This is a genomic window from Cognatazoarcus halotolerans (assembly GCF_009800965.1).
GTDB classification, from domain to species: Bacteria; Pseudomonadota; Gammaproteobacteria; order Burkholderiales; family Rhodocyclaceae; genus Cognatazoarcus; species Cognatazoarcus halotolerans.
The window spans coordinates 114145-170510 of sequence record NZ_WUAF01000007.1; the positions used below are offsets into that span (position 1 = coordinate 114145).

Genomic DNA, 56366 nt, shown 5'->3' on the forward strand with positions numbered 1-56366 from the left:
GAAATCGGGCCGTGAGCATCCGGAGCCGTCTGATTCCGGCCTGGCCCGTCCGAAACAAAAAGCGCTTCTCGACTCGATGGCTTGGCCTCCGATCCGTCTTCCGATCGCGATTGTCACAAACGCGGGCGGTGCGCGATACCCCGGGCGCTGGCGAAATCGTGTTCCGGCGGCCAATATTGAAGTGGTCGATGTTCGTCGGAGAGGGGGCACCGTGACGCAGCAGGACATGTTCTGGCGGCTGATCCACGCTCCGGGCCAGTCCCGTTCGGCCCGCACGGTGGAGGTATTCGGCTGGATCATGCTGGTCGAGTCCCTGCTGGTGCTGTTTGCACCGCATGCCGTCGCGGCCTTGCTGCACCTGCCGGACCTGAGCGAGCAGGCGGCAAACTATTTCCGCCTGATGGGCCTGCTGCTGGGCGGTCTCGGCATGCTCTACGTGGTGAGCGGGCGGCTCGACGCCCGGGGTTTCGTATTCGCGTCGATGCTCGATCGTCCGCTCGTACCCTTCATCATGGCCGTGTTGTGGTATCACGGCATGGTTCCGGCGCCGCTCGCGTTGCTCTTCGCGGTATCGGACACGGTGAGCGTTCTATGGACGCTCTCCGCGTGGCGGGCCGAGCGCACCGGGAACCGCGGCCGCTGAAGCCGGGTCGCAGGAAAGCGGACGTGCGCAAGGCCCAGCCCGGCCGGCTCCGATCGCGGCGCGCCGCACCGACTGGACAGCAACCACCCGCATCGCCATGCTCGCATCAGGATCATTCTTGGAGACAGCCCATGCCAGACTATCGCAAGGACCCCGCAGCCCTTGCCCGACTCAACCCCGAGCAATACCGGGTCACCCAGGAGAGTGGCACCGAGTACCCGGGCACCGGTGAGTACCTGCACAACAAGGAACCCGGCATCTACGTCGACATCGTCTCGGGCGAGCCGCTGTTCGCCTCCTCGGACAAGTACGAATCCGGCTGCGGCTGGCCAAGCTTTACCAAGCCGATCGTGCCCGCCAACATCAACGAGCTGCGTGACATCAGCCACGGGATGATCCGCACCGAAGTGCGCTCGGCCCATGGCGACAGCCACCTCGGCCACGTCTTCGAGGATGGCCCGGTGGACCGCGGCGGACTGCGTTACTGCATCAATTCGGCCTCGCTGCGTTTCGTCCATCGCGACGACATGGAAGCCGAAGGCTACGGTGACTATCTGGATCAGGTGGAGGAGGTGAAATGACGACCGAACGCGCCGTACTCGCGGGCGGCTGCTTCTGGGGCATGCAGGATCTGATCCGCAGGCTGCCTGGCGTGCTGAGCACCCGCGTCGGCTATACCGGTGGCGACGTCCCGAATGCCACCTATCGCAACCACGGGACCCACGCCGAAGGGATCGAGATCATCTTCGACCCGGCAAAGACCAGCTTCCGCACCTTGCTGGAGTTCTTCTTCCAGATCCATGACCCGTCGACCCCCAATCGACAGGGCAATGATCGCGGTCTCAGCTACCGCTCGGCGATCTTCTACATCGGCGACGAACAGAAGCGGATTGCCGAGGACACTATCGCCGATGTCGACGAATCGGGCCTGTGGCCCGGCAAGGTGGTGACCGAGCTGGCTCCGGCCGGCGATTTCTGGGAAGCCGAGCCCGAGCACCAGGATTACCTCCAGCGCTACCCCAACGGATACACCTGTCACTACGTACGGCCGGACTGGAAGCTGCCGCGCCGCGCCGACGCGGCCTGAGCGGGGCGTGAGTCCGATCGAACGGCGGCCGACGGCCGCCGTTTTCCGTGTTCAGGCGGACTGTTGCCTGTTCGTGGTGTGATACAGGCTCGCCACCACCGATATCGCGAGAATCGTGGCCACCACACCCAGCGAGACCAGCACCGGAATCTTGACCCATTCGACGATCAGCATCTTGCTGCCAATGAACACCAGGATCGCGGCAAGGCCGTACTTGAGCAGCGAGAAGCGGTTGCCGAGGTCGGCGAGCAGGAAATACATCGCGCGCAGGCCGAGGATCGCGAACAGGTTGGAGGTGAGCACGATGAAGGGGTCGGTGGTGATCGCGAAGATTGCGGGAATGCTGTCCACCGCGAAGATCACGTCGGAGATTTCCACCAGCACCAGTGCCAGCAGCAGCGGCGTGGCCATGCGCACGCCGTCGCGCATCACGAAGAAGCGTTCGCCCTCGAGTCTTTCGGTGATCGGGTAATGACCGCGGATCCAGCGAATCAGCGGGTTCTTCGCCAGATCGGGATCATGATCGGCAAACAGCACCATCTTGATGCCGGTGATCACGAGGAAGGCGCCAAAGACGTACAACAGCCAGTGAAACTCGGTGATCAGCCAGCTGCCGGCAAAGATCATCACCGTGCGCAGCGCGATGGCACCGACGATACCGTAGAGCAGCACCCGGCGCTGCAGCTCCAGTGGCACGGCGAAGAAGCTGAAGATCATCATCCACACGAAGACGTTGTCGACCGCCAGGGATTTTTCGACCAGATAGCCGGTCACGAAGGCCAGGGTCTGCTCGTTGGCCACCGCGCGGCCCACGCTGCCATCGAGGTACCACCATAGCGCGCCGGCAAACAGCATCGACACCGCCACCCATGCCAGCGACCAGCCGGCGGCCTCGCGCAGCGACACGCGGTGCTTTTCACCACCCTTGAAGACCAGCAGGTCCAGCGCCAGCATCGCCAGCACGATGGCCGCGAAGGCCGCCCACATCCACCACGTTCCGATCGATTCCATGTCGTGCTCCGTGCAAAAACAAAAAAGGCCTGCTCCCGAAGGACACAGACCCTTGCATGTGTTTTGCGCGCACGGACCTTGCCCCTTGGGCAAGGTCTCGCTTGCAACGGAATCGTTGCCCGAAGCACCGGGCGGCGGTCTCGCGACCGGCCTGCCGTGATGACGATGCTACGGCGTGAAAAGCTACTCCCCTTGATGCGCTGCAGTGTAGGTGAAGGCCAGACAGAGTCAAGCCTCTTTGTCGTCGATTCACCACAATCCGCAAGGCCGCGTATCCTTGGCGCAACATCGTCGTCGCACGAACATGCGGCCCGCAATGAACTACCCCGCGGCGAAGGGATCAATCGACGGCCTGTCCGCCAACCCCCAACGGAAATCCCCGCATGCCTTATCTCGTTCTCGGATTGCTGCTTTTCCTGAGCACCCACTCCGCCCGCCTCTTCGCCGCCGACAACCGCGCCCAGTACATCGCCCACTACGGCCTGATGAAATGGAAGCTGGCCTATTCGATCGTCTCGATCATCGGCTTCGCGCTCATCGTCTGGGGCTACGGCCAGGCGCGGCTCGATCCCGTGGTGCTGTGGAACGCGCCGATCTGGACCCGCCATCTCGCCGCGCTGCTCACCCTGCCGGCCTTCATCCTGCTCGCTGCCGCCTACGTGCCCGGGACCCTCATCAAGTCGAAGCTGGGCCATCCGATGGTCGCGGGGGTCAAGCTGTGGGCGCTGGCTCACCTGATCGCCAACGGCACCCTCGCCGACGTGCTGCTGTTCGGCAGCTTCCTGGCCTGGGCGGTGGCGAGCTTTTCGATCTCGCGCCGGATCGACCGTGCCGAAGGCCTTATCCGCCCGCAGGGGTCACTGAGTCGTGACGCGATCGCCGCGGTGCTCGGCGTTGTCGCGTGGTTCGCCTTCGTGCGTTACCTGCACCTTTCTCTCATCGGCGTCGCGCCCTTCGGCTGAGCGTTCATTCGTCAGCGGCGAATCCGAGAATGCCGGTCACTCCGGGAAACGCCACCCGCAACTGCCAGGGCCCCGCGGCGGGCAGCTGGACGTCCGCCGTGTAGCTGCCGAAGCCGCCGGCCTTGTGTGGCATCGGCAGCGGCGGCCGGCTTCCGTCCGCCGCTGCCAGCGCGAGCGAAAAATCGAGATCGGGGGGCGCGGGCTGGCCGCTCGGGCCGCGCATGTCGAGTTCGAAATGCGCCCGGTTGCCCGCATCGATCGCCATCCGCCCATGTATTTCCCAGACGTTGAGTGTGCCCTGGAACACCAGCCCGCCACGCTCCGCACCCGGCCCACGGCCCACCGGGCCGATCGCGTTGAGCTTCACCTCGTCCTTGACGAACACCACCATCGCGATGAAGCCCGCGACCAGCAGCAGGAGCAGCCCGCCGGCGATGGCGACCATCCAGCGGGTGGCGCGGGCACTGGCGGCGGGAGAGGAAGGGGATGCGTTAGTCATGTCGGATTCGGGTGCTCAGGATGCGGGAAAGCGGGTGCCGGCATTGGCCGGAAGAGCCCGGATGATACCGGCTGCGCGCGACTTGCAGAAACGGGCGTGCGCGGTCGCCCTGTCCCGGCAGGGATCGACTTAGCGGTGACGGGCGACGAGCAGTTCGACAATCAGCCACACGAGGCCGATCGCGATCCCCGCCGCTGCGGCGATAGTGCCGAACAGGGCCAGCAGGGCAGCACCGGTCGGCGCCTCGGAGGTCGCGCCGAGCGCTTCGATCAGCGACAGCGGCGCGGCGCAGAGCGCGCCGAGCACCACGCTGGTGACGATGATCTTCAGGCCGGTGCGTCGCTCACTGCGATAAAAGGCGGATATCAAATTCATGGGTATGGTTCCCGGGCAGCGTCGTCGTACCTTACGCGGGTGCCGCGCTGCCTGCCTTGATCGAGGTCGGGAAGCGGTTACCCTTCAGGACTCAACCCCGCCGGCTCTGCCTTGCCACGCGGCGAACCATTCGGTCAGCGGACGCGCCTCGCCCATGGCCGTCAGTTGGCGGTCGACCGCGTCGTGATTGCCCCAAACCACATCGGCCAGTTCGCCTTGCGCCACACGCGCTTCGATGTCACTGCAATACAGTCCCAGGTCGCGCTGCACGTAGAACCCGTAGCTGCGACACGCCGCCGGTCGCTGGGCATAGACCGGGCACGCCCCGGTGGACCGGTCGAGCAGCGGGCATGTCACCGGGCCTGCTGGCGCGGCGGCGAGCGCCGTAACATGCCCGCCGATCTCCTCGAGCCGTTTCGCCGGCAATGCGGCGAGCCCCTCTTCCAGAAGCGCCCATTCGGGCGGGGTCAGCCGGGGCACTGCGGCAAGCCGGCGACAGCAGGTATCGCAGCCCTTTGCGCACTGCCAGTCGGCATGCGCCTCGCGAATCTGGCCGACCCGCTGGTCGATCTCGAGATGAAGCTGGTGCAGCGCGGGGTCTGTTGGCACGAAGCGTCCTGGATGGCGGTCTGAGGCGGGCGCCAACGATACTGCGCAAGCGCCCCATTGACCAGACCCGTGCCAGTCAGTCGCTCCTGAAGCCGATGCGCGTGTGCGTGCCGTCGCAGAACGGTTTGTTGGCGGAGCCTCCGCAGCGGCACAGCGCTACCGACGTGCCCTGCCACGCAAGGCGTCCCGCGGCTGTGTGGATGCTCAGCTTGCCGCTGCACAGCAGCGGCCCGTCCTTGAGCGGCTGGATCGTCAAAGGGCCGCCTGCGGCGTCGAGCGGTGTTCCCTTCTCACCCACCGAGCCGTAGTCGCGGAAGTCCACGCTCTCGTGGCTGTTGTCGCAGAAGGGCTTGTTCTTCGAGGCGCCGCAGCGGCACAGCGCGGCGCGAAACTTCACGCCCGGCATGTCCGCGGGCGCGTCCGCAATGTTCAGCTCGCCGCGAAAGAACAGCGGACCGTTGCAGGCGATATGCACGGTGTTCGCGCTGGGCGCCTTTTCGGCACTCCCGCCCGGTGCCCCCGCGTAGCTCAATGAACCGCTCGGACAGCGCTCGACAACATCCACCACCTCCGCCGCGCTTGCCAGATCCGGCTGGCACCACGGCTTGCGCCCACCCACGAACAACCCACCACCGGCCTTGCCACACTCGGCGATGTGAATGCACAAGCGTGTATCCCAGGTAACCTCGATGTCCTTGCCCGCAAACCTGACCCGTTGCTCCTTGCTCATGACGTTCCCTCCGTGGGCCTGTCTCCCGCTCTGTATCTATAGACGGTAATCCGGTGGGGCACACGGAATGTTCCGGCAGGTAGGTCAGCCCCTGGTTTTCCGCCGGGTCGGCGCTCCGCATGGTGCGACAGAGGCCGCTTGATGATGCTGCATGACGACCTTGTGATTTTCTTCTAGACCTGACCCCCGTGTTTTGTGCCGAGTTCGGCGGGCCCATCCTGCGTCATGTATCGACCTTGTCGGACCCGTAAACAGAGCTTAGCCGCGAACCGGAGCGTGGCTGATGCTGGCTCCAATCAGGTTACGCATCCCTGCAAGCCAAGCACGGACTTCGTTGTCGTTTCTGCCAACCGATACCATTGTCGCGAAGTCATGCTCGACGCTCTGAAGCAGGTGTGTTGGGTGATCCGCCAGATAACGGTCGATCTGCTCGACGGTCCGCTCCACTTCGTCCCGCCATGTGGTTTGAACGAACTCGGCGATCACCTCGGCTTCAGTGTCGTGCTCATCGCACCAGTCCTGATGAAAGTACGCACAGAGAAGTTGCTCGAGCTGAGGGTATGCGGAGTTGCTCATGACGGCGCTCAAGGAATGGGGAATGCCGTGAGTATGTAGTAAAGCTTTCCCTGGAAGGCCTTCTTCTGCAGAACGATGCGGACCTTCGACATGGGGGTGAGTTGCCCTGTGGCTCGAATGACGCCGTGTCCGATTTTGCCGGAAGCAGTCCAGTCGAAGGCCCGTTTTGCGTTCGGCGCCGCGGTTTCCGCCCATTGGGCAATCGCCGTCCGATTGGCATGCAATCCGCCTGAAACCACTCTTTCAGCCTGCGCAAGCGTCTCGAAAGATGATGCCGTCGGAATTTTCGGCTGCGCGACGAGCCGGGCCCGCAGTTGCGCCTCGGTTTGACCAACATGCCTTGCGATTGTGTGCCCACCTTGCGCTTCGTGACCAGCGAGACTGATTTTTCCGGCACGTACGGCCGCTATGCGAGCGGCGGCGAGCGCTCCAGCCACGAACAATGGCACGACGATGTCGACGCCGTGTCCAATGCGTTTCGCCGTGTCTTCGTCTACCCCGAGCAGCTGAGCGAGTGTTGTCGTCCCGTCGCTGGTGAGCGTGTCGGTTCTCCGACCGGTCCAGGCTTGCCGAACACCAGCCTGAAACGTATCCATGCCATGGAGACCGAGCGCACCGCCGCTAAGCTTGGTCAGCATCGTCGGCTCCGGAATCAGCAGCAGTGCGCCACCACCAAATACCTCAAGTGCCCCAAAGATCGCAGCGGCACTGCCCCATGCCCGGTTCGAGACGCTGGGCTCTTCCAATGTGCCGTTGGCAAGCACTGCCGCAAGTTGCGGTGGGGTCAGAACAAGTGTCAGTCCTTCCTCTTCCACGGACATCTCCACATGCTGTGTGTAATCGGAAATCGGAGCACCAAAATATGCCATTTCATTTTTTGTGTCCATTTCACGAAGAGATAAATCGACCCGCATCTCGGCTGGGTGCTTCCCATCACGTCAGAAAGGAAAGGGACTTGTACACATGCTGTGTCAGCATCGGCCGGCTACTTCAAGAAGGGCGCTGATGATCTCCCTAGCGGGTAGTAGTGCATCGCGTCTGCGGTCATTTGAATACCCTGCCGTTTCCGGTGATGGTCTGGCGCAGCGTGGCGAGCCATTGGTCGTATTTAAACTGGTTGCGTCGCAGGACGTCGGTGAGGCGTTTTAGCCGGCTGGGTCTCTTCCGCGGTGGGCGCGGTTTGGATTCCGGCCGAGCAACGCGTCTGGGCGTGAGGAAGGAGTTCACGTCAGGCATAGGGGCGTCGTGCTTGTTGCGTTCGTAGTAGAGCGACGCTTCCCGGATCTTGCTGAGCTGTTCGCAAGCGTGGGGTCCGCAAGCCGGGGGTCGGGTCTATTAAAGTAGCAACGGCTCGAAGAGTCGCACGCAGACCATCTGACACTGCCTGCTGCAAGAATCCGCTCCTCGTGCAAACATGCAGCTTGTCCTGATCACCCTGCCGGAAGGATTCAAGCATGCGCGACTACCTCAAGTTCTACATCGACGGCCGCTGGGCCGACCCCGTGGTTCCGAAGACGCTGGATGTCATCAACCCCGCCACCGAGGGCGTGGCCGGGCGGATCTCGATGGGGTCGGCGGCGGACGTGGATGCGGCGGTACTGGCCGCGCGGCGTGCCTTCGCGAGCTATTCGCAGACCTCGGTGGACGAGCGGGTGGCCCTGCTCGAGCGCATCATCGCCGAGTACCGAAAGCGCCACGACGACATGGCGGCTGCGATCACCGAAGAGATGGGTGCGCCCGTCGCACTCGCGCAGAAGGCCCAAGCGGCGATGGGCATCGGCCACCTGCAGACCGCGCTGGCGGTGCTCAAGGACTACGCCTTCAGCGAGCAGCGCGGCAGCACGCTGATCGTCAAGGAGCCGATCGGGGTGTGCGGGCTGATCACGCCTTGGAACTGGCCGGTCAACCAGATCGCCTGCAAGGTGGCGCCGGCCCTCGCCACCGGCTGCACCATGGTGCTCAAGCCCTCGGAGATCGCGCCCTTCTCGGCCCAGGTGTGGACCGAGATCCTCGATGCGGCCGGCGTTCCGGCGGGGGTCTTCAACCTGGTCAATGGCGACGGCCCGACGGTGGGCGCGGCGATCTCGGGCCACCCGGAGGTTGACCTGGTGTCCTTTACTGGCAGCACCCGCGCCGGCATCGAGGTGGCGCGCAACGCGGCGCCCACGGTTAAGCGGGTGCACCAGGAGCTGGGCGGCAAGTCGCCCAATATCATCCTGCCCGACGCCGACCTGGCCAAGGCAGTCGCGGCCGGGGTGCGCTCGGTCATGAACAACTCGGGACAGAGCTGCAACGCGCCGACCCGCATGCTGGTGCCGAACAGCCGCATGGACGAGGCGCTGGCGATCGCGAAGGAAACTGCGGGGTCGGTGACCGTAGGCGATCCCGCCAGCGACGCGGCGATGGGACCGGTGATCTCGAAGGCGCAGTGGGACAAGATCGAGGGCCTGATCGCCAAGGGCATCGAGGAGGGCGCCGAGCTGGTAACCGGCGGCCTCGGCAAACCCGAAGGCCTCGACGCCGGCTACTACGTCAAGCCGACCGTGCTCGGGCGGGTAAACAATGGCATGACGGTGGCGCGCGAGGAAATCTTCGGGCCGGTGCTGAGCATCCTCGGCTACGACACGGTCGATGAGGCGGTCGCTATCGCCAACGATACGCCGTATGGCCTCGCCGCCTATGTTTCGGGCGGCGACCCCGAGGCAACCCGCGCGGTGGCCCGCCGGCTGCGTGCCGGCCAGGTCAACATCAACCGCGCCGCCCCCGACCTGATGGCGCCTTTCGGCGGCTTCAAGCAGTCCGGCAACGGCCGCGAATGGGGTGAGCAGGCCTTCGGCGAGTTCCTCGAGGTCAAGGCCATGCTCGGCTACGCGGCGAAGGCGGGCTGATGGACATCGTCGTCAGAATCAGCGCGGCAGGTCCGCGATGAAGCTCGCCCAGCTCCCCTACGGCGCTCGCTTCGAATACAAGGGCATGGTGCTGACCAAGACCGGGCCGATGACCGCGGCGGCCGAGAACGGCGCCCAGCACTTCATCCCCAAGTTCGCGGTGCTCAAGCCGGTGGATGGCGAGGCGGCCCCGCCGCCAGCGGAGTCGCGCAGCCTGGACGCCGCCCGGGTGCTGGCGGCCTTCGAGGCCTACCATGCGACCGCCCTGAGGCAGGCCGACGAAGCCGGGAAGATGGCACTCACCGCGGCGCGGGCGAGGTTTCTCGCCTCGCTGGAGCAGACGGCGCCGGACGAACCCTGAAAGCCCTGCCAAGCGGTCAAGCCGTCGTCACACCAGCGGGGTCTCGGCAAACTGCCGCGCCAGAAAGTCGACCAACGCGCGGACCTTGGGTGCGACGTGCTTGCGGGTGGGATACATCGCGAAGATGCCGAACTCCAGTGAGCGAAACTCGGGCATCAACTCGACCAGCGCGCCCGATACGAGGTCGCTGCCGACCAGGAAGGTCGGTTGCAGGATGATGCCCTGGTGCGCCAGCGCCGCCGCGCGGCAGGTATCGCCGCTGTTGGTATGCATGACCGGCGCGGTCTTCACGCTGACCGGCCCGCCGGGCCCGTCGAAATGCCATTCGTCCCGCGTCGCGAGGTAGCTGTAGGAGATGATGTCGTGGCCGGCCAGTTCCAGCGGATGCTCCGGCACGCCACGCGCCTGCAGGTAGACGGGCGAGGCGCACAACACCATCCGGGTGCTCGCCAGCCGTTTGCTGACCAGGGTTGATGCGGGCAAGCTGGCGATGCGGATCGCCAGGTCGTAGCCTTCCTCGACCAGATCCACCGTGCGGTCAGACAGGGTCACGTCGAGCTGGACCTGCGGGTGTTGTTCGCGAAACGCGCCCCACAGCGGCGCCAGATGGCGAATCCCGAAGGTGACCGGGGCATTCACCCGCAGCAGCCCGCGGGCTGCCGCGCTGCGCGAGTCGAGTTCGGCCTCGGCTTCTTCCAGGCCGGAGAGCAGCTCGCGGCAGCGCTGGTAAAAGACCTCGCCCTCCTCGGTCAGCGACAGGCGCCGGGTGGTACGGTGCAGCAGCCTCACGCCAAGACGCGTCTCGAGTTCGCCGACGTGGCGCGACACCGCGGCCTTGGACATCTCGAGCACATCCGCGGCCTTCACGAAGCTGCCGGCGTCGACCACAGCGGCAAAGGTCTGCATCTCCAGAAATCGATCCATTGTCTCGAATCTCGGCACTGTCTGTCTTCGGGTGGCCAGTTTATCCCATCAGAGGCGTTGAATAGAGTGATCTTCGTGCTGGCACTTTGCCACACCGGGAGGCTCAGGCACTCCCGATCAACCCCACGGAAGGACACGACATGAACACCCGAATCCGGACGCTCACAACAGCCGCCCTGCTTTGCGCATGCGCCGTGCCGGCGCTCGCCCAGACCACCGAAGCCTCCACCACCGATCCACGAATGCTCACCTCCCTGCTCGGCGAGCTGGCACGCTACCAGGCCGACGAGCAGCGCACGGCGAGGAACATCGCCACCTTCGACACGCTCGATTTCGACGTCTTCACCAACCAGAAGTGGGACCGGCTGAAGGAAAGCCACGCCCCGGACATCGTCGTGCATTGGCCGGACGGCCACCAGACCAAGGGGATCGACGTCCATATTGCGGACCTGAAGGCAATGTTCGTATTTGCGCCGGATACCCGTATCGAGACCCACCCGGTCAAGTTCGGCCAGGGTGAGTGGACCGCGGTGATCGGGGTGATGGAGGGAACATTCACCCGACCGATGCCGATAGGCGACGGCAAGACGATTGCCCCGACCGGCAAGGCCTACAAGCTGACCATGGCGACCATCGGCCACTGGAAGGGCGACACCATGGATGCGGAATACCTGTTCTGGGACAACGCGAGCTTCATGAAGCAGATCGGACTGGGCCAGTAAACAGCCTCTTCCGACAAGCTTTCATTCAATACGGCGGCCGATTGCGATCGGCCGCCGTATTGCGTCTACCGTGGCCTTGCCTCTTGGTACCGGAGAAGCGATTTCAACGAGGCTGATTGTTTCGATATCAGAAACAGTTGATCTCATGAAAGGCCGTTTATCTGCAGGATCGTCGTCATTAAAGTTCAGTCCATGGGCAGCGAGGCTGCACATCCCGCAACGGGAACCACCACAAACGACAGAGGACTGATCATGAAAATCACCGTAATCGGCGCCGGCAACATGGGCTCGGCATTCGTCAAGCAACTCACCCTCGCAGGCCACCAAGTCTCGGTCACCGCGCGCGACGCCGACAAGGCCGCCCGCGTCGCGGCCGCAAACCCGGGTGCCAAGGCAGTGCCCACGGCCGGCGCCGCCGAAGGCGCGGACGCGGTGGTGCTCGCCACCGGCTACGCCGATGCGGTCGCCGCACTGCAATCGGTGGGCGCGCTGGACGGCAAGGTCGTCATCGACATCACCAACCCGCTCACCGACGACTACATGGGCCTGACCATCGGCCACGACACGTCGGCCGCCGAGCAGATTGCCCAGGCCGTCCCCACGGCACAGTTGGTCAAGGCATTCAACACGGTGTTCGCCCAGGTGCTGGCGGACGGTTCGAAGCTGCATGAGCGCACGGTCACGGTCTTCGTCGCCAGCGACAGCGAACGCGCCAAGCACACTGCGGTGGCACTTGCCGAAAGCATGGGTTTCGAGACCATCGACGCCGGCGGGCTCAAGAATGCTCGCTACCTCGAGCCGCTGGCTGGCCTGAACATCTATCTCGGCTATGGCGCGGGCCTCGGCACCGCCATCGCGCCGACCTGGATCCGGCAGGCCTGAGGGGAGGACGCATCATGAGCATTTCGCGACGCATTCTCGCTCTTGCGAACACCGGGGCCGGTTGGGGTGCGCTGACACTGCGCGTCCCGGTCGGGATCGTTTTTGCCGCGCACGGCGCCCAGAAGCTGTTCGGCTGGTTCGGCGGCTACGGTCTGGCCGGCACCGCCCAATGGCTGGAGTCGATCGGCCTGGCACCGGGCTACCTGATGGCACTGCTCGCCGGCGGCGCCGAGTTCTTCGGTGGACTGGCACTGATCGCCGGGCTGATGGTGCGGCCGGCAAGCGCGGCACTGGCCTTCGCCATGCTGGTGGCCATCTTCGGCGTGCATGTCAGCAATGGTCTGTTCATGCGCGATAACGGCTACGAGTTCGCCCTGGCGCTGCTGGCAGCGGCCGTATCGCTGGCGATCAGCGGCGCCGGACGGGCCTCACTCGATGCCCTTTTGGCAAGGACTGCAAAGAGCTGATAATCCAGACGGGGGCATCGCCCCCTCAACGCAGGAAGAACACGATGAAACCGCTTCCCACTGTCTTCGTTTCCCACGGCGCACCGACCTATGCGCTCGAACCCGGCGTCGCCGGGCCCGGACTCGCCGCCCTGGGCCAGGCCTTGCCGCGACCCGCGGCGGTGCTGGTGGTATCGGCACACTGGATCACCCGCCAGGCTCGCGTCGCCACCACCGCACGTCCGCAAACGATCCACGATTTCGGCGGCTTCGATCCGGCGCTTTACGACATCCAGTATCCGGCGGACGGCCACCCCGGGCTGGCAGCCCGTGCCATCGAGTGCCTCCGCGCCGCCGGCTGGGATGCATCGGAGGATGCCGCCCGCGGTCTCGATCACGGCGCCTGGGTGCCGCTCATGCATATGTACCCCGCGGCGGACGTGCCGGTGTTCCAGGTCTCGATGCCCTTTTCGCTCGACTCCGACTCCGCGATCGCGTTCGGCCAGGCGCTCGCGCCGCTCGCCAATGAAGGCGTGCTGATCGTGGGTTCCGGCAGCCTCACCCACAATCTGCGCGAGTTTCGCGGCGGCGGCCAGCCCGATAGCCCCTATGTCGCCGAGTTCGCCGGGTGGATCAGCGATGCCGTCGCCCACGGCGACCTGGACCGGCTGCGCCAGACACTCGACATCGCGCCCCATGCCAGACGGGCACATCCCACCAACGATCACTTCCTGCCGCTGCTGGTCGCCGCCGGTGCAGCGTCACGACTCACCCCGGCGACCCTGCTCGACGGCGGCGTCCAGTACGGAATGCTGTCGATGGATTCGTTCGTGTTCGGGCAGGACCTCGCCGCCAGCGCGACCGCGCCAGCCCGCATGAAGGCCCTGAGCGGGGAGGCCGCATGAACAACGCAGTGATCGCCCACCAGCCGGAATCTCCCGCCCGGCATCTGGCCTTGCTGTTCCACGGGGTCGGGGCCACGCCCGAAGGCATGCTGCCGCTCGCCCGGGTGGTGGCGCAGGCGCGTCCGGACGCCCTGGTGCTATGCGTTCGTTCGCCCGATCCGTCGGACTTCGGTGGCGGCTGGCAATGGTTCTCGGTGCGCGGCATCGACGAGGAGAACCGCCCCGGCCGGGTCGCCGGCGCCATGCCGCGTTTCGTCAAGACCATCCGCCACTGGCAGGCACAGACCGGTCTGGACGCATCGTCGACCTCGTTGATCGGATTCTCGCAGGGCTCGATCATGTCGCTCGAAGCGACCCAGTCGCCGGAGGCGCTCGCCGGACGGGTCATCGCCGTTGCCGGACGCTTTGCCGCGCCGCCACGGCTGGCGCCGCCCGATACGGTGGTGCACCTGATCCACGGCCGGGACGATGCGGTCATCGACCCGGCCTGCAGCGTTTCCGCAGCCGAGCAGCTGCGCGCGCTGGGCGCTTCCGCGGACGCCGTCCTGATTCCCGCGCTTGGCCATGCCATCGACGCGCGGGTGTGCGAACTGGTTGCGGAGCGCATGCGCGACTGACGCCGGCGACAGACGCCGGCACTCTCCCGGAGCTTTCATGACCTCACCCCTCGACACCTGGCCGGACCGCCGCGCGGAGCAGCCCGACATCGACGCCCTGTTCGCGCGCTGCCTTGCCGACGCGGGCACGCAGTCCAGCACCTCGGCGGCGGTCACGCTGATCCACATCGGCGACTGGCAAACTACGGTCATGACGGGTGCGAACGACCGCGCCACGCAGCGCCTCGACCTGGAAATCGGCGCGCGGCGAACCTCCGCGGAACTGTTCAGGCACACCCCGCCGACGCCTCACGAACTGGAGATCGCGATCAACGTCGTCGAGGACGAAGTGGCCCGCGCACGCCGGATTCTGGCGGATGGCTCGATCCTGGTCGCGTCGGCTGGCACGCTGGAAGTCCTCACCAAGGATGCCGGCGTGGAGGCGGCCACCGGGCAGCGGCTGACGCTCGAAGCGGTGGAAGCCCTGTTTCAGCAGCTCAGCCGGGTCTCGCTCGGCTCGGCGCCGGCCTCGATCGCGGCCGCTCGCGACCCCACACAGGCGGCCATCCTGCTCATCCTGAGGGAGTTCATGCACCACATGGATTTCCACGATGTCATGTTGCGTTGCGACAGCATGACCACCTGAGAGGTTGGCCGAGGGCTTGTTCAAGCCAGCCGTTGCCGCGCCGGAAGGGACCTTTGCGCGCTTGCCCGAGACGCAACCGGGAACACTTCCCCCCAGGCGGATGAACCCGTCTCCAGCGCATGGTTCAGGAATACCGATTCCCTCGGCATGCTAGCGGAAATCCCGTCAGGAACCAGTCCGTCGCATTGCTGGCGCGACGCGACATGAATCCATCCAATTGATATATATAGTTTCTATGGATTCAGAGGGCGAATTGATGTGGCCGCTCGGCATCCCATCACGCCCGGGCGCTGCGCTTGCCCGTTTGCGCCGCCGTTACAGGGCTTCACGGCCGTGAACGCCCCGGTACGCGCAGCAATCCGCCATCCGGACCCCCTCGCCGATTGCCGCAAAACCCATGACGACCGCCTCTTTCACCAGCCTGAAATAGTCGTAGAATGATTTCGCTGCGTCGCACCATACGAAGAGATGGCGCGGCCTCGCGAATAGGCGACGCATCTTTCAGGGCAGGACTGAACATGAAGCAATTGCTGACCATCGACGGCAACGAAGCCGTCGCCAACGTGGCCTACCGCGTTTCCGAAGTGATCGCCATCTACCCCATCACCCCCTCGTCCGGCATGGGCGAGCTGTCGGACGAATGGGCATCGCAGGGCAAGACCAACGTATGGGGCAGCGTCCCCCGCGTCGTCGAGTTGCAATCCGAGGGCGGCGCGGCGGGTACCGTACATGGCGCCCTGCAGGGCGGCGCGCTGGCAACCACCTTCACCGCCTCGCAGGGCCTGCTGCTGATGATCCCCAACATGTACAAGATCGCCGGCGAACTCACGCCGACCGTCTTTCATGTGGCGGCGCGGGCAGTGGCAACGCATGCGCTGTCGATCTTCGGCGACCACTCCGACGTGATGGCCACCCGCGGCACCGGCTTCGCGCTGCTGGCCTCGAACTCGGTGCAGGAAGCGCACGACATGGCAGCCATCGCCTCGGCCGCAACGCTGGCCGGCCGCATCCCGGTTCTGCACTTCTTCGACGGCTTCCGTACCTCGCACGAGGTTGCCAAGATCGTCACCGTTGACGACGACATCCTGCGCGACATGCTGCCGCCGGAGCAGATCGCCGCCCAGCGCGAACGCGCGCTGTCGCCGGAACATCCGGTGCTGCGCGGCAGCTCGCAGAACCCCGATGTCTTCTTCCAGGCCTGCGAGGCGCGCAACCCCTGGTTCGACGCCTTCCCGGCCATCGTCCAGCAGTGCATGGACCGCTTTGCCGCGGCGACCGGCCGGCAATACAAGCTCTTCGACTACGTCGGCGCGGCGGATGCCGAGCGCGTGATCATCCTGATGGGCTCGGGTGCGGAAACCGCGCAGGAAACGGTGGAGCACCTGAACCGCCACGGCGAGAAAGTCGGCCTCCTCAAGGTACGGCTGTTCCGGCCGCTGGCGGCCGAGGCGTTGATCGCCGCGCTGCCGGCCACCACCCGCGCAATCGCGGTGCTCGACCGCTGCAAGGAGCCGGGTGCCGAAGGCGAGCCGCTGTACAAGGACGTGCTGGTGGCCCTGGCCGAAAGCGCGTCCGGCGAGACGCCCCACTTTGCGCGTACGCCGAAGGTCATCGGCGGGCGTTACGGGCTCGCCTCCAAGGAATTCAACCCGGCGATGGTGTGCTCGGTGTTCTCCGCGCTGGACGAAGCCGCACCGAAAAGACGTTTCACGGTCGGCATCCAGGACGACGTCACCCACCTTTCGCTGCCCTGGGATGCCACCTTCCGCACCGACGCGGTGCGCGAGGCGTTCGGCGCAGTGTTCTACGGCCTGGGTTCGGACGGCACGGTTTCGGCCAACAAGAACTCGATCAAGATCATCGGCGACGAGACCACGCTCAACGCCCAGGGCTATTTCGTCTACGACTCGAAAAAGTCGGGCGCGATGACGGTGTCGCACCTGCGTTTCGGAAAGCAGCCGATCCGCTCGACCTACCTCACCGGCGAGGGCGATGCGAAGTTCGTCGCCTGCCACCAGCCGCTCTTCCTCGAGACCCACGACCTGCTGCACTACGCCGCACCGGGCGCGGTGTTCCTGCTCAATACGCCGGTTCCGGCGGAGCGGGTGTGGGCCACGCTGCCAGCCGCGATGCAGCGGCAGATGATCGACAAGCACATCCACCTGCATGTGATCGACGCCTACCGGGTGGCGCAGGATGCCGGCATGGGGCGGCGCATCAACACGGTGATGCAGACCTGCTTCTTCGCCATCTCCGGCATCCTGCCGCAGGACGAGGCGATCGCAGCGATCAAGCACGCGGTGGAAAAGACCTACGGCCGCAAGGGACGGCGCATTGCCGAGCTGAACTACCGCGCCATCGACATGACGCTGGCCTGCCTGCACGAAGTGGCGCTGCCGCAATCCCATGTCGATGCAGGCACCGCCGAGGCGCGCGCCCGCGGCGAGGCGCAGGCCTCCGAATTCGTGCGGCGGCTGACCCTGCCGCTGATCGCCGGCAAGGGCGATGCGCTGCCGGTGTCGCTGTTCCCCGCCGACGGCACCTGGCAGACCGGCACCGCCAAATACGAAAAGCGCAACCTGGCGCTGCAGATCCCGGTCATCGAGACCGACCTGTGCACCCAGTGCGGCAAGTGCGTGTTCGTGTGCCCGCACGCGGCCATTCGCGCCAAGGCCTATCCGGCCGAGCTTGCCAGCGAGGCGCCGTCGACCTTCAAGCAGATGGCGATCCGCAGCAAGGATTACCCGGCCGGCTGGAAGATGAGCTACCAGGTCGCGCCGGAGGACTGCACAGGCTGCACGCTGTGCGTCGATATCTGCCCGATCCGCGACAAATCGAACGTCTCGCGCAAGGCCATCAACATGGCCGAACAACCGCCGCTGCGGGAGGCCGAAGCCGAAAACTGGGATTTCTTCCTCAAGCTACCCGACTACGACCGCAAGCTCGCCAAGCGCACCACCGTACCCGGCTCGATGCTGCTGCCGCCACTGTTCGAGTTTTCCGGCGCCTGCGTCGGCTGCGGCGAGACGCCCTACATCCGGCTGGCCACGCAGTTGTTCGGCGACCGCATGATGGTGGCCAACGCCACCGGCTGTTCGTCGATCTACGGCGGCAACCTGCCGGCAACGCCCTACACCACTAATGCCGAGGGCCGGGGGCCGGCGTGGAGCAATTCGCTGTTCGAAGACAACGCCGAATTCGGCCTCGGCATGCGTCTCGCAACCGACCAGCTGGCCGAGGCGGCGCGGGTGAAGCTGCGCGAGATGGCGCCCGAGATCGGTGACGAACTGGTCCAGTCGCTGCTCGACGCGGACCAGAACGGCGAGGCCGGCATCCACGACCAGCGCCAGCGCGTCGCTGCGCTCAAGGCACGCCTGCAGGAACTTGCCACGCCCGCCGCGCAGCAGCTCGCGGCGATGGCCGACTACCTGGTCCGCCGCAGCGTGTGGATCATCGGCGGCGACGGCTGGGCCTACGACATCGGCTTCGGCGGGCTCGACCATGTGCTGTCCTCAGGCGAGGACGTCAACATACTGGTGCTCGACACCGAGGTGTATTCCAACACCGGCGGCCAGAATTCCAAGGCCACGCCGCGCGGCGCGGTGGCCAAGTTCGCTGCTGGCGGCAAGCCCGGCCGCAAGAAGGACCTCGCCCGCATCGCCATGGACTACGAGAACGTCTATGTCGCGCAGGTGGCCTACGGTGCCAAGGACGTGCATACCCTCAAGGCCTTCCTCGAGGCCGAGAGCTATCCGGGCGTGTCGATCATCATCGCCTACAGCCCATGCATCGCCCACGGTGTGGACATGCAGCACAACCATCGCCAGCAGGATCTGGCGGTCAAGTCGGGACACTGGCCGCTGCTGCGCTACGATCCGCGCCAGCGCGAGCGGGGCAAGAACCCGCTATCGGTCGACAGCGCCGCGCCGAGCATCCCGTTCGGCGACTTCGCCCGCAACGAAGCGCGCTTCACGGTGCTCGAGCGGCTGCATCCCGAGGCCTCGGCCGGCTTCATCGCGCAGGCCGGCAAGGATGCACGGCTGCGCCACCAGGAATACGTGGAACTTTCGGAGATGGTGCTGCCCGAAGTGGCGATCGACGAACCCGCCAGCAACGCAGCGCAAAGCAAGGAGACGCCAGATGCCTGATCTTTCCACCACCTACCTCGGCCTGGCGCTCAAGAATCCGCTGGTGCCGTCCTCCACGCCGCTCAGCCACGACATCGACGCGATGCTGCACCTCGAGGACGCCGGCGCGGCCGCCGTGGTCATGCATTCGCTGTTCGAGGAGGACGTGACCCGCGACGAGCAGATGATGGACCGCTTCCTGCTCCATCCCGATGCCTTCGGCGAATCGTCCGGCCACCTGCCGGCCGGCCACGACTACCTGAGCCGGCTCGATACCTACCTCGAGCAGATCCAGCTGTTGAAATCGCGCCTCTCGATCCCGGTGGTGGCCAGCCTCAACGGCTCATCGCCGGGCGGCTGGGTGGAGCTGGGCAAGGAGATGCAGGCCGCCGGCGCCGATGCGCTCGAACTGAACGCCTGGTACATGCCCAGCGACCCGGCAATCGGCGCCGCCAGCACCGAGCAAGGCTATCTCTCGCTGCTGCAGTCGCTCAAGGCGGTGGTCAGCGTACCGATCAGCATGAAGCTCTCGCCCTTCTTCTCGTCCTTGCCGCACTTCGTGCAGCAGGCAGAGCAGGCGGGCGCGGCCGGCATATCGATGTTCAACCGCTTCTTCCAGCCGGACATCGACCTCGAGACGCTCAGCGTGGTGGATCGCGTCCAGCTCTCATCGTCGGCCGACGCACTGCTCAGCATGCGCTGGATCGCCATCCTGCGCGGCAGCACCGGCATGTCGCTGGCCGCCACCGGTGGCGTGCATACCGCCGACGATGCCCTCAAGATGCTGCTCGCCGGCGCCGACGTGGTGCATCTTGCCAGCGCCATCCTCAAGCGCGGCCCGCAGGCGCTGCAGGAAATGCTGCAGGGAATCGAGCGCTGGCTGGAAGAGCGCGAGTACGAATCGGTGGCGCAGCTGAAGGGCTCGATGAGCCAGCAGAATTCGCCCGACCCCAGCGCCTTCGCCCGCGCCGCCTATCTCAACGCGATCGACTCGTTCACCCCGCCGCCCGGCGTGCGCTACTGACCTGCAGCCGGGGGCGGCGTCTCATCAGGTGCGCAGCACGTCGGACCATTCCGGATGCCGCGCGGCCTGCGCGTGCACGAAGGGACACAGGGCGAGGATGGCGTAGCCGCCGCTGCGTGCATCCTCGACCAGGCGGGCCGCCAGCCGGGCGCCGACGCCAGTGCCGCGCATGCTCTCCGGTACCGCGGTGTGGTCGGCGATGACGAGTTCAGAGCCGGCCTTGCTGAAGGTCAGCTCGGCCTCGTCGGTGACACCAGCAATCCGTGCGACATAGCGCCCCTTGGTTTCCGAGTCTTCCCGGACAATCTCGATTTCGGTCATTTCCATGCTCCGTGACAGGCGCGGCAGGGTGCGTGCAGGGTACTCAGCGATGGTGCGCCCGCAGGCGACATGCTCAGAACGGTACCGCGCTGGCGAAGCTGACCGCAACCCTGCGATGAGGATGGATAAAGGCGATCTGCGCGGCATGCAGATGCATCCTGCCGTGGCGGGCGGGGCTGTCGGCCGGTGCGTAGAGCGGATCGCCGATGATCGGATGGCCGATGCTCATCAGGTGTACCCGCAGCTGGTGGGTGCGGCCGGTGACCGGCTTGAGTGCCAGGCGCGTCAGCGCCGCCTCACCCTCGCCGCTGCGCTCGAGCACCCGGTAGCGCGTGAGCGCCGGCAGGCCGTGCGTGAAATCCACCATCTGGCAGGGGTTGCGGCCCGGCTCGGCGCACAGCGGCAGGTCGATCTCACCCGCGTCTTCCGCCACATGGCCATGCACCACCGCGACATACTGCTTGCCCACCACCCGCTGCCGGAATCCGCGATTCATCCGCCGCAGCATCTCGGCCCCGCGTGCAAACAGCACCAGCCCCGAGGTTGCGGTATCGAGCCGATGCACGATCAGTGCGTCCGCATGAATCGCCCGGATGCGCGCCGCCAGGCAGTCCTTGCGCCCCTCGCCGCCGGCCGGAATCGAGCGCAGGCCGGCAGGCTTGTCGCAGACGACGAGATGGGCGTCGGCGAAGACGATGGTGGGGGCGAGGGCAGGCATGGCGCGATTGTGGCGCGAAACACGAGCTGCCGCGTCAACGCCACCAATTGCGGAGCGGATTGTCGTCGAGCTGCCGTGCGACTCACATTGCACCGAGAAAGGCGGCAAGCGTCCTTTCGATCGGCGCGATGTCCTTCTTGTCCACCAGCGATGCATAGATGTCGCCACCCAGATCGGCCGGCATCTTCGAGCCGACCTCGCGCACGATGAGCACGTTGCGCTTGCCTTTCAGGCCGCTGAAATAGCCTGCCTCGAACACCACGTTGTCGCGCGGCACCGAATGCGTCGCACCGTCCGGGTTGGCAAGATCGTCGTCCTTGGTAAACAGGAAGATGCCGCCGATGGAGCGCGCCGCAGCCTGCTCGATCTGGTCGATGATGGTGCGCCCGGGAATAAAGTCGCTTTGCCAGTCTAGGACGCGCGCACCAAGGCTGGTCAGATATCGCTTGATTGCCGCGGCCGTCGCCGACGAGCTGCTGCAATAGCCCAGGAAGATGTCGCGGCGCTCCTCGAGCTGCGCCTTCCAGTAATTGAAGGGCACCCGAAACTCGGCAGTGTGCAACCAGCTCACATCGGAATCCGCCGCGTACTGCCCCACGTAGCCGCCGAAGCTGCTGTCGAACACCACCCGGCGCAGCATGTCCCCCTGCACCAGCACCAGGGTCGGCAAGCCAAGGGTCCGGACCAGCGCCCCTTCATAATGGTTGAACTCGGTGGGCAGCAACACCGCCTCGCCATTGCCATCCTGGAAGCGCCAACGCGGCATCCCAAGAATCGCCGCCCCGACGCAGCGCCGGCCGATTTCTTCTGCGTCACGCGGATTCCACGCCTTGGCCGAAGCCAGACCGGGCATGCCCTTCGGGTTGGTGAATATCTCGGGCGTATAACCGAGCTTCTCGATCTCCTCGACGATACCCCACTTCAGATCGTTGAGATTCGGCGGCAACCACGGGTCTGCAGCCAGGCTGACATAGATTCGACGAGTGATACCCATGATCCGACCTCCACGGCTGATGGCGCACGACCCCTGACAATCCGGCGAACTCCAGGCCTAGTCGCGCTGGACACGAGCTGTGCCGGGCCGCTCCCTGCATCGATTCGCGGCACGATTCCAGCATAGGCGCTGGAATTCGGGAGGACACGGGATTTTATGAGGCGGTCGTAAGCATTTGGCTGACGATGGCTGAACAGCGTGCGCGGCGGGTCAGGAGGGCCGTGGGGAGTCTTTGTGCTTGATGCCGTATCGCAGAATTACAGACAGGTTGTCGGCCGTTGCGGTTGTCCGGCTCGCCGCGACATTATGCGGAAAGGGTGACCGCTTGCCCGCGTAACGAGCTTCCGGGATCGACCCTTACCTGCCGGCCGAGGCTTTCTAAAGCGGCCCTTCCGCGGAACAACTGGCGAAGAAGAAGCAGCCGTTCGTGCCCGTGAGCCCATATGTCCCGCCCCTGCGTCGCCTGAGCTTGTACTTGTTGCGCAACCACCGGCGCAACCGCGTTGTCGTGTAGGTGTCGAGCGCACGATAGGCTCGGCTGACGGTCCCTACACCGAAGTAGTTCGCCCAGCCGCGCAGCGCGCGGTTCAATTTGCCCACCAGCTCCACGTGGTCTCTTGCCACACCGTCCTCAGGTCGGTCAGCGCATGGACCTTCTCGACCATGCGCCGGGCGCCCGGACCTTTCTCTCACGAGCGTCCGGTTGGTCATCCCTGGCCACGTGATGGGGCTTCCCGTGTCGCGTGCGCTTTGGGTACATGCTGTCGCCACTGCCCCGGCACAGCGACGGGCGGTCCTTCCCTTGCTCATCCGCTCCGCCGTATCAGCCTTCCCCGATAGGGTCGGCGGGTCGGCCTGTGCATCGTCCTTTTCGAGGCTTACTCAGCGTTCACTCGCGTTACGGCCTGCACACTCGTGCTGCCACCAATTTTGTGGCCCGCTATCCGAAGGCTTCAGCCATTTCGTTACCTCCATGACTGCTCCGGTTGCTGCCGGCGGGAGCACTTCACCGGGTGGGGCTTTCACCCACTAGACTAGGGAAACGCTGATTATTTCTTTGGCATTTCGGCCTTGCCGGGCATCCGCCTGAGATAATGTGAGCTGTCCGCCTTCGATGACATCCGAGCCCATGCAATCGAGTTTTTCCGACCTTGAGTACGCCGCCAAGAAGAAGCAGACGCGGCGCGACCGGTTCCTCGCGGAGATCGAGGCGGTGACGCCCTGGCCGGCGCTGGTGGCCGAGATCGAGCCGTTCTATCCGAAGGGCGAAGGCCGCGGTCGGCCGCCGGCAGGTGTAGCGCGCATGCTCCGGATGTACGTGGCGCAGCAGTGTTTCGGGTTGTCGGACGAAGGGATCGAGGACGCGATCTACGACAGCCAGGCGATCCGCGGCTTCGTCGGCATCGACCTGGCCCGAGAGGCCGCGCCCGATGCGACCACGCTGTTGAAGTTTCGCCGCCTGCTCGAGACGCACGCGCTCACGCGCAAGATCTTCGAAGTCATCAAGATCCACCTCGCCCAGAAGGGGCTGATGATGCGCGAAGGCACCATCGTCGATGCGACGCTCATCGCCGCGCCCCCTTCGACCAAGAACCGCGCCAAGGCGCGCGACCCCGAGATGCATCAGACGAAGAAAGGCAACCAGTAATGGGATGGTCGCCCCTTCCCGAAACGGCATCGAAGTGCCAAGGTGGAAATGCGAATGTTCCACCCACCAGGAGAGGCGACCGAAATGAAGATTACGACGATTGGGATCGACCTGGCAAAGAGCGTGTTCCAGGTGCACGGCGTGGACGCGAGGGGCAAGGCGGCGCTGAAGAAGCAGCTGAGGCGCCATCAGGTTCTGCCGTTCTTCGCTAACTTGCCGCCGTGTCTGATTGGCATGGAGGCTTGTGCCAGTGCTCACCACTGGGGGCGGAAGCTGGAAGCGTTCGGGCATCGTGTGAAACTGATGGCCCCGCAGTTCGTCAAGCCCTACGTCAAGACGAACAAGAACGATGCTGCGGACGCCGAGGCGATTTGTGAGGCGGTCGGCCGACCCAACATGCGCTTTGTTCCGATCAAGAACACGGAGCAGCAGGCGGTTTTGGCGCTGCATCGGGCTCGACAAGGCTTCGTTAAGGCACGCACGGCACAGGCCAATCAAATCCGTGGGCTGCTGGGAGAATATGGAATCGCGATTCCTCAAGGGATCGGGCACGTTGCCAAGCAGTTGCCGGAGATCCTCGAAGATGCGGGGAACGATCTGCCTGGCGTGTTCCGCAAGTTGCTGCGGCAACTGGGAGATCACTTGAAGGAGTTGGACTGCCGAGTGGCCGAGTTGGAGGTTCAGATCCAGATCTGGCACCGAGAAGACGAGGCAAGCAAGAAACTGGCACGGGTTCCGGGCATCGGTCCGATCACGGCCAGCGCCCTGGTGGCGTCGATCGGGGACGCAAAGAGTTTCGCGAACGCTCGACAACTGGCGGCTTGGCTGGGGCTGGTGCCTCGGCAGCACTCCAGTGGTGGCAAGCAGGTGCTGCTTGGCATCAGCAAGCGCGGTGACACTTACCTGCGCACGCTGCTGATCCACGGCGCCCGATCGGTGATCCAGGCGGCCGCGCGCAAGGTGGATCACGCGGAGAGTTGGTTGGCGAAGTTGATGGGCCGGCGCAACAAGAACGTGGCGGCGGTGGCGCTGGCGAACAAGAACGCCCGCATCATCTGGGCGCTGCTGGCGCGTGACCGGGATTACGAGGCGAACTACGGGATGGTGGCATGAAGACGGGCTTCCCACCGTGCCGCTGGCCTCCGGTGACAGAGGGACCGCCGGCAACCGGCGCCATGGAAAACCCTGCCGCATAGGAGCGCAACGGCAACAAAGTTGGAAAGGAGCATCTCCACCGATTGCATAGGCAAACATGACGTGATGGCGAGACAGGTAAGACCGTGGTCGGCAAACTCTGCGAAGTACCAAGCACCTCGAGTGCAGACCAGTGATGAGAGCCCGGCCAGCGTATTCCATCAGGGACAGAGGCGGCAGCCTCGATCGAAAGTCCGGATGTATGGCTGCAATCTTCACCTGCTTACTGTCATCGATTGAGGGCTTGGCAAACAGGGGCGACCATGTATGGTACTTCGGCATGAAGGCGCACATCGGCGTCGACGCCGAGTCGGGCCTGGTGCATGCGGTGGTCGCCAACTCGGCCAACGTGAGCGACGTGAGCCAGACGCACAAGCTGTTGCACGGCGAGGAGACGGAGGTGCTCGGAGATGCGGGCTATCAGGGCGTCGACAAGCGCGAAGAGAATCGGGACAACAAGGCGACTTGGCACGTGGCCATGAAGCGCGGCAAGCGCAAGGCGCTGCCGAAGAACCGGCTGGGGAAGCTGCTCGAGAAGCTCGAGCGCGCCAAGGCGAGCATCCGCGCCAAGGTCGAGCATCCGTTCCACGTCGCGAAGAACCTCTTCAAGCACAGGAAGACGCGCTACGGCGGCCTGGCCAAGAACGAGGCGCAGTTGTTCTCCCTCTTCGGCTTGGCCAATCTGGTGCTGGCGCGACGGCCGTTGTTGGCGCTTCATGCCCGAGGTGCGTCCTGATGGGCCGCCAGGGCGCAAAAAGCGGGGCCAAATGCCCACGGACGGCATCACCTCGGGTGAAAAATGCCAATGGGTTGAAGAGATCTTCACTGATTCTCGCTCGTGGCCGGTCCGGCGCCCGTTGAAACCGATTTGTTCAGCGCTTCCCTAGTGTGGTGAGTTGGAAATTCGCAGACAAAATCGTTCAATGCTTGCGAGAATCTCGTTGGCTGATTTGGTCCATGCGAATGGTTTGGGATCATCGTTGTAGCGAGCAAGGTAGTCGCGAATGGCCTGCTCAAGTTGACGGGTGGAACGGTGGGTGCCGCGACGAATCTGCTTTTCGGTGAGGTCGGCAAACCAGCGTTCGACCTGGTTGATCCAGGAGGCCGAGGTCGGGGTGAAATGAACGTGAAAACGCGGATGACGGGCAAACCAACTTCTGACCTTCGGCGTCTTGTGCGTGCCGTAGTTGTCCATCACCAGGTGGATGTCGAGATCGGCCGGGACGTTGGCTTCGATGGTGCGCAGAAAGGTGAGAAACTCGTTGCTGCGGTGGCGTCGGTGCAGTTCCCCGATGACTTCGCCGGTGGCGACATCGAGTGCGGCAAACAAAGTCGTTGTGCCGTGGCGCATGTAGTCATGCGTTCGCCGCTCTGGCAGTCCCGGCGCCAGCGGCAGGATCGGCTGGGTGCGGTCGAGCGCCTGGATCTGGCTCTTCTCATCGACACACAGCACCATCGCTTTCAGCGGCGGATCCAGATACAGCCCGACGATGTCGCGGACCTTGTCGACGAACAGGGGATCGGTCGAGAGCTTGAAGGTTTCCTGCCGATGCGGTTGCAGGCCGAAGGCGCGCCAGATGCGGCTGACCGCCGTCTGCGACAACCCCATCTCGCGCGCCATGCTGCGCGTGCTCCAATGGGTCGCATTCTTCGGCACCGTCTCGAGCGTCCTGGCAATCACCGCATCGACGCGGGCATCGTCGATCGTTCGCGGCGCCCCCGAGCGCGGCGCATCGAACAGGCCATCGAGCCGATTCGCGGCAAAGCGGTTACGCCACTTCGACACCATCTGCTGCGACACCGACAGGCGTTGCGCGATGACCTTGCTGTCGACACCCGTCGCACACTCGAGAATGATCCGCGACCGCAACGCGAGCGCCTGCGCGGTCTTACGCCGACGCATCCAGGCTTCGAGCTGTTCGCGCTCGCTCTCGTTCAGCACAATCTCGGCCTTTGGTCTGCCCATCGCTGCCTCCCACCGCCAATCGTACGGCATGGGAGACAAGCGGATGAGCCAGCTGTTCAATGAATTTACAACTCATGACACTAGAAAACGCCGCCTTTGCACGGCGCACACCCGGAGCGGCCCTTCGGCCACTCGGCGTCAAGGGCTTTGCTCGGCCAGATTGCGGCGTTTGAGGGTGCACTTTGAACGCTCTGAAGCGGACGTCCGGTCAGATCCGCCCGCCGCTTGAGCCCTGGTCCAACGGGCGATACCAACGCTCCTGGTCACAACCGCAATCGCGAGGAACGGCTCGGCTGAGTGCCGCGTCCGGGTACGGAGCCAGGCACTGGCCGCCTGGTGGCTACGGCTTGCGGGCCCCCTGCAGTGACTGGCGTGGGGGCCCCCCACTCGGCGGAAGCCTGATCGAGGAACGCGCGATATTCGGCGACGATCGCCGGCCGGGTGCGAAGCGCGTTGTGGTCGGCGAATTCGTAGGCGCGATTGTCCTCGCCGCGCAGTGCAGGGGATTTGGTGTGGTCGGGTCCGGTATACGCGACATCGGCCACGCCGGTGCCAAGCGCGCCAGGAAGTCCAGGGGTTCGTAGAACACGTGCGTGGTGCGCCAGGCCATGGAGCTATGGTCGACGGTTTCCCTAAATCTCAAGCGCCAGGCGAGTCTGGAGGCACTCGGAGCTCTGCGGTTCGGCTGGTCCTGTTCATGAACACTATCGCCGCGGGGTTCGTCCGCGGCGAATCCGGTCTGTTCATTCAGCAGGGCCGCGTGCACCTGCCCAGGGCGCGGATGATGAGTCCTTGCGCCAGGCGGTCTAGACCGAACTTTGACCTCGGTGCTCAAGTAGGTCACTGATATTTATGAGTTAAATGCTCAGCGGGCGGTCGGTTACTGGGTACGCGTGGGGTTGACGCCGAGCAACGAGAAGGCTTTTTCCTGCAGCGGTGTGGGCCGGGTGGTGAGGATAATCTTGGCCTTTGGGTTGAGCGCCGTGTGGGTGATGTTGTAGGCGAGCGTGCCGAGATCCCGCATCAAGGTGCGAAAGCTGTGGACGGGGATGCCATCGTCGGCGAGCCCGGTGGCGTCCTTGGCCTTCGCGTGGGTCGATCGCGGGGTCTTTGCCACGGCGGAGGGCTTGGTGGCGTGCGCGGCATCGATGAACTCGTCATCGAACAGCATGGGCTTCAAGCGCGCCCGCATGTGCCATTCGACGTAGTACGCCAGCATGCACAGGAAGACGTATGCGCGCACCCGCTCGGCGCTGTAGTGAAAGACGGGGCGCACCTGCAGGTCGACCGTCTTGATCGAACGAAAGGCGCGCTCGACCTGTGACAGGCTCTTGTAGGCGGCCACGGCGGCATTGGCCTCGAGCTGTTCGGCCCCGAGACTGGTGCGGATGACGTACAAGCCGTCGAGCGCGGCTTCGGCGGCAATCTTGTCCTCTTTGCGCACCCAGTTCAGGCTCGTGTCGGTGATGGCGAGCTCGAAGTGCTTGGCCATGTGGTAGCGGTCGATCGAGCGGCCCGCGCGCAGGCCGATCTGCGCAGCGCCCCGCAACGGGTTGCGTGCCCGCGTCACCGCCGCGGCCACGCTGGCCAGCTCGGCTTCGGTGGCCGCGAGCAGTTCGGCGCGCTTGCGCGCACGCTCCTCGGCCAGCAAGGGATTGCGACAGAGCACCAGGCGCTCGCCGGGGAAGTGCTCGCTGGTGAGTTCGAGCAGATTGCGCTCGTCGAACAGGGACGGCTGGAACGGGCCGTGCTCCTGCGCGAGCTGCGCGATCTGGGGCGCGCGCAGGCTGCTGATCCAGTCCATCCCATGGGGCTTGAGGACGTTGGTGATGCGCGCCGAGGTGATCATGCCCCGATCGCCCACCCAGGCGATTTGCTCGATACCGAAACGCGATTTGAGCTTCGCCACTTGCGCGGCCACCGTGGCCGGGTCGGCGGTGTTACCGGGGAACACCTCCACCGCCACCGGGCAGCCGTCGGCGGCACAGATCAGACCGAAGACGATCTGCGGGTCATCGCGCTTGCCGTCGCGCGAATGCCCGCGTGCGGCGAGCGGGCAGCAGCGGCCGGTGAGCCAGGTCGAGGTGAGGTCGTAGAGCACCAGGGTGCTGCCCGCCAGGTGCTTGCGTGCCAGGCGACGTTCGATGCCAGGCTGCGCCGTGTGCAGCCAGTCGAGGGCGCGATACAACTCCTCGGGTTCGATCTGCCCCAGGTCCAGCACCCGCCCCAGCGAGTGCGCCGCCGTCTCGTCGCTGAGCATGCGGTGGGTGGCGAGCTTCGAGCCGGGCGACACGATGCGTGCAACCACCATCGCGAGCAGCACCTTGCGTAACCGCTCGGGCGCGGCGGCGAACCAGTCCGGAGCGCCACACGCGCTTGCACTGCCCAGCGCAGCCACCACGTGACCGTGCGGCAGCGAGCGCTCGACGGTGAAGACCTCCTCTGCGCTGGGTACGGCTACACCGCCCTTGAGGAGCACCTTCAGGCCCTCGATGACCTCCGCAGGCAGGCACGACAGGTTGGCCAGGGTGCGCTTTCTGACCTTGCCCTGGCACCGGAATGCCTCGCGAAGCAGGACCGCTGGAGGCGAATTTCGATTGCGGATGGCTTCGATGTACATGGTCCTTACCATGCTACAGCGAAGCGGAAAAAGCAAGACCTGAAGCGGGTATTTACATGGGTACAAATTTACCCAGAAAAATAGCCGGAACCCGCATCGTGCAAGGGTTCCGGCTATTTCAGGGGGTCAAAGTTCGGTCTAGACGGCGGCACAGCGCTGTGCACTCGATGGCCCGCGGCCGCGGGCGGATGTCCGCAGTTCGGCGCATTGTCAGAAGGCGCAGTTGCACGTCGCATCATCAAGGTTGATGACGGCCTCGCGGATCCAGGCTAGAATGAGCGCAGCCAACCGCTCACTTGCTGGCGCCGGCCGGAAGCGAGCAAGGAGTTCGTGGCGAGGTCACCCGATGAGTGCGAAGGAAGGGAGAGAGATGAAACGATACTCTCCGACCTCCGCGGCACCGACTGTCAGAAGCGTCCGACCTGACGGGACGCGGCCAGCCCCGGTTCAATACCAGTTCAGCAACTGGACTCAGACCTTCCAGAGATCTGGTGCTTAACGGGCGTTGATTCCGGCAGTCGATTCACCATTGCGAGGTTTTTCAGAGCCATGACGAAGTTCGCGAGCAGCGACGATATCCGCGAAGCTTTCCTAGATTATTTTGTGAGACGGGATCACCAGAAGATCCAGGGCTCGTCGCTCCTGCCTCAGAACGATCCGACCCTCCTGTTCGTCAACTCCGGTATGGCGCCGCTCAAGCCCTACTTCACAGGCGCGAGCCGTCCGCCGCACCCCGACCTGTGCAATGTGCAGCCCTGCATTCGCACTCGAGATATTGATGATGTGGGCGACCGTCATCATCTGACCTTCTTCGAGATGCTTGGCAGCTGGTCGATCGGCCGCTACTTCAAGGATCGGGCCGTCGAGCTGGCATACGGTCTGATCGTCGATACCTTCGGGTTTCCGAAGGATAAGCTGTATGTCTCCGTGTATTCGGGGAATGCGGAGCTCGGGCTGCAGCCCGACCACGAGACGGCGCGCGCGTGGGAGCGGGTCGGGGTGGCACGCGATCACATCGTCTATCTGGGCGAAGACAATTTCTGGGGGCCGGCCGGCGAGACCGGACCGTGCGGCCCCTGTACCGAAATGTTCTTCGATACGGGTGATGCGTATGGTCCCAAATACGTGCCGGGCGGCGAGTTCGACACGAAGCGGCGCTACATCGAGGTATGGAACGCCGGCGTGTTCATGCAGCTCGACAAACGCGCGGACGGTAGCTTTGGCCGCCTGCCGTTCAACAGCGTGGATACGGGTTCCGGCCTCGAACGCATGGCGTTGGTCCTGCAGGACGCGCAGTCGGTCTACGAGACCGACCTCTTCCGCGAGCTCATGGGCGGCGTGAAGGAGCGAGTCGGCTCCTCATTCCCCGAGGAGGCCTGCCGGGTGATCGCCGATCACATACGCGCGACTTCGTTCATCCTCAGCGAGGGGGTGTCGCCGGGGAATGAAGGGCGCTCGTACATTCCGCGTCGGCTGATCCGCAAGTGTGTGGCGCTGGTCGAGCGGGCCGGGGTGCGGAATTTCGATTATCCCGGCCTCATCGATATCGTGGTGCGGCGCTTTCATCACCACTATCCGCTCCTGAAACAGCGCAAGGACAAGATCGTTACCGGGCTCGTGCAGGAAATCCGCGAGTTCGAGCGCGTGATCGGCAAGGGGCTCGAGCGGCTCGACCACCTGAGTCGCGCAAACGGTCCATTCACGATCAGCGGCAAGGATGCATTCTCGCTGTTCGCCACCTACGGTCTTCCGGTCGAAATCGCGCGCGACTTCGTCAAGGAGAAGGGCGGCACCATCGATGAAGAGGGCTATCACGTCGAGTTCCAGAAACACCAGGAGATCTCACGCGCAAGTGACAAGAACGCGGGTCAGACGTGGCTCGAGGACGGCGCGCTGGTGACTCGAACGCTCGCCGGGCGCGTCAGCGAGTTCGTCGGCTACGAGGTCATGGATGCCGATGCGCAGGTGCTAGCGCTCGTGCAGGCGGGCGTCCCGGTGAAGGAGGCCACCGCCGGCGCGCAGATCGATCTCCTCGCGAGCAGGACGCCGTTCTATGCCGAGGGTGGTGGACAGATCGGCGACCACGGGCGGATTCAGGGCGCGAATGGCGCTGAAATCCGCGTGCTCGATACGCGTAAGGTGGGCGGCGTACACGTTCACCGCGCCGAAATCGTCAGCGGGGCGGTGCGCGAAGGCGATGCCATTCGCCTGTCAGTAGATGAACAGGGGCGACGTGCGACGATGGCCAATCATTCGGCCACGCACCTGATGCACGCGGCGCTCCGTGAAGTGCTCGGTACGCATGTTCGCCAGGCGGGCTCCCTCGTGGACGCGGAGCGCCTCCGTTTCGATTTCGAGCATCCGTCCAAAGTGACACCGGAACAGCTGCGGACCGTCGAGCGGCGCGTCAACGAGTTCGTCCGCCAGGACTTCAAGTGCGAAATCTCGCTTACCACCTATGCGAAGGCGGTCGAAAGCGGTGCGCTGGCGTTCTTCGGTGAAAGCTACGGGGACGAAGTGCGCATGCTGAGGTTCGGACCGGCGTCCACCGAGCTTTGTGGTGGCACGCATGTTACAGCGACGGGCGAAATTGGCCTGTTCCGCATCCTGTCCGAGTCGAGTGTCGCGAGCGGCGTGCGCCGTATCGTCGCGGTCACAGGCGAAGCGGCAGTGGAATACACCCTAGATCAGGACCAGCTGCTGAAGGATGTGGCGGCCCGGCTGAGAGCGACTCCGCGCGAGCTGGTGGAGAGAGTCGAGCAACTCGTGAAGAAGGGGGATGATCAAAGAAAGAGCGACCCCGGCTCCAGGAAAGTGCATGTCGATCCGCGCGCGCAGACCGTCGCCCTTCCGGATGGCGTGAAACTCGTTGCCGCGCGCGTGGATGCGCCGACCGAGGCGTTGGGCAGCGAAGCCTCGCGAATCGCCTCGGACATCGACGGCGTCGTCGTGCTCGCGGGCGAGTCGGATGGCAAGGCGAGCATCGTGGTGGCTGTCTCGAAACAGAAGGGGGCGTATTACGACGCTTCCCGTTTGCTGACTTTGCTCGCGCCGTATATTGACGGCAGGGGTGGCGGAAGCGTTTACTTGGCGCGAGGCGGTGGAACGAAGCCCGGGGGCCTGGATTCATTGATCCAGAACGCTCCATCGCGCATCGCGGAGGCGATGAAGCTGACCAGCTAGCCGCCAGTAAGGAATTCTGAGTCCTCATCGGATGGAGGGCGCCGGAGCAGAGGGACTCATGGAACCGAGGGAAGGACTTGTGAGGCCAGGGAGCTTTCCTCTGCGAGGCGCCATTGAGCTGCATAGCGAAGCGCCCAATCTGGAATTTCTGGAGCTCGCGCGCGAAGTTGGGCTGCGCGACGTCGTCATCAAATGGCCTGGCGGACCTGATTCAGCGCCCGTCGCACAGTTCGCCAATGCCAGATCTCCGGGTGGTCCGCGCTTTTGGGGTGGCGTCGTACTGGACCGCCCCGCAGGCGGCATGAATCCTTCTGCGGTGACGGTGTGCGGCAGCCGCGGCGGCAAGTTCGTCTGGATGCCCACTGTCGATGCGCTACATCATCGGCGGATCAACGCTCAATCGGCGGATGGCGCAGTCAGGTTGCTGGACGATGACGGCAACCTCTTGCCCGAAGTGTGTGAAGTACTCGATGCCGCGCGTGCCTGGGATATGGTCATTGGTACAGGCCACATTGGGCCCGTCGAGGCCGAGCGGCTCGTCGATGCGGCGTTAGCCCACGGCATCCGCAAGATTCTCTCCAATCATCCGCTGCTGCTCAGATTTTCGCTCGAGACGATCCGGCGCATGGCAGGGCGTGGTGTCTTCATCGAGCACTGCTATGTGCCGAATCATCCGAAGCCATTCGACGTGTCGCGCATCGTCGAGGCGATCCACGAAGTCGGGCTCGGACAGTCGCTGATTGCGGACTTCGGCGTATTCGGGCGCGACGCTAACGTGGCGGACGCATTGGCCGTTCACGGATTGGATGCGCCCACCTTACGCGCTCTGACCACCGCAACGCCCGCGCGAGTGTTGAGCGATGAGTAGCGGCGCGGTTCTGGCCATGCTGGGCGGCGAGCCGATCTCCACCGAACGGCCCCCACGTTGGCCGTGCTTCGACGAGTCCGATCTCAGCGCCGTCGCGGAGCACATGCGGCGGGAAGAGCTTTCCGCATACGAGGTCGTATCGGGTCCACTTTTCGAGATGGAGCGGGAGCTACGCGAGCGCTTCCAGTGCGAGCATGCCTTACTCGTTAACAGTTGCACCGCTGCCCTGTACTCGGCGCTTTTTGGCCTGGGCTTGCGTCCCGGCGAAGAGATCGTGGTTCCCGCAATCACGTATCCCGGAACCGCCGCGGTCGCATTACATCTCGGTCTCGTCGTGCGGTTCGCGGACGTAGACCCGGAGACGGGAAATCCCGGGTTGCCAGAACTTCGCAATGCGATGACGGAACGCACACGCGCGGTCGTGCTCGCACATGCGTGGGGCCTGCCGCCGGCACTTCATGACGTCGTGCCGTATCTCGATCGGCGCGGAATTCCTTTGATAGAGGATGCGGCGCGGGCCTTTGGCACCCGCTGCGGCGGGCGCGAGGTCGGCTCGATCGGTGCGGTCGGCTGCCTGAGTTTCCACGAACTCAAGGCGGTACCCGCCGGCGAAGGCGGAGTACTACTCACATCCGACCGCCGCGTGTACGAGCGTGCTGTTGCACTCGGGCATTACTTTCGCTGCAAAGACCCGCATCACCTCTCCCTCCCGGATCTGTTGCCCTATCGGCATTCGTCGCTCGGGCTCAATCTAAAGATTCACACGATCGCGGCCTGCGTTGCGCGCAGGCAGCTCGCGCGCCTTGACGCGCGTCTCGAAGCGATGGCGGAGAATCATGCGTTGCTCGGCTCGTTGATCGGCAACGAGGTCGACTACCGCATGCAACGGACTCCGCCATGGGCGGAACGCGTGTCGCGATATGGATTCAACCTGCATTGGCGGCCGACGAGTCGAGGTGCGCCCTCGGTTGCGACTGTGGTTCGCGCTCTGCGCGCGGAGGGCATACATGCCTCCACCGTCGGCAGCCCGCCGCTGTTTCGGTTGCCGCTCTTCAGGGAGCCGGAACGCTCGGGCCTGCCCGGCCGCGTCGACGGACCTCGTGAAGATGCTGACTTTCCGGGCGCGACTGAGCATGCGACGACTCTGCTGCGCCTTCCTACGCTGTTCTCGCGGAATCCGGAATGGATTGCGCGATATGCAGCGGCCCTCGGCAAGATTTATCAGAACCTGAACGTGCTCGGTGAATGGGAGCGCGGACAGAGCGGAGACACACACCATGGGACTTGACGTGCTCCTCATCAATCCGCCGTCGACGGAAGACACGCCGTCGGTTCCGCATGAAGTGGGCGAACCGATCGGCCTGTGCTACCTTGCAGCGGCGCTTCGTGCACAAGGCATCTCCGTCGACGTGCTGGATGGCTTTACGCTCGGGCTCAGCGTGCGACAGCTCGTCGAGATCACTCTTGCCTGCAATCCGCGCGTCTGCGTAGGCGTGTCGATTCTGGAGACGAGCGCACTCGCTTCCGCCAGATATGTCCGCAAGCTTCGGCGCGCGGGCTTCAGCGGGCACATCTGCGCGGGCAATTACTACGCGACGCTCAATCCGGAACGCACGTTCGCGCTGGCGCCGGACATCGATTCCATCGTTCGCGGCGAAGGCGAACAGGTGTTCACAAAGCTGGTCGATCACTTGCGTCGCCACGACGAAGGCTGGCGCCAGTTGCAGGGCGTGTGTCACGTCCGCGACGGACAAATGGTGAACGGGGGGCTGGCGCCGCAGCCGGCGATCAACGAGATCCTCGAGCCGATACGAGACTGCCTCTCCCAGACTCTCGATGCGGGCGGCACCGCGAACCTCGTCACCGGGCGCGGCTGCTACGCCAACTGCTCTTTTTGCTCCATCGTCGCTTTCACCGGTGCCGCGGGCGACCGCTTCCGGGTGCGCGACGAGGAGGCGGTGGTGCGGGAGATGGCGCGGCTCGCGCGTGACTTCGGCATCCTTCGATATCTCGTTCCCGACGACAATTTCATGCTTCCCGGCCGCAGACGCGCACCGCGCGTGGAGGCGTTCTGTAACGCGATCCAGGAAGATGGTGTGAAAATGGAGTTCACCATCACCTGCCGCGTGGACGACATTCATGACGACCTCGTGGCGAGACTGAAGGACAGCGGGCTCGTCGGCGTATACCTCGGGATCGAGAGCTTCCAGAAGCGACGTCTGAAACTGTTCAACAAGGGCGTGAAGCCCGACGAGAATTTCCGGGCCTTCGACATCCTGGATCGCTTCGGCATCTTCGCGAAGATCGGGTTCATCATGTTCGACCCCTTCATGACCGTGCAGGAAGCAATCGAGGAGCTGTGCACGCTGCGTGACCGCGTCATGGCACCGACGGTCATTCATACGTCGATCGACAACCTGATCCGGCACAGCACGTATCCGCTCGAATTGCAGGCCGGTACGCCGGTTCAAAAGAATATGTCGGTTCTCGGGCGCGCATTCGAAGCGGGCGCGGGCTACGACTATTACTTCGATCATCCCAACATCTATGCGTTGTGCCGGTTTGCGGGTGGGTTGCTGCGGTTCGAAGGGCCCACGTTCGCGCCCCTGCGCGCCCTGTCGTATCGGCTCTGCTTCTGTAGTGCGCGCGAGCGTGAGGCCTATCGCGCGGCAGACGAAGCCTGCACGCAATTGTGGAAGGCGTTCGGGGCGGCGCACTTCGCAGTCTATCTGCGGGTGGCGAATTGGCTGAATGACGAGCAGGAATGCGACGCAGCCATGCTGATCGGCGTCGTGGCCGCACACCAGCAGGTGCTCGAACGGCTCCGTCACGACGCGTGGGACCTCATTCATCGCGCGGGTCTGGCGGATCTCGAGCGCCCCTGGGTTCGCTTCGTCGATCTCAATCATGGCGAGACGCTCAGTCGCGTTTACGATCCGGCCCGCAGCACGTGGTATGAGATGTCGCGCGCGGAACGCGCGGTGCTGCGCCTGTGGTCGCGCACATCTTCCGCGGAGATCCTACAAGCGCTGCGCGCGGAGTTTGACGAGCTCGTCGCGCGCGAGGCCATGGCGCGAGTCACCGCATTGATCGAGCGGGGCGCTTTCGTGGGCACACGCGAAGTGGAAGCGCCTCTCAATCTGGATGATTTCAGCCGTCTGATCCGCGACATCATCGCGGACCTGCATGCCGGGCGGCGCGGGCCGCGGCCGTGCGACGTGTTACCGGCAGTATCCTCACCGATTCCCTCGAGCGTTCAATGAACGTTCTAGGAATCAACGTCGGCCAGAACGCGAGCAACGCCTCCGCGCGCGACGGTGGAGCCGCGCTGCTAGTCGACGGCACACTGCATGGCGCGATCGCTGAAGAGCGATTCACACGCAACAAGCATTGCGGTGGATATGACCGCGCGGTCGACTGGCTCCTGCAATCGGCGGGCTTGCGCGTTGCCGATCTCGATCTCGTTGCCGTGAGCAGTTATGGCGAGGAAGCGCGACTCGAGCTCTTCGGCGACCTCGGCTTTTCGGCGGCGCGCCGCCTGGAGATGGTGCCCTCGCATCATCTCTCACACGCGTTCTCGGCCTACTTTCCATCCGGGTTCGATGCGGCCGTCATCCTGGTAGCCGACAACGAAGGCAATATTATCGGCAAACGGCGCTACATCGAGTTGTGGCGAAACACGATGGAGCGCCTCACCGTCTACAAGGGGGAGGGTAGCAAGGTCACGCTGCTCGAGCGCGACATGGAAGCCGAGGACGTCGTGAGCCTCGGCGAGTTGTACGGCAACTTCACGCGGTTCCTCGGGTTCGGCAGTTATCTCAATGCCGGCAAGACAATGGCCCTTGCCTCGTTCGGCGATCCGGGTCGCTTCGCGAACGTGCCTCTCATCCAGCGCCTCGACGGGGGGCGACTGCATTGCCCGCTACGCAACGACTATCAGAATTCGTCGCAGGAGATCAGACGATATTTCGCCGAGTTCGGCCATGAACTGCCGCCGCAGCGGGATCCGGCTACCACGCCGCTCTCGGACCTGTGGCACGACCTGGCGGCGGCACTGCAACAGCAGCTTGAAGATGCTCTGCTTCACAAGGTTCGCCACTGGGTCGAAGTCACTGGATTGCGCTCGCTGTGTCTCGCCGGAGGTGTAGCACTCAACTGCGTGGCGAACCGGCGGCTGCTCGATGAAGTTCCTCTCGATCGACTCTACGTGCAGCCGAACTCGGGCGATCAGGGCCAGAGTCTGGGTAACGTTTTCTACGGTTGGCACGATCTGCTCGGCCGCGAGGAACGGGTCACGCTACCCGGCGCGGGTGTTTATCTCGGCGGTGGATATTCGGGCGCAGAGTGCCTTGCGGCGCTGGAGGGAGATGCGGCCGATCTGAAATGGCGCATCAGCGAGGACGTGATCGGCGATGCGGCTCAACTGCTCGCCGGCGGCTCGGTGGTCGGGTGGTTTCAGGGACGGAGCGAGTGGGGTCCGCGCGCGCTCGGCAATCGCTCGATCCTTGCGGATCCGCGCGCGGCGCGCATGCGCGATCATGTGAACATGCGGGTGAAGCATCGCGAATCCTTCCGGCCGTTTGCGCCGGTCGTGCCGTGGGAACACGCCTCGCGTTTCTTCCACCTCACGAGCCCGTGCCCCACCATGACCGTGGTCGCTCGCGCCCGGAATGAGGTCGCTGCACAGATCGCCGCGGTGGTACACGTAGACGGCACCGCGCGCGTGCAAACGGTGAGCCGCGACGACAATCCGCGCCTTCACGCGGTGCTGCAGCGATTCGGGGAAATCAGCGGGGTTCCCGTGCTGCTGAACACGTCATTCAACGACGCGAATGAGCCGATCGTCGAGACGCCACGGGATGCGGTCCGCACATTCTGCTCGACCGAAATGGACGCGCTGGTCTTGCACGACATCATCGTCACGCGCGAGGTTTCCTGATGCCAACCAATCTCCAGGAAAATGTTCAGGGTGGAACGGTGCGCGAGGATCTGCGCGACTGGATGCGGGAGACGATGGCGCGCGAGCAATGGTTCGTGGATCCGCCGCATCACGTGGCGAAGCCAGAAACGGCGATCGACGTGGGGATTCTCAGTCACTTCACCTACAAGTTCAGCCTCGTCGCGCTCGGGCACCTCTCGCTCTATCACCGCATCAATCGCAGGGCCGATTGTCCGGGCATCGCGGATCGCGTGTTCGTGTACGACCCGCTTGCCACCGAGGAAGGCCTGATCCAGCCGGACCTGGTGCTCAACGCACCTCTCGCCACGCTGGAACGGCAGATCCCGCTGCATCGCCTGCAGCTCATCTGCATCAGTCTCACGAATCCCGATGCCATTACGTCGGCGCTCAACCTGCTGCGCCTCGGCGGAGTCCCGCCGCGGCGTGAGGACCGTGCGGCCGGAAATTTTCCACTCGTGCTCGCCGGCGGGCCCGGATGCTGCAATCCGGAGCCCTTTGCGGACTACTGCGATTTGTTCTGCGTGGGAGACGGCTGCGCGCTGACCGCCAGGATCGTCAGTGCCCTGCACGACCTGCGTCGGCAAGGCGAACGCCCCACGGCCAAGAAAGTCTTCGAGCGGATCCCGGACAAGAAGGGCCTCTACGTGCCGTCGCTCTACCGGTTCAACTATGCAGGGGGTAGCGTGACATCGATCGAGAGCCTTCTCGCACCTGCAACGGTCGAGCCGGCTGTCGACCCCGACGAGGAATGGAGTCGGTCGAGCCTCGTCAGCGACGGTGAAACGGCCGTGCTGGTACCGACCCAGGGCTGCAAACACAGCTGTTCCTATTGCCAGATTTCCGAGATCGACTACCGGCAGTTCGCCATCGGGCCGCTACTGAAGCGCGTGGATGAATACCTGGAGCGCGGGATCCGCACGCTGATTATCAATTCCGCAACGCTGACCCAGCACAGCGAAGTGGAAAATCTGTTGTCAGGCATCGGCGATCGCGTCGACGCGAGCGGCAAGCCGGTGAAGGTGTATATCGGCTCGGTACGGTTCGACGAAGTGTCGGCGGACGTGCTCGCGAAGCTCGGTCGCCTGCAGGCTTTCAGTCACACCTATCTGCTGTACACCAACGGCGCGCCGATGAAATACATGGCGCTCGCGCCCGAGCACGGCTCACGCGACCTCATGAGGCGGATGCGGCGAAAAGTCGATCCATGGCGGATGCTGAACACCGTCGATCTCGCCGCCAAACAGGGCGTGCACCATTTCGTACTCTATTTCATCGTCGGCTTCGAGTCCGAAACAGCGGAGGATCGCGATCAGATCTCCGCGCTGACGGCCGCGCTGCTGGCCCGGATCGAGCCCGCGGGCGGCAAGGTCATCATGAAGATCAATCCGCTCATTCCGACGCCGGGCACCGCGTGTCAGCGCATGGCGATGCCGTCGATGGAGCAATACAACCAGTATCTGCGCGAGATCGCGGACGGTCTCATCCGGCGCGTCGGCTTCGAACGCTACCAGCGTCAGGTGGAAGTCGTGCCGCTTCCGGAGAAGCGGCTCATCATCGAGATGCTCATCAATCGCGCGGATCGGCGCATCGGGCCGCTCATCGAGCTCCTGACGCGCTCGCGTGCGCGCGGCGTCGAACCCGGCCGGATGCAGCTCACCGAATGGCTGGCGGAATGCGGCCTGTCATGGGACGACCTCTCCGGCTCGCGTCCAATGGAAGGCATCGTTCCGTGGCGCGTCGTAGATCGGACCGACGTGCTGGCCGAGCGAAAGGTTCTGGTCTCGTTTCGCGAGCGGACTGCTGCATGCAGCCGGTGATACCCGTCCTGACGCATCCATCGCCGCTGGGCGCGATTGCGGATCAATGCACGTATGTAATCGTGGTGGGCGTGACGGCCGATGGACGCGTCGCTTTCGTGCGCTCGTCGGAACCAGGCCGCGCGTGGGAGCTGCCAGGCGGTGCGGTCGAGGATGCGGAATCAGTCCGGGTTGCAGCCGCTCGCGAATTTCGCGAGGAGACGGGATTGCGCCTGCAGAGCGCGATCGAGGTCGCGCGTATCGACAACCTGTCGGCCGACAGATCACGGGTACATTCGACGGCGTACCTCGTTGCCGGGCAGATTTCCGAAGAGACATCAGCCGGAATCGAATCGTCCGAGATCGAGGCGTGCGCGCTGCGGCGGGCGGTGCCCGAGCAAAGCACCTTCAGCCGGCGGTGGGTCGAGCAGCTGGTTCAGGCCGGTATACAGGGCCTCGGTGTTGCGCTCAACCACGCGATGTGGGATCTGGTGGCCAGTCACTACGACAACGACGTCAGGATCTCCGAGAACGAAGTGCACTATGGTCCGCTGATCGAAGGCGAATCCAGCCTGCACCTCCTGACCCAGGTGGAAGGTGGGCGGGTTCTGGATCTCGGCTGCGGCGCCGGCCACAACTTGTCGGCTCTGCGGCGCATGGGCGCCGTCGGCGGAATGGGAGTAGACTTCTGCGCCGCTCAGATCGAACGGGCCCGTGCACGTCTCGATTCCCGCTTCGAGCTCTTGCAGTCCGATATGTCCGCGGCACCGTTCGACCGAGCCGGTCCGTTCGACGTCGTGCTATCGGTTTTCTCGATCGCCTTCGTCGCGGATCTTGGCGCTGTGCTCAAGGCGGTGTCGCGCAGCTTGCGTCCGGGAGGAGAGTTCGTGCTGTCCACCGATCACCCGTCACGGCACGAGCATGGGCTCTCCGGCCAGCCGTGCGTCGCTGACTGGTTCGCCTCCCAGACCTGCGCGCGCACGTGGGATTTTCCGGAACTGCAGCCGATGCCCTATTATCATCATCTGCATTCGGTTCCGGCGATTCTGAAGGCGATTGCAGACGCGGAACTGGTGGTGGAGAAATTGCTGGAACCGCTGCCGGTGCTGATCGCTGAGCTGGCGCGCTCGCCATACTACAGCGAATACTATGCGCGGCGACACGAGAAGCTCTCGCGCGAGCCCTACACTCTCATCATCAAAGCCCGCAAGCCGAACGCATGAGCGGTTTTGGAGACAGCCTCGAGGCGGCACACGGCACGATCGGCAGGCTCATTGATCGCGTGTTCCAGCCGAGACTGGAGCACGACGAAATTGCCACATGGGATGCGCACTGGTCCGCGCGTCTAGAATCCGCTCAGCGTACAGGCCGGTTCTTCGAGCATCACACCGTGGGAAAGCGCTGGCTCTATGAGAGAGTCATCGAGAGTGTCGAGCGGTGTGCGGGCGGCTCCCTGCGCGGCAAGGTGGTTGCCGAGCTGGGATGCGGCGGCGGTTATGCCACTCTGCGCATGGCGGAGCGCGGCGCGTTCCCGGTCCTCATCGACGGTTCCGCGGCGGCGATTCGCTATGCGCGCGCGCTTGCCGAGCACCTCGGCTGCGCGGGGCAGTGTTCGTTCGAGACCCGCAACCTCATGGATGGGCGCGCAATGGGACCCTTCGATGTCACCTTCAATTCCGGCGTGCTGGAGCACTATCCGCCGGACACGGCTTCCGAGATGCTCCGAACGATGATTCGCGCGACGCGCCCGGGTGGCGTCGTGATGGTCGTGCTTCCAAATCTGCTGGCGCCCACGCTGCTCTATCGCATGCTGCGCAGCCGATCGAAGGGCAGCGAGCGTTTCTACACGCCCTGGCTGCTGAAGCGGGTGTTCTTGCGCGCGGGTTTGTCGTTCCCGCAGTCCGGCGCGGTGAACGCGTTCTTTCCCGCCGGTGCGCCGCTGTGGCTCCTGCAGACCGTGGCGACGCGGCTGGCGTTCCTGCTTCCATCATGCTGTAGCACCCTGTTCTTCTGCTCGGCCACGCGGCCCGCGGTGCGCTCATGATCGAGAAGCCGTTCTTCGTCATTCTCACCAATCGCTGCAATCTGGCGTGTCCTCACTGCTACAACGAGCTCGATCCGCTCAAGATCGTAAAGAGCAAGGAGCAGGATGCGATGAGCCGCGAGCGCTTGCAGTTTCTGTTCGGGCAGCTGAAGGAGCAGGGCTACGAGAAGGGCTTTTTCTCCGGCGGCGAAGCGCTGCTGCGCTCGGATGCGCCGGAAGTGGTGGGCGACGCGCATGCGCTGGGCCTGAAGACGGCGCTGTTCACGAACGGTCACCTGTTCACGCCGCAGATCATTGCCCGCCTCGCCAGGGCGGGGCTCGACGAGGTGCGGATCTCGCTGAACGAGCTGGCGTGGATACGCAACCGCGATCAGTACGAGCACGTGTTTGCACGCCAGACAGAGTGGGTTTCAGCTTTGCGCGAAGCCGGCATCGGGGTCGGCATCATCTTCATCATTTCCCAGCGAAGCATGCTCTACATGGCGGAGTCTCACGAAAGAGTGCGTCAGCTTGGCGCCGGAATGAAGATTCAGCCGCTCTACCTGCCGCACGACGTGAAGGGCTATCAATCGGCCGCCGCCGGGCGCATGGCAGAAGGCGATTGGAACGGCCTGCTGACCGAGCTCGAGTCGCTCGTGGCCAGAACGGACTTCACCGCCGAATCGGACTTCGAGGTTTACAGCAATCCGTGGAAGCTGTTGCGGTACCTGCGCTTCGTGCGCGATGTGTATGTGATGGGCGCGCGCCCGGACTTCTGTCCGACTGGGCCGCTATTGATCGTGGACTCGGACGGCTACTTCCACCCGTGCCTGTTTCGTTTCGACCTGGTGTGCGGCCACATCGCGAGCGATGCCGATGTTCGCGCCGTCCGTTCCCGCGTGGATGGACACGAAGAGTTGCGTCGCGCGCCCTGCTTCAGGGAGGAATGCCTGAGTGCTTACCGCTGACCGTCCGCCCGAGCGCGTCGAAGTTGAGGGTATCCTCGATGGAATTCGCCCCGCGTTGAAGCTCGATGGCGGCGGTGTGCGTCTCGTTTCCATTCAGGGCTGGGCGCTGCGGCTCGAAGTGCTGGGCAGCTGCCGATACTGCTCGAGCCGGCCCATGACTCAGCGGTACGGCATCGAGGCGGCACTGCGCTCATCTCTCGGCTCGATGCTGGAAATCAGCTGGGGGCCGTAGGCGCACGGAAAGGAATCGAGAGCTCCACGACATCGCATCCGTCGATGAGGTACAACGTCGCGACGACCGGCCCGCGCATGTGGGCGAGGTGTGGTGCGAGATCGATCCTGAAGGCGCGTGCTCGGCCGTCGAGATCCAAGGGCAGCCACCGCGCGTCGCTTCTTTGATGCGAGCGCAGATATATTCCACCGGCCTCACACGCGGTCGCGTGCTTCATGTCCAGAATTGCGGTGCCGTCAGGCGAGAGCGAGAAGTCCGGTAGCGCGGAGGCCGCGGGCGCGTCCGCGACGATCCCGCATCGGGCACAGGTGACGATGTCGCGATAATGACCCGGCCATGCTCGCAGCGCGACGCTGGTTGCTGGGCTTGTGCATACTCTGCAGCAGATGGTGCGGCTCGACGCAGACTCCATGTGGGCGCAGGGGAGCCACGCGCGTGAAAAGCTTCCGACACACCGGACTGCATTCAGTACCGCTTCTGCAAGACTTTCGCCGTTGCATCCTGTTTCCAGCAGGGTGTGCGCCGATCGGGCTGCGGAGCGAACGGCGAGCTCATCGTGCTCCAGAAGGCTCTTCATCACCGTGATGAGGAACGGCATTCCACCCGATGTGGTGACAGAGTCGGGCGGAGGTGTGGAGGACGGCGTCGACGGAGCGAACTCAATCTCGGCTTCCCACCGCGGCAAAGGCGGCAGCTCCATTTCCGGATCGCCAAACAAACAGAACGCCTCGCCCGTTCCGTTGGTTGCGGACGCGTCATTAACCGAAGCCAGTGCGTGACCGACCTGGCGGCCGCGACAGAACAAGTCGGCGGCGCGGATCCTCTGCGACCAGCTCGTGACGTCGATCTTCCATCGCGTGACAACCGCGCCGAGCGTCGCGTTATCCAGCAACGGATCGATCAGCCGCCATTCCGGACCCACCACCGAAGCGGGATCCAGAAATCCGCAACAGAAATCTGCGAGCAGGAATTGCGCACGAAGGAGCGCAGGTGCTACGGCGTGTCCGCGCAATCTTGCGGAGGCGAGGTCCGTCGCGTGCCTGTGACACGTTCCCGTCAGCGCACATCGCGGCGCCGATGCGAAACCGGCGGCGCGCCAGGTCTCGGCGGGACAGAGTGTCTGAGACGCGCTCAGCCGCGCATCGACGCCGTCTGCGTGAGAGGAGATCACCAGAACCGTGGCTCCGGCCTGGAGTCCTTCGAGCAGATCCTCCGGGGCGGCGCTCGCGCCGAGCAATCGCCAGTTGGGAAGAGTTTCCGAAGCGAACTCGGCCTCGGAGAGGACGTCCACTCGATTTGCGGCAGTCGAAGAGGAGCGCGACAGCTGTCTCGCCGCCGCTCGGATGAGAACCTGGGATCTAAGTGAGTCGGGAGCGGCGCTGAAGATCAGCCCGGGCGCGCGGCCACGCGATGCCGAGCGTGCAGGCGGACAATAAAGATGTTTGAGGAGCTGGGCATCCACCCTGTCCGCCGTCGCCACGACGACGTCCACCGCCGCGGGGTCGATTTCATTCAGGTCGTCTGCGAAGCGGCAGGTTCGATCCGTGAGGTGAGCATACAGGCGACTGGCGTGAGCGGACGCGGCGCCCAGCCCGATAACCACGTGATCTTTCCTCGGGGGCGGGGCCGCTAGACCTCCCGCGCAGCTTTCCAGCGTCGCTCCGAAAAGCGAGGCCAGTCGGGCCAGGTTTACGGCCTCCGCGCGCGAAGACAGCGGCCAGATCGGAGTCCCATCTTCCCTGATGATGAGCTCATCATCTCCGACGACTGCGATGGTGGGAAGCGCGTTCCCGCCGCCCCGACCGTGACGGACCTCGGATGAGCCCAAGACGTATCTGGTGCGATCCGACTACCAGTCCGAACGCATTCCGTCGAACAGACCCGCTTTCGTCAATTGCGCGTGAATCTTGGCGAGCCTCATCTTTGCGTCACTTCGCATCCGCTCTGCCTCGTAGATCTGCGAGATGACTTCCAGCCGCTGGACCAGCAGGTCACGCTCGGCAGTGGTGGGCTCCTTGTTCTCGGCCATGTGATTTCTCCCTTCTGCAGGCGCGACGAGGATACTCCATTGTCGGACAGGTGGGAAGGGCATCACAGGATGCAATCCGACAACCCGCTGATCCAGTGAGCCGGTGAGTCGAGCGAGCGTACGCCGCGTGTTGCGATGCGCTCGCTCGCCATGCCGCGATCGACCCGACGAGTACGGACACCTTCGCATGCAGGCCAGAGATGGGCTGCGCCCAGTGGACGCGCAGGGGGATCATGAACGCCGAGTCAGGAAGCTCGACGGCGACGCTGGCGGATGCGGAGGCGCCGGCCTTGGCACGCTCGCCCCGGCTGCGGTTGCTGTAGCGGACGAAGTAGCGGCGGCGATCACCACCAGGGCTTCGCCCGCCTCTGGCACTCCGGGTTCTCGGTGGACCACAGCGTGCACGCCGCCGGTGATAAGCTCACTGGGCGCGTGGGGCGATGGTCGGCCCGTGGCTGACGTCGCGGATCCTGAGACTGACCCGGTCGCAAGGGCGGAGCTTGCTATCCAGCACTAGGTTAAACAGCGCGGGCAGGCGTCGAACAAACCTAGACCAAAGCCGCCCGTCGTCTGCGAAGACCGACGCTGCCGGACGAATGGCCGCTCACGGGCCTCTGGTCAAACTCAACGTCGGCTTGGGGGAAATGCCGCCACCGGCAGGTCATGGCCGGTTGCTGCTATTTGATACCGCATCCGCATAGCTGCCGTTGATCGCGAGTCGAGGCAGATGATGAGCGTCGGCTCAAGCCGGACCGCCTTGCTACACCGAGCCGGTCTTACCAACCTTCGTGCGACCTCCTCAGGACACGATCTGGCGGACTGGCAGTACCGCCCAATACGGCCCCGGCACCTCGGCGCAAGATTGGCGGTTACTTAGTCCCGCATTTTTCCTTGGTGACGCCAACGGCGGCGACCTCCTCGCCGTCGGTAACACAGCCACCCTGACACTGACTGGTAAAGACTTCGCCATTCCTGAGCCGGAGTGTCCCGCGCCCATTCGACAGGCCGTGATGAAGCTCGCCGGGCCTTTCGCACTGAACCGCCGCCAGACCACACTGGCCGCGCGTCTAATCCCGGTCCGCGCCAGCACTGAGGGCAGCCGCCAGGCGGAAGTGGGCGCAGGCGTGGCGACGATGTGGCGCGAAACCGGGAGAACAGGTTGCTCAGGCGTGCCTTTGTTCCACGCCACGTGAGACTACCGCGCAAGCCGACGATCCCCTGGTGCTGGCGGTACATGCCTGCCCGCAAGGCCTGACGTTCTCGAACCCCGGCGGCTCACTTCGGAAAATGGTAGCGGTGCTCCTGAGTCCTGCCGCCGTATCCGTATGCGGTTGCGCGTACGTCCTGGATGTAGACGTAGCTCACCTCGTGCAGATCACCGAGTAGCTGGCCGAACGCTCTGAATGCAGCATCGATGTACTCGGCCTTTTCTGCCTTGGTGTTGGTCTCGTCGGTGATCTTGATAACGAAATAGACGCTCTTCTTGCCGAGTTCGGCGAGCGATCTTCCTCCCACGATCCAGTCGTCCGGGTCTACGTAGTCAATTGCGATCGAGGTGACCTCGGGTTTTTTCTTGAGGATGCGGGTGGTGAGATCCAGCAACAGACCGGAAATGGATTTCGTCATCTCCGGAGACTTCCTTGCGCTTACCTTGACGTTGAGGATGGGCATTGTCGATCTCCTATGGTTAGCAATGCAACTACATGGGCAAAAAAATGACGCTCACTTCAGGGCGGAGCGCACGCCGCGAATCCGGGCAACCGTGTCGGTAAAGGTTTCCGGGCTGAGGACCTCCCGGAGTCTGGTCGTCACGGTCCGGCTGGCTTCGTCGAGCGCATCGTGAATCTCGAGCGCGGCTGCCGTCGGCTGCACGCTACGCTCGCGGCCATCGCTCCCGGAAGCCGTGCGCCGAATGAAGCCCTTTGTCGCGAGGCCGTCGAGCGCACGTGTTGCCGTTGGCCGTGATATGGCCATGAGTTCGGCGATCTCGCGCTGAAGCAGGCCGGGCTTCTCCAATATGGTGCGCAGCATGAATGCCTGAGGTGGCGTCAGATCGAAGGGTGCAAAGGCGTCGGTCCACTCCTTTTCGAGTCGGCGGGCGAGTGCGGTGGTGTTGAAGTAGAGGCAGTGTTCAAACATGGGCGAAGTCTAGCTGCTTATGATTAGCTATGCAACTATATGGGCGGTTCTCCTATGCTCGGCGAGGGTGTGGCACCGTGGCACGACTGCCCGACCAGCCTTGCCGGATCTGCACCAAAAAGACGAAATTTTCCCGAAAATTTCATAGACTAGCGGGCTTGGCTCGATCCCCGTCCTGCGGCGGATCAACTTCATGTTCAGCTCGGGGGCACCCATGATCTCGGTGGAAAAAATCGGTGGCACGTCAATGTCGGCTTTCGGCGATGTGCTCAAGCACATCATGCTTTTCGACAAGGCGCGCATCAATGGCCGCGTCTACGTGGTGTCGGCCTACGGTGGTGTGACCAACCAGCTGCTGGAACACAAGAAGACCGGCGAACCCGGCATCTATGCCTTGTTCGCGGCGCGCAAGGACTACCACGGTGCGCTGCAGACGCTGGCGGTAAGCCTCAAGAAGCTCAACGCCGGATTCGCCGAGTTCGGCCTGCCGCTGGACGTGGCGGACGCCTTTGTCGATACCCGCATCGCCGAAGCCCGCAACTATCTCGATGCCATGCACCATGTGCTGGCCAGCGGTTACCTGAGTCGCGACAACGTGCTGCTGGCGGCGCGCGAGGTGCTGGCCTCGATCGGCGAATCGCACAGCGCCTTCAACGCGGTGGAGATGCTCAAGGCGAAGGGTGTGAATGCCATCCTGCTCGACCTCGCCGGCTTTCACGACGATGAGGTGTGGACCATCGACGAGCGTATCCACAACAGCTTCAAGGGCCTTGACCTCGCGAACAATGTGGTGGTGGCCACCGGCTACACCAAGGGTATCGAGGGCATAATGCGCGAGTTCGACCGCGGTTACTCCGAGGTCACGTTCAGCAAGATCGCCGTGGAAGTGCGGCCTGCGGAAGCCGTCATCCACAAGGAATTCCATCTCTCCTCGGCGGACCCCAACATCGTCGGCCTCGAAAACGCGGTGATCGTCGGCGCCACCAACTACGACGTTGCGGACCAGCTGGCCGACGTGGGCATGGAGGCGATCCACCCCAAGGCCGCCAAGCCGATGGAGCTGGCGGGCATCCCGATCCGCCTCAAGAACACCTTCGAGCCGGAGCATCCCGGCACGCTGATCACCAAGGACTACGTCGGCGAGCGCGCCCGCGTGGAGATCGTGACCGGCAGCGACAAGGTGACCCTGGTCGAGATCCATGATCCGAGCATGGTCGGCACGGTTGGTTTCGACCTCGGCATCATGGAGATCTTCCTGCGCCACGAGGTGTCGTACATCCTCAAGGCGACCAACGCGAACTCGATCGCCCACCTGCTGTGGGACGGCTCGGTGACCCCCGAACTGATCGCCGAGCTGGAAGAGAACTACCAGGTGGTGACGATCAAGCCCAGTGCGGTGGTGTGCGCGATCGGCTCGAACATCAGCATTCCGGGTGTGCTCGCGCGTGCGACCAAGGCGCTGGCAGATGCCGAAGTGAACGTGAACTGCGTATCGCAGACCCTGCGCCAGGTAAACATGCAGTTCATCGTCGAGCGGGAGGATTACAAGCGTTCGATCGTCGCGCTCAACCACTCGCTGTGCGTCAATTCGGGCACGCCGGTGCCGGTCGCCTGATGCGTCTGGCGTGGCCGCTGCATGCGGCCACGCCGTGTGACATGCTGGCGCGGCGCCCTGCCGATTTCACGCGGGCGGGTCGTCCGCCAGCCACCGGCCGATACCCGGCCAGGTCTCCTTGAGCGTGCGCGAGCCCATGAAAAGGCCGATGTGTCCGCCCGGGCACAGCGTGCTGACGATCTGTGTCTTGGGCGTGCCGAGCAGGTCGCGTGCGGCGAATACCTGTTCCCGTGTCGTGATGTCGTCCGACGCGCCGGCCAGCAGGTAGGTCGGGCAGGTGATGTCGGCAAGATCGAGCTTCTTGCCGAGGCCGACGAATTCGCCCCTGGCAAGGCGGTTTTCCTTGAACAGCTGGTTGATCGCCTGCAGGTACCAGCGCCCCGGCAGGTCGATCGGGTTCTCGTACCAGGCTTCGAAGGTCTCGGTCTTGCTCAGGTAGTCCGGGTCGTTCATGTGCTCGTAGAGCTCGAGGTACTTCTGCATGTACTGCACGTCGGGGTGCATGTTCTTCCAGCCCTGCAGCATGAAACGGCCTTCCATGAGCCCGCCACCCATTTCCACCAGCTCCTCGTAAAAGGACGCCGGCAGCGTGTGAGCGAGTTCGCGGATCGGGCCGTGGCCGGCGTCGGTGTCGATGGGCGAACCGGCGAGGACGAGGCGGTTCACCTTGTCAGGGAAACGGGCGGCGATCATGGTGCTCATCCAGCCGCCCTGGCACAGTCCCACCAGGTTCACCCGTCCGCCGAGATCCTCGATGCACACCAGCAACTCGGCCAGGTAATGGTCGATGTCGTAGTCCTTCATCTCCGGCGTGGCGCTCTTCCAGTCGGTGACGAAGACGCGTTGCAGGCCATTGGCGAGCAGGGTTTCGACCAGGCTCTGGCCCTTGTGATAGTCGGCGATGGTGGAGCTGTGGCCGGCAAAGGGGGCGTCGACAATGGTCGGGATGCCGCTGGCGCCGGCGGCCGAGAAGTCGCGCAGGCGCAGGGTATGGAGGTCCAGCCGTACCGTGTTCGCGGTGGCGAAGTCCGGATGCAGGCCGAAGTCGATCTTCTCGGCCTCGAGGGCGAAGTTGAGGTTGCGGGCGACGATCTCTTCGCCGGCCTCGACCATCTTCGCCGCCGCAGTGAACGGCCAGAAGAAGGGGACGCTGTTTTCGTGTTCCGCCAGCCGCGGTTGCGGTTTCGTTGCGGTGTTCATGCTGCTTGCTCCTTGGTTTGCAGCGCGCTTCGGGCGCTGAGGGATTTCTTGCCGGCAGGTGCTGCAGGTCGCAGCAGGGTACGCACGGCGATCGACTTCACGACGTCGCTGACCAGCAGTTCGACAATGGCGTAGGCCCACACCAGCGCCGCGCCCTGCCAGCCGATGCCCTGCATGAACCAGCCCTCCGCGGCGAACAGGGTGCCGAGCAGCTCGGTGCCGAAGGTGGCCGCCAGCAGGATCGGCGCCGGATACGGGCGTTGCCAGAACCAGCCCGGGGCGCGCGTGATGTAGAGGGTGAAGTGGCCGGCGACGATGAGCTTGAGGAACAGCCAGGTCTGGATCTCTCCGCGCGGTACCTGCCACTCTTCGAGCAGGAAGAACAGCAGGAAGGAGAACACCACCCCGGTGAGCCCGAGCAGGCTGGAAAGGGTCAGCAGTTCCTTCATGTTCCAGCGCACCGGGGTGGCCTGCACCCGGGTGTTGTCGTAGGCGATGCTGAGGATGGGGATGTCGTTGAGCAGGGCCAGCAGGATGATCATCAGCGCGGTGATCGGGTAGAAGTCGAACACCAGGATCGATAGCGCCATGAAGAGGATGATGCGCATCGTTTCGGCGATGCGGAAGGTGGCGTAGCTCTTCATCCGCTCGAAGGTGATGCGGGCCTGCTTGACCGCCGCGTTGATCACCGACAGGCCCGGTGCGGTGAGCACGATGTCGGCGGCGGCGCGGGCTGCGTCGGTGGCATTCGATACCGCGAAGCCGCAGTCGGCCTTCTTGAGCGCGGGCGCGTCGTTGACCCCGTCGCCGGTCATGGCGACGATGTGACCGCCCTTCTGCAAGGTGTCGACGATGCGGTATTTGTCCTCCGGCACCACCTCGGCAAAGATGTCCACCGCCTCGATCATCTCGATGATCGCCGACTCGTGGGTATGCAGGAATTCGCGCTCGAGCAGGCTGGTGTCGAAGCGCGTACGTACCTCGTCGATCACTTCGCGGGCGAAGCTGCGGCTCTCGGCCAGGCCGGCCGTGCCTTTCAGGCGGTGATGGATGGCGCCGGCCAGTACCTCGATGAGGCCCATGAGCTCGCTGCCGGCCGCGCCGGAAAGCTGCGCGGAGCGGATCGCCTGTTCGCGCAGGCCCAGCAGGTGGCCGATTTCGCGGGCGATGGCGAGGTTGTCGCCGGTGATCATCTTGACCTTCACGCCGTTGGCGTGCATCTCGTCAATGACCGCACGGGAGTCGTCGCGCGGCGGGTCCTGCATCGGGATCAGGCCGATCAGCTCGAGCGGCTGGTCGCCTTCCCTGCGGCCCACCGCCAGCGTGCGGTAGCCGCGGGCGGCGAGCTGGTCGACCGTCTGCGAGAGCGCTTCTGCGGCGGCCTCGTCGAGTGCGGCCATGCCGATGAGGACCTGCGGCGCACCCTTCATCGCGGTGAAGCGCCGGCCGTCGTGTTCGACCACTGCCTCGGTGCGCTTGCCGATCGGGTCGAAAGGCTTGAAGTCGAGCGCGCTGTAGGCGGTCAGGTCGGTGCCCGGCAGGCGTTCGTCCAGGTAGTGGAAGATCGGCAGTTCGATCGGGTCCTGGTTCTCGAGCCGGGAAGCCAGCGCGGCGGTCAGGAAGAGCTCGCGCTCGTCGTGGCCGTCAAGCGCCACCGGCGAGACCACGGTCATCTCGTTGCGGGTCAGCGTGCCAGTCTTGTCGGAGCAGAACACATCCACCCCGGCCAGTTCCTCGATGGCGGTGAGCCGCGAGACGATGGCCTTGTGGCGGGCCAGGTTCACCGCGCCGACCGCCATCGTTACCGATAGTACCGCCGGCAGGGCCACCGGAATCGCCGCCACTGCCAGCACCAGTGCAAAGCGCAGAATCTCCAGCATCGGCTGGTGGCGGAACAGCGCGACCAGCACGATCAGCATCACCAGCAGCACCGTGACGAGGATCAGGAAGCGGCCGATCTGCATCACCATTTCCTGGAAATGGCTGCGGGATTCAAGCTGGGCCTGAGCCACCAGCGCCACCACGCCCGAGAAATCGGTGTTCATGCCGGTGTTCACCACCACCCCAAGCATTTCGCCCTGCTTGACGATGGTGTTGGCGAAGATCACCTCGCCCGCCTTGCGGCTCACCGGCAGTGATTCGCCGGTCAGGGAGGACTGGTCCACCAGCAGGAAATCGCCTTCGATGAGCTGGATGTCGGCCGGCACGATCTCGCCGAGGCGCAGCTTGACGATGTCGCCCGGGACCAGCTCTCGCACCGGCAGGCTCGCAAAGGCGCCGCCGCGGCGTACTCGCGCCGACTTGGCGAGGCCTGCCTGCAGCGCCTTGAGTGCATTGAGCGCGCGGTGCTCCTGGAAGAAATCGAGGAACACGTTGATCAGCAGCATGACGAGGATGATGCCGAAATCGTCCCATTTGCCGACTGCGGCCGAGAGGATCGCGGCGAGTTCGATCATCCACGGGATCGGACCCCAGAAGCGCCGTCCGATGCGGTGCAGCAGGGTTTCCTCTTGGGTCGCGATTTCGTTGGGACCGTAGCGGTCCAGACGCCGGGCGGCCTCTTCGGTCGTCAGGCCCTGCGCGCTCGTCACGTCCAGTTCTTCAAGTGTCTGGGCGGGTGCTTGAGCGCCGTAAGCGTCAGTGCGTTTCATGGTGGTATTCGCCAGTGGCGTCCCGCGGTCGGCGGGTCGGGCCGGGTCGGCGGCCCGGCGCAAGGGTAGATTCGTGCACTGCACCAAAAGTTCCTGCGATCGTGAGTCCGGGATCGATCCGTTGACGCGGCCGCCGCGGGCTCCAAAATGTGAGCCTCGACGATCCGGAGTCCGCCATGCTTCCTGCCCTCACGCTCTTGCTCGTGTTCCAGTTGATTGGCGAGGCCGCAAGACTGGCCCTCGGCCTGCCGGTCCCAGGCCCGGTCATCGGCCTGGCATTGCTGCTCGGCTGGCTGATCCTGCGGGGCGGACCTTCCGCCGACCTGCGCGGCACGACCGGCGGCCTGCTGCAACACCTGTCCCTGCTCTTCGTGCCGGCAGGCACCGGGGTGATGCTGCATGTTGGCAGGATCGGACAGGAGTGGCTGCCGATCGTGGTGTCCCTGGTCGTGAGCACCGTGATCGGCCTTGCGGTCGGCGGCTGGGTCCTGCACACCCTCATGCAGCGCGCCGGGCGGCAGGAGCAGTCGAGATGATATCGCCGCCGCTCACCGAGATCTGGGTCTATCTTTCGGCCACGCCGCTGCTGTGGCTGGCCTTGACGCTGCTGGCCTACCTCGCAGCGTTTGCGCTGCATCGTCGCCTGCATTTCAATCCACTCGCCAACCCGGTGCTGATAGCCGTGGTGTTGCTGGTGTCCACCCTGTATCTCACCGGGACGCCCTACGGACGTTATTTTGACGGCGCGCAGTTCGTGCACTTTCTGCTGGGTCCGGCCACGGTGGCGCTGGCGGTACCGCTCTATGGCCAGCTGGAGCGTCTCAAGAAGATGGCCTTGCCGGTGCTCGCAGCGCTGGTCGCCGGATCGCTTTGCGCGGCGTTGTCGGCCTACCTGATCGCGGGCGCGCTCGGCGCAAGCCTGCCGACGATGCGCTCGCTGGCCCCGAAATCGGTGACGACGCCGATCGCGATGGGCATCGCCGAGCGGCTCGGTGGTCTGCCCTCGCTTGCGGCCGTGCTGGTGATTCTTACCGGGATTCTCGGCGCGGTCTGCGGTTCGGCGCTGATGCGGCTGCTGAAGGTCAGGGACGAAGCGGCCACCGGCTTTGCACTTGGTCTGGCATCGCACGGCATCGGCACCGCCCGCGCCTTTCAGATCGGAGAGACCGCAGGCGCCTTCGCCGCGCTGGCGATGGGACTGAACGGGTTGTTTACCGCTGTGTCCCTGCCCTGGCTGTTGCCCCTGCTCGAACGCTGGCTTGGCCATTGAGCGGTGCCAGCCACATCCACAGGCAGGCGCCGAAGAAGGCCAGCACCAGTGACCACTTGAGTGTGGAGCAGAGCGCGGAGGCGGGCACCACGAAGCCGCCGCCATTGCTGGCACCGGCCAGCAGGTAGAGCTGCGCTGCGTTCTCGAGCATGTCCATGAGGCCCGCCAGCGGCAGGACCAGCGCCCAGAGACGGCGCGGCACGTCAGGAAGGCGCGAGAACAGGCCATTGCGCCGACAGATCGCGATTCCGAGCATGGCGTACAGCAGGATGTGTATCCAGTCCCACGGGAAGTGACTCAGGTAGATTGCGGTGCCGACCGGCCCCCAGGCGTCGACGATCGCCCAGAAGCGTTCCGCACTGAAGGTGAATTGCACCTCGAGGATGTTGGGATGCAGGCCACGGACGATCCAGCCCAAGTTGATCTGCGAAACCAGCGTCGCCAGTCCGAGGATCAAGACCCGCATCGAATACTTTCTGCCCATGCCGCCGCTCCGTGCGATCCATGAAGGATATTGACACTTTCATGTTATGCGCAGTTGCGCATTCGCGCACGCGAAATCTTGCGCCGCGACATTTCCGGCCGGATCGCCCGTGCCGGCCCGACGGTGCTTGTCGCCGGCAAAGGATCGTCGCCGAGTCAGTCCGCGACGCCGATCGCCGCGGCAAGCGTGGTCAGTTCTGCCACGGTGACGCTGGGCGCGATGCCCCAGGGATCGAACACCGCTTGCGGAGAGCGCCGCACCCAAGCGGCCCGCATGCCTGCCGACATTGCGCCGATCACGTCGAACGGATTGCTGGACACCAGCCAGGCGCTTGCGCCCGGCGTCGCCGCACGCCTGAGGAAATGCGCGTAAACACCGGGGTTGGGCTTGAAGGACTTCACTTCGTCGCAACTGACCACGTCGTCGAAGAAACCGCGGATGCCGGCGGTCTCGAGCAGGGTGTCGACCGCATCGGCCGCGCCGTTGGAGAAGGCAAACATGCGGAACCCGGCTGCCCGTGAATTCTCCAGGCCGCGCTTCACATCATCGAAGGCGGGCAAGGTCCGGTAGGCATCGAGCAGCAGCTGCCGCTGTTCGACGTCGAGCGGCAGGCCAAGTGATTCGCAAGTGTATTCGAGCGCGTCGCGGGTACACGTGGCGAAGCTTGCATAGTGCTGCATCAGCCCGCGGCGAAACGAATACTCGAGTTGCTTGTCGCGCCAGTGGCGCGAAAATTCGGCGGCACGTGTGCCGACCATTCCCTGCAGGGCAAGGCTCACGCCATGCGTGTCGATCAGTGTGCCGTAGACGTCGAAGGCCAGTGTTGTCGCCATCCGGGGCCTCGTCGGGGTCGAAGCGAAGCGGTGATCTTGCGCCCCCCGGGCGCCGGCTGCAATCTGGCGGGCGCCGGGGGCGGTGCGCTTGCCCGGCCGCTCAAGCGGTCGCGGGGCGGGCGCACTCCATGTTCAGGTAGCCGTTCGCCCGGCTGCCGCCGCGGCTTGCCACGGTCCAGCCACGTGCTTCGTAGAAGGCGCGGGCGCGCTCGTTATGGATCGAGCACTTGAGGTGGGCCGGTCGTCCGATGTGCGTGCCGGCTGCACTCAACAGTTGTGTGCCGATGCCGCGGTTTTGCCATTCCGGGCTGACGAAGAGGTTGTGTATGAAATCCTCGGGCTGCCATATCGAGACGAAGCCCACCACCTGCCCGTCCGTGTCGGCCACCAGCACGAGCTCGTCCGCGGTGGCGGTGTCGAACTCGGAGATCTTCAGCTCGTCCGGGCTCATCCAGCGAAACGCGCTCCTGCGGGTAGTCAGGAAAATGAGACGGAGCGTGTGCCGGTCAGCCTCCTCTAAGAGGCGGACGCGGCACCGTTCGGCATTGGTTCGCGTGTCCATGCGAACTCCTCGTGGCAAGCGGGCTGCTGGGCCGCGCGATACGAACGATGCTTCATTGCGTCGGGCGTGTGAACAATAT

51 protein-coding genes and 2 pseudogenes are annotated in these 56366 nt (G+C 64.5%); 30 read left to right on the forward strand and 23 right to left on the reverse strand.

Annotation, left to right across the window (positions count from 1 at the left end):
* Positions 1-211 precede the first annotated feature (211 nt).
* The 3 genes from GQB03_RS10945 to msrA all read left to right on the forward strand — a co-directional run bounded on the left by GQB03_RS10945 (position 212) and on the right by msrA (position 1730).
* Positions 212-643: a hypothetical protein gene (locus tag GQB03_RS10945; RefSeq protein ID WP_159688797.1), complete on the forward strand. Its 432-nt coding sequence runs from the start codon at positions 212-214 to the stop codon at positions 641-643.
* A gap of 131 nt (positions 644-774) precedes the next feature.
* Entirely contained in the window at positions 775-1224 is a 450-nt protein-coding gene (msrB, locus tag GQB03_RS10950) for a peptide-methionine (R)-S-oxide reductase MsrB (RefSeq protein WP_159688798.1), read from the forward strand.
* The gene (msrA, locus tag GQB03_RS10955; protein WP_159688801.1) at positions 1221-1730 is read left to right on the forward strand and encodes a peptide-methionine (S)-S-oxide reductase MsrA; all 510 of its coding nucleotides are present in this window, start codon (positions 1221-1223) and stop codon (positions 1728-1730) included. Before msrB ends, msrA begins: the two co-directional genes overlap by 4 nt.
* 51 nt (positions 1731-1781) lie before the next feature.
* Here the strand turns inward: msrA and GQB03_RS10960 are convergent, their stop codons facing one another.
* Positions 1782-2741: a TerC family protein gene (locus GQB03_RS10960; RefSeq protein ID WP_159688803.1), complete on the reverse strand. Its 960-nt coding sequence runs from the start codon at positions 2739-2741 to the stop codon at positions 1782-1784.
* A gap of 383 nt (positions 2742-3124) precedes the next feature.
* Between GQB03_RS10960 and GQB03_RS10965 the strand changes: the two genes are divergently transcribed.
* Positions 3125-3703: an NnrU family protein gene (locus tag GQB03_RS10965; protein ID WP_159688805.1), complete on the forward strand. Its 579-nt coding sequence runs from the start codon at positions 3125-3127 to the stop codon at positions 3701-3703.
* A 4-nt stretch (positions 3704-3707) separates the two neighbouring features.
* Here GQB03_RS10965 and GQB03_RS10970 read toward each other — a convergent pair whose 3' ends face one another.
* From GQB03_RS10970 to GQB03_RS10995, 6 genes are all read right to left on the reverse strand, one after another.
* A complete protein-coding gene (locus tag GQB03_RS10970) occupies positions 3708-4202 on the reverse strand; it encodes an AAA family ATPase (protein ID WP_159688808.1) in 495 nt (164 codons plus the stop codon).
* 129 nt (positions 4203-4331) lie between these two features.
* On the reverse strand, positions 4332-4577 hold the full coding sequence (locus GQB03_RS10975; protein WP_159688810.1) for a hypothetical protein: 246 nt from the start codon (positions 4575-4577) through the stop codon (positions 4332-4334).
* An 84-nt stretch (positions 4578-4661) separates the two neighbouring features.
* Entirely contained in the window at positions 4662-5186 is a 525-nt protein-coding gene (locus tag GQB03_RS10980; RefSeq protein WP_159688813.1) for a YkgJ family cysteine cluster protein, read from the reverse strand.
* 76 nt (positions 5187-5262) lie between these two features.
* Positions 5263-5916, reverse strand: coding sequence for a CDGSH iron-sulfur domain-containing protein (locus GQB03_RS10985; RefSeq protein ID WP_159688815.1), 654 nt, complete (start codon positions 5914-5916; stop codon positions 5263-5265).
* A 258-nt stretch (positions 5917-6174) separates the two neighbouring features.
* Positions 6175-6492, reverse strand: a complete 318-nt coding sequence (locus GQB03_RS10990) for a contact-dependent growth inhibition system immunity protein (RefSeq protein WP_159688818.1) — start codon at positions 6490-6492, stop codon at positions 6175-6177.
* A gap of 8 nt (positions 6493-6500) precedes the next feature.
* A complete protein-coding gene (locus GQB03_RS10995; RefSeq protein WP_159688821.1) occupies positions 6501-7406 on the reverse strand; it encodes an RNase A-like domain-containing protein in 906 nt (301 codons plus the stop codon).
* Positions 7407-7946: 540 nt separating this feature from the next.
* Between GQB03_RS10995 and GQB03_RS11000 the strand changes: the two genes are divergently transcribed.
* Both GQB03_RS11000 and GQB03_RS11005 read left to right on the forward strand, forming a co-directional pair.
* A complete protein-coding gene (locus GQB03_RS11000) occupies positions 7947-9380 on the forward strand; it encodes an aldehyde dehydrogenase family protein (RefSeq protein WP_159688824.1) in 1434 nt (477 codons plus the stop codon).
* A 37-nt stretch (positions 9381-9417) separates the two neighbouring features.
* A complete protein-coding gene (locus GQB03_RS11005; protein ID WP_159688827.1) occupies positions 9418-9741 on the forward strand; it encodes a hypothetical protein in 324 nt (107 codons plus the stop codon).
* A gap of 27 nt (positions 9742-9768) precedes the next feature.
* Here GQB03_RS11005 and GQB03_RS11010 read toward each other — a convergent pair whose 3' ends face one another.
* Positions 9769-10665 carry a LysR family transcriptional regulator gene (locus GQB03_RS11010; RefSeq protein WP_159688830.1) on the reverse strand — a complete coding sequence of 299 codons (897 nt, stop codon included), beginning with the start codon at positions 10663-10665 and terminating at the stop codon, positions 9769-9771.
* Positions 10666-10805: 140 nt separating this feature from the next.
* Between GQB03_RS11010 and GQB03_RS11015 the strand changes: the two genes are divergently transcribed.
* From GQB03_RS11015 to GQB03_RS11050, 8 genes are all read left to right on the forward strand, one after another.
* Positions 10806-11387 carry an ester cyclase gene (locus tag GQB03_RS11015; protein WP_159688833.1) on the forward strand — a complete coding sequence of 194 codons (582 nt, stop codon included), beginning with the start codon at positions 10806-10808 and terminating at the stop codon, positions 11385-11387.
* Positions 11388-11639: 252 nt separating this feature from the next.
* Positions 11640-12269 (forward strand): NADPH-dependent F420 reductase, encoded by a 630-nt coding sequence (locus GQB03_RS11020; protein ID WP_159688836.1) that lies wholly within the window; start codon positions 11640-11642, stop codon positions 12267-12269.
* A gap of 14 nt (positions 12270-12283) precedes the next feature.
* Positions 12284-12736: a DoxX family protein gene (locus GQB03_RS11025; protein WP_159688839.1), complete on the forward strand. Its 453-nt coding sequence runs from the start codon at positions 12284-12286 to the stop codon at positions 12734-12736.
* A 44-nt stretch (positions 12737-12780) separates the two neighbouring features.
* Positions 12781-13620 carry a dioxygenase family protein gene (locus GQB03_RS11030; RefSeq protein ID WP_159688842.1) on the forward strand — a complete coding sequence of 280 codons (840 nt, stop codon included), beginning with the start codon at positions 12781-12783 and terminating at the stop codon, positions 13618-13620.
* Positions 13617-14237, forward strand: a complete 621-nt coding sequence (gene ypfH, locus GQB03_RS11035; protein ID WP_159688845.1) for an esterase — start codon at positions 13617-13619, stop codon at positions 14235-14237. Before GQB03_RS11030 ends, ypfH begins: the two co-directional genes overlap by 4 nt.
* Before the next feature lie 37 nt (positions 14238-14274).
* Positions 14275-14862, forward strand: a complete 588-nt coding sequence (locus GQB03_RS11040) for a hypothetical protein (RefSeq protein ID WP_159688848.1) — start codon at positions 14275-14277, stop codon at positions 14860-14862.
* 518 nt (positions 14863-15380) lie between these two features.
* Entirely contained in the window at positions 15381-19010 is a 3630-nt protein-coding gene (gene nifJ, locus GQB03_RS11045; RefSeq protein WP_159688851.1) for a pyruvate:ferredoxin (flavodoxin) oxidoreductase, read from the forward strand.
* Positions 19003-20013, forward strand: a complete 1011-nt coding sequence (locus tag GQB03_RS11050; protein ID WP_159688854.1) for a dihydroorotate dehydrogenase-like protein — start codon at positions 19003-19005, stop codon at positions 20011-20013. Before nifJ ends, GQB03_RS11050 begins: the two co-directional genes overlap by 8 nt.
* 24 nt (positions 20014-20037) lie before the next feature.
* Here GQB03_RS11050 and GQB03_RS11055 read toward each other — a convergent pair whose 3' ends face one another.
* The 4 genes from GQB03_RS11055 to GQB03_RS11070 all read right to left on the reverse strand — a co-directional run bounded on the left by GQB03_RS11055 (position 20038) and on the right by GQB03_RS11070 (position 22856).
* The gene (locus tag GQB03_RS11055) at positions 20038-20334 is read right to left on the reverse strand and encodes a GNAT family N-acetyltransferase (RefSeq protein WP_159688857.1); all 297 of its coding nucleotides are present in this window, start codon (positions 20332-20334) and stop codon (positions 20038-20040) included.
* A gap of 73 nt (positions 20335-20407) precedes the next feature.
* Complete coding sequence (locus tag GQB03_RS11060; protein ID WP_159688860.1) at positions 20408-21052, reverse strand: RluA family pseudouridine synthase; 645 nt, start codon at positions 21050-21052, stop codon at positions 20408-20410.
* Between the two features lie 82 nt (positions 21053-21134).
* A complete protein-coding gene (locus GQB03_RS11065) occupies positions 21135-22046 on the reverse strand; it encodes a nucleotide-binding protein (protein WP_159688863.1) in 912 nt (303 codons plus the stop codon).
* A gap of 378 nt (positions 22047-22424) precedes the next feature.
* On the reverse strand, positions 22425-22856 hold the full coding sequence (locus tag GQB03_RS11070) for a group II intron maturase-specific domain-containing protein (protein WP_327516810.1): 432 nt from the start codon (positions 22854-22856) through the stop codon (positions 22425-22427).
* A 319-nt stretch (positions 22857-23175) separates the two neighbouring features.
* On the opposite strand from GQB03_RS11070, the pseudogene GQB03_RS22970 reads away from it, so the two are divergent.
* The 3 genes and pseudogenes from GQB03_RS22970 to GQB03_RS11080 form a co-directional block, all read left to right on the forward strand.
* Positions 23176-23691, forward strand: a pseudogene (locus GQB03_RS22970) (IS5 family transposase); the annotation flags it as partial.
* Positions 23692-23778: 87 nt separating this feature from the next.
* On the forward strand, positions 23779-24807 hold the full coding sequence (locus GQB03_RS22975) for an IS110 family RNA-guided transposase (protein ID WP_200832184.1): 1029 nt from the start codon (positions 23779-23781) through the stop codon (positions 24805-24807).
* A 349-nt stretch (positions 24808-25156) separates the two neighbouring features.
* Positions 25157-25624: pseudogene (locus tag GQB03_RS11080) on the forward strand (IS5 family transposase); the annotation flags it as partial.
* 147 nt (positions 25625-25771) lie between these two features.
* Here GQB03_RS11080 and GQB03_RS11085 read toward each other — a convergent pair.
* Together GQB03_RS11085 and GQB03_RS11090 are read right to left on the reverse strand one after the other, a co-directional pair.
* Entirely contained in the window at positions 25772-26854 is a 1083-nt protein-coding gene (locus tag GQB03_RS11085; protein ID WP_159688866.1) for an IS630 family transposase, read from the reverse strand.
* A gap of 880 nt (positions 26855-27734) precedes the next feature.
* Entirely contained in the window at positions 27735-29474 is a 1740-nt protein-coding gene (locus GQB03_RS11090; protein ID WP_159688869.1) for an IS1634 family transposase, read from the reverse strand.
* A gap of 549 nt (positions 29475-30023) precedes the next feature.
* On the opposite strand from GQB03_RS11090, the gene alaS reads away from it, so the two are divergent.
* Genes alaS through GQB03_RS11140 form a run of 10 tightly spaced genes read left to right on the forward strand, consistent with a single transcriptional unit; the run spans position 30024 to position 43504 of the window.
* Positions 30024-32657 carry an alanine--tRNA ligase gene (gene alaS / locus GQB03_RS11095; RefSeq protein WP_159688872.1) on the forward strand — a complete coding sequence of 878 codons (2634 nt, stop codon included), beginning with the start codon at positions 30024-30026 and terminating at the stop codon, positions 32655-32657.
* Between the two features lie 58 nt (positions 32658-32715).
* A complete protein-coding gene (locus tag GQB03_RS11100; protein ID WP_159688875.1) occupies positions 32716-33525 on the forward strand; it encodes a DUF6282 family protein in 810 nt (269 codons plus the stop codon).
* 16 nt (positions 33526-33541) lie between these two features.
* Positions 33542-34813 carry a DegT/DnrJ/EryC1/StrS family aminotransferase gene (locus tag GQB03_RS11105; protein WP_159688878.1) on the forward strand — a complete coding sequence of 424 codons (1272 nt, stop codon included), beginning with the start codon at positions 33542-33544 and terminating at the stop codon, positions 34811-34813.
* A complete protein-coding gene (locus tag GQB03_RS11110) occupies positions 34803-36788 on the forward strand; it encodes a B12-binding domain-containing radical SAM protein (protein WP_159688881.1) in 1986 nt (661 codons plus the stop codon). The genes GQB03_RS11105 and GQB03_RS11110 overlap by 11 nt, the downstream gene beginning before the upstream one ends.
* Positions 36785-38464 (forward strand): carbamoyltransferase family protein, encoded by a 1680-nt coding sequence (locus tag GQB03_RS11115; protein ID WP_159688884.1) that lies wholly within the window; start codon positions 36785-36787, stop codon positions 38462-38464. Before GQB03_RS11110 ends, GQB03_RS11115 begins: the two co-directional genes overlap by 4 nt.
* Complete coding sequence (locus GQB03_RS11120) at positions 38464-40302, forward strand: radical SAM protein (RefSeq protein ID WP_159688887.1); 1839 nt, start codon at positions 38464-38466, stop codon at positions 40300-40302. The genes GQB03_RS11115 and GQB03_RS11120 overlap by 1 nt, the downstream gene beginning before the upstream one ends.
* Positions 40290-41504, forward strand: a complete 1215-nt coding sequence (locus tag GQB03_RS11125; RefSeq protein WP_159688890.1) for a methyltransferase domain-containing protein — start codon at positions 40290-40292, stop codon at positions 41502-41504. Before GQB03_RS11120 ends, GQB03_RS11125 begins: the two co-directional genes overlap by 13 nt.
* Positions 41501-42325: a class I SAM-dependent methyltransferase gene (locus tag GQB03_RS11130; RefSeq protein ID WP_159688893.1), complete on the forward strand. Its 825-nt coding sequence runs from the start codon at positions 41501-41503 to the stop codon at positions 42323-42325. Before GQB03_RS11125 ends, GQB03_RS11130 begins: the two co-directional genes overlap by 4 nt.
* Complete coding sequence (locus GQB03_RS11135) at positions 42322-43272, forward strand: radical SAM protein (RefSeq protein WP_159688896.1); 951 nt, start codon at positions 42322-42324, stop codon at positions 43270-43272. The genes GQB03_RS11130 and GQB03_RS11135 overlap by 4 nt, the downstream gene beginning before the upstream one ends.
* Positions 43259-43504: a NifU family protein gene (locus GQB03_RS11140; RefSeq protein ID WP_159688899.1), complete on the forward strand. Its 246-nt coding sequence runs from the start codon at positions 43259-43261 to the stop codon at positions 43502-43504. The genes GQB03_RS11135 and GQB03_RS11140 overlap by 14 nt, the downstream gene beginning before the upstream one ends.
* Here GQB03_RS11140 and GQB03_RS11145 read toward each other — a convergent pair.
* The 4 genes from GQB03_RS11145 to GQB03_RS11160 form a co-directional block, all read right to left on the reverse strand.
* A complete protein-coding gene (locus tag GQB03_RS11145) occupies positions 43488-45107 on the reverse strand; it encodes a hypothetical protein (protein ID WP_159688902.1) in 1620 nt (539 codons plus the stop codon). The genes GQB03_RS11140 and GQB03_RS11145 overlap by 17 nt on opposite strands.
* A 246-nt stretch (positions 45108-45353) precedes the next feature.
* Positions 45354-45533: a hypothetical protein gene (locus GQB03_RS11150; protein ID WP_159688905.1), complete on the reverse strand. Its 180-nt coding sequence runs from the start codon at positions 45531-45533 to the stop codon at positions 45354-45356.
* Positions 45534-46808: 1275 nt separating this feature from the next.
* Entirely contained in the window at positions 46809-47204 is a 396-nt protein-coding gene (locus tag GQB03_RS11155) for a tautomerase family protein (RefSeq protein WP_159688908.1), read from the reverse strand.
* A 51-nt stretch (positions 47205-47255) separates the two neighbouring features.
* Positions 47256-47672 carry a MarR family winged helix-turn-helix transcriptional regulator gene (locus GQB03_RS11160; RefSeq protein ID WP_159688911.1) on the reverse strand — a complete coding sequence of 139 codons (417 nt, stop codon included), beginning with the start codon at positions 47670-47672 and terminating at the stop codon, positions 47256-47258.
* 193 nt (positions 47673-47865) lie between these two features.
* On the opposite strand from GQB03_RS11160, the gene GQB03_RS11165 reads away from it, so the two are divergent.
* Positions 47866-49287, forward strand: a complete 1422-nt coding sequence (locus GQB03_RS11165) for an aspartate kinase (RefSeq protein WP_235027027.1) — start codon at positions 47866-47868, stop codon at positions 49285-49287.
* 66 nt (positions 49288-49353) lie between these two features.
* Here the strand turns inward: GQB03_RS11165 and GQB03_RS11170 are convergent, their stop codons facing one another.
* Both GQB03_RS11170 and GQB03_RS11175 read right to left on the reverse strand, forming a co-directional pair.
* Positions 49354-50487 (reverse strand): alpha/beta fold hydrolase, encoded by a 1134-nt coding sequence (locus GQB03_RS11170; RefSeq protein ID WP_159688914.1) that lies wholly within the window; start codon positions 50485-50487, stop codon positions 49354-49356.
* Positions 50484-53138: a plasma-membrane proton-efflux P-type ATPase gene (locus tag GQB03_RS11175; RefSeq protein WP_159688917.1), complete on the reverse strand. Its 2655-nt coding sequence runs from the start codon at positions 53136-53138 to the stop codon at positions 50484-50486. The genes GQB03_RS11170 and GQB03_RS11175 overlap by 4 nt, the downstream gene beginning before the upstream one ends.
* A gap of 176 nt (positions 53139-53314) precedes the next feature.
* On the opposite strand from GQB03_RS11175, the gene GQB03_RS11180 reads away from it, so the two are divergent.
* Positions 53315-53674, forward strand: coding sequence for a CidA/LrgA family protein (locus GQB03_RS11180; RefSeq protein ID WP_159688919.1), 360 nt, complete (start codon positions 53315-53317; stop codon positions 53672-53674).
* The gene (locus tag GQB03_RS11185; protein ID WP_159689158.1) at positions 53674-54408 is read left to right on the forward strand and encodes an LrgB family protein; all 735 of its coding nucleotides are present in this window, start codon (positions 53674-53676) and stop codon (positions 54406-54408) included. Before GQB03_RS11180 ends, GQB03_RS11185 begins: the two co-directional genes overlap by 1 nt.
* On the opposite strand, the gene GQB03_RS11190 is transcribed toward GQB03_RS11185, so the two are convergent.
* The 3 genes from GQB03_RS11190 to GQB03_RS11200 form a co-directional block, all read right to left on the reverse strand.
* The gene (locus GQB03_RS11190) at positions 54350-54892 is read right to left on the reverse strand and encodes a hypothetical protein (RefSeq protein WP_159688922.1); all 543 of its coding nucleotides are present in this window, start codon (positions 54890-54892) and stop codon (positions 54350-54352) included. The genes GQB03_RS11185 and GQB03_RS11190 overlap by 59 nt on opposite strands.
* A 155-nt stretch (positions 54893-55047) precedes the next feature.
* Positions 55048-55725 carry a haloacid dehalogenase type II gene (locus tag GQB03_RS11195; RefSeq protein WP_159688924.1) on the reverse strand — a complete coding sequence of 226 codons (678 nt, stop codon included), beginning with the start codon at positions 55723-55725 and terminating at the stop codon, positions 55048-55050.
* 100 nt (positions 55726-55825) lie between these two features.
* A complete protein-coding gene (locus GQB03_RS11200; protein ID WP_159688927.1) occupies positions 55826-56287 on the reverse strand; it encodes a GNAT family N-acetyltransferase in 462 nt (153 codons plus the stop codon).
* Between the last annotated feature and the right edge of the window lie 79 nt (positions 56288-56366).

Excerpts from the sequence above, each read along its gene's own strand:
- GQB03_RS11010 (WP_159688830.1), bottom strand. The coding sequence starts at position 10,665 with ATGGATCGATTTCTGGAGATGCAGACCTTTGCCGCTGTGGTCGACGCC.
- GQB03_RS11000 (WP_159688824.1), top strand. The coding sequence starts at position 7,947 with ATGCGCGACTACCTCAAGTTCTACATCGACGGCCGCTGGGCCGACCCC.
- GQB03_RS11125 (WP_159688890.1), top strand. The coding sequence starts at position 40,290 with ATGCAGCCGGTGATACCCGTCCTGACGCATCCATCGCCGCTGGGCGCG.
- GQB03_RS11110 (WP_159688881.1), top strand. The coding sequence starts at position 34,803 with ATGGGACTTGACGTGCTCCTCATCAATCCGCCGTCGACGGAAGACACG.
- GQB03_RS10990 (WP_159688818.1), bottom strand. The coding sequence starts at position 6,492 with ATGAGCAACTCCGCATACCCTCAGCTCGAGCAACTTCTCTGTGCGTAC.
- GQB03_RS10975 (WP_159688810.1), bottom strand. The coding sequence starts at position 4,577 with ATGAATTTGATATCCGCCTTTTATCGCAGTGAGCGACGCACCGGCCTG.
- GQB03_RS11160 (WP_159688911.1), bottom strand. The coding sequence starts at position 47,672 with ATGTTTGAACACTGCCTCTACTTCAACACCACCGCACTCGCCCGCCGA.
- GQB03_RS11030 (WP_159688842.1), top strand. The coding sequence starts at position 12,781 with ATGAAACCGCTTCCCACTGTCTTCGTTTCCCACGGCGCACCGACCTAT.
- ypfH (WP_159688845.1), top strand. The coding sequence starts at position 13,617 with ATGAACAACGCAGTGATCGCCCACCAGCCGGAATCTCCCGCCCGGCAT.
- GQB03_RS10995 (WP_159688821.1), bottom strand. The coding sequence starts at position 7,406 with ATGCGGGTCGATTTATCTCTTCGTGAAATGGACACAAAAAATGAAATG.
- GQB03_RS11070 (WP_327516810.1), bottom strand. The coding sequence starts at position 22,856 with ATGAGCAAGGGAAGGACCGCCCGTCGCTGTGCCGGGGCAGTGGCGACA.
- msrA (WP_159688801.1), top strand. The coding sequence starts at position 1,221 with ATGACGACCGAACGCGCCGTACTCGCGGGCGGCTGCTTCTGGGGCATG.
- GQB03_RS11195 (WP_159688924.1), bottom strand. The coding sequence starts at position 55,725 with ATGGCGACAACACTGGCCTTCGACGTCTACGGCACACTGATCGACACG.
- GQB03_RS11050 (WP_159688854.1), top strand. The coding sequence starts at position 19,003 with ATGCCTGATCTTTCCACCACCTACCTCGGCCTGGCGCTCAAGAATCCG.
- GQB03_RS10965 (WP_159688805.1), top strand. The coding sequence starts at position 3,125 with ATGCCTTATCTCGTTCTCGGATTGCTGCTTTTCCTGAGCACCCACTCC.
- GQB03_RS11135 (WP_159688896.1), top strand. The coding sequence starts at position 42,322 with ATGATCGAGAAGCCGTTCTTCGTCATTCTCACCAATCGCTGCAATCTG.
- GQB03_RS11100 (WP_159688875.1), top strand. The coding sequence starts at position 32,716 with ATGGAACCGAGGGAAGGACTTGTGAGGCCAGGGAGCTTTCCTCTGCGA.
- GQB03_RS11170 (WP_159688914.1), bottom strand. The coding sequence starts at position 50,487 with ATGAACACCGCAACGAAACCGCAACCGCGGCTGGCGGAACACGAAAAC.
- GQB03_RS11180 (WP_159688919.1), top strand. The coding sequence starts at position 53,315 with ATGCTTCCTGCCCTCACGCTCTTGCTCGTGTTCCAGTTGATTGGCGAG.
- GQB03_RS11120 (WP_159688887.1), top strand. The coding sequence starts at position 38,464 with ATGCCAACCAATCTCCAGGAAAATGTTCAGGGTGGAACGGTGCGCGAG.
- GQB03_RS11150 (WP_159688905.1), bottom strand. The coding sequence starts at position 45,533 with ATGGCCGAGAACAAGGAGCCCACCACTGCCGAGCGTGACCTGCTGGTC.
- GQB03_RS11055 (WP_159688857.1), bottom strand. The coding sequence starts at position 20,334 with ATGACCGAAATCGAGATTGTCCGGGAAGACTCGGAAACCAAGGGGCGC.
- GQB03_RS10960 (WP_159688803.1), bottom strand. The coding sequence starts at position 2,741 with ATGGAATCGATCGGAACGTGGTGGATGTGGGCGGCCTTCGCGGCCATC.
- GQB03_RS11085 (WP_159688866.1), bottom strand. The coding sequence starts at position 26,854 with ATGGGCAGACCAAAGGCCGAGATTGTGCTGAACGAGAGCGAGCGCGAA.
- GQB03_RS11040 (WP_159688848.1), top strand. The coding sequence starts at position 14,275 with ATGACCTCACCCCTCGACACCTGGCCGGACCGCCGCGCGGAGCAGCCC.
- GQB03_RS11020 (WP_159688836.1), top strand. The coding sequence starts at position 11,640 with ATGAAAATCACCGTAATCGGCGCCGGCAACATGGGCTCGGCATTCGTC.
- GQB03_RS11115 (WP_159688884.1), top strand. The coding sequence starts at position 36,785 with ATGAACGTTCTAGGAATCAACGTCGGCCAGAACGCGAGCAACGCCTCC.
- GQB03_RS11105 (WP_159688878.1), top strand. The coding sequence starts at position 33,542 with ATGCTGGGCGGCGAGCCGATCTCCACCGAACGGCCCCCACGTTGGCCG.
- GQB03_RS11165 (WP_235027027.1), top strand. The coding sequence starts at position 47,866 with ATGTTCAGCTCGGGGGCACCCATGATCTCGGTGGAAAAAATCGGTGGC.
- GQB03_RS11025 (WP_159688839.1), top strand. The coding sequence starts at position 12,284 with ATGAGCATTTCGCGACGCATTCTCGCTCTTGCGAACACCGGGGCCGGT.
- GQB03_RS22975 (WP_200832184.1), top strand. The coding sequence starts at position 23,779 with ATGAAGATTACGACGATTGGGATCGACCTGGCAAAGAGCGTGTTCCAG.
- GQB03_RS11065 (WP_159688863.1), bottom strand. The coding sequence starts at position 22,046 with ATGGGTATCACTCGTCGAATCTATGTCAGCCTGGCTGCAGACCCGTGG.
- GQB03_RS11155 (WP_159688908.1), bottom strand. The coding sequence starts at position 47,204 with ATGCCCATCCTCAACGTCAAGGTAAGCGCAAGGAAGTCTCCGGAGATG.
- nifJ (WP_159688851.1), top strand. The coding sequence starts at position 15,381 with ATGAAGCAATTGCTGACCATCGACGGCAACGAAGCCGTCGCCAACGTG.
- GQB03_RS11200 (WP_159688927.1), bottom strand. The coding sequence starts at position 56,287 with ATGGACACGCGAACCAATGCCGAACGGTGCCGCGTCCGCCTCTTAGAG.
- GQB03_RS11190 (WP_159688922.1), bottom strand. The coding sequence starts at position 54,892 with ATGGGCAGAAAGTATTCGATGCGGGTCTTGATCCTCGGACTGGCGACG.
- GQB03_RS11005 (WP_159688827.1), top strand. The coding sequence starts at position 9,418 with ATGAAGCTCGCCCAGCTCCCCTACGGCGCTCGCTTCGAATACAAGGGC.
- GQB03_RS11060 (WP_159688860.1), bottom strand. The coding sequence starts at position 21,052 with ATGCCTGCCCTCGCCCCCACCATCGTCTTCGCCGACGCCCATCTCGTC.
- GQB03_RS10970 (WP_159688808.1), bottom strand. The coding sequence starts at position 4,202 with ATGACTAACGCATCCCCTTCCTCTCCCGCCGCCAGTGCCCGCGCCACC.
- GQB03_RS11015 (WP_159688833.1), top strand. The coding sequence starts at position 10,806 with ATGAACACCCGAATCCGGACGCTCACAACAGCCGCCCTGCTTTGCGCA.
- alaS (WP_159688872.1), top strand. The coding sequence starts at position 30,024 with ATGACGAAGTTCGCGAGCAGCGACGATATCCGCGAAGCTTTCCTAGAT.
- GQB03_RS11175 (WP_159688917.1), bottom strand. The coding sequence starts at position 53,138 with ATGAAACGCACTGACGCTTACGGCGCTCAAGCACCCGCCCAGACACTT.
- GQB03_RS11130 (WP_159688893.1), top strand. The coding sequence starts at position 41,501 with ATGAGCGGTTTTGGAGACAGCCTCGAGGCGGCACACGGCACGATCGGC.
- GQB03_RS11090 (WP_159688869.1), bottom strand. The coding sequence starts at position 29,474 with ATGTACATCGAAGCCATCCGCAATCGAAATTCGCCTCCAGCGGTCCTG.
- GQB03_RS10985 (WP_159688815.1), bottom strand. The coding sequence starts at position 5,916 with ATGAGCAAGGAGCAACGGGTCAGGTTTGCGGGCAAGGACATCGAGGTT.
- msrB (WP_159688798.1), top strand. The coding sequence starts at position 775 with ATGCCAGACTATCGCAAGGACCCCGCAGCCCTTGCCCGACTCAACCCC.